Source organism: Stenotrophomonas sp. STEN038, from assembly GCF_056759895.1.
Genome location: NZ_JBRRDW010000015.1, coordinates 1 through 55,537, shown reverse-complemented (window position 1 = coordinate 55,537; position 55,537 = coordinate 1). Strand labels below are relative to the sequence as shown.

The 55,537-nt window shown below is 64.2% G+C and carries 56 protein-coding genes (1 of these 56 cut by a window edge); 41 read left to right on the top strand and 15 right to left on the bottom strand.

Going from position 1 to position 55,537, the window contains the following annotated elements; translation table 11 throughout:
- Both ACVOLS_RS08490 and cutA read right to left on the bottom strand, forming a co-directional pair.
- Positions 1–1,598, bottom strand: the 5' portion of a protein-coding gene (locus ACVOLS_RS08490; RefSeq protein WP_481545265.1) for a protein-disulfide reductase DsbD family protein. The gene continues 763 nt to the left of window position 1, outside the view; the window shows 1,598 of its 2,361 coding nt (coding positions 1–1,598); it begins with the start codon at positions 1,596–1,598; its stop codon lies off the left edge, out of view.
- Between the two features lie 3 nt (positions 1,599–1,601).
- Positions 1,602–1,925 (bottom strand): divalent-cation tolerance protein CutA, encoded by a 324-nt coding sequence (cutA, locus tag ACVOLS_RS08485; RefSeq protein ID WP_296252846.1) that lies wholly within the window; start codon positions 1,923–1,925, stop codon positions 1,602–1,604.
- 187 nt (positions 1,926–2,112) lie between these two features.
- Between cutA and ACVOLS_RS08480 the strand changes: the two genes are divergently transcribed.
- From ACVOLS_RS08480 to groL, 7 genes are all read left to right on the top strand, one after another.
- Entirely contained in the window at positions 2,113–2,520 is a 408-nt protein-coding gene (locus ACVOLS_RS08480; RefSeq protein ID WP_481545264.1) for a type IV pilin protein, read from the top strand.
- Positions 2,517–3,017, top strand: a complete 501-nt coding sequence (locus ACVOLS_RS08475) for a pilus assembly FimT family protein (RefSeq protein ID WP_481545263.1) — start codon at positions 2,517–2,519, stop codon at positions 3,015–3,017. Before ACVOLS_RS08480 ends, ACVOLS_RS08475 begins: the two co-directional genes overlap by 4 nt.
- On the top strand, positions 3,001–3,420 hold the full coding sequence (locus ACVOLS_RS08470) for a type IV pilus modification PilV family protein (RefSeq protein WP_481545262.1): 420 nt from the start codon (positions 3,001–3,003) through the stop codon (positions 3,418–3,420). The genes ACVOLS_RS08475 and ACVOLS_RS08470 overlap by 17 nt, the downstream gene beginning before the upstream one ends.
- Positions 3,417–4,124, top strand: a complete 708-nt coding sequence (locus tag ACVOLS_RS08465; protein ID WP_481545261.1) for a PilW family protein — start codon at positions 3,417–3,419, stop codon at positions 4,122–4,124. Before ACVOLS_RS08470 ends, ACVOLS_RS08465 begins: the two co-directional genes overlap by 4 nt.
- A gap of 20 nt (positions 4,125–4,144) precedes the next feature.
- Complete coding sequence (locus ACVOLS_RS08460; RefSeq protein ID WP_481545260.1) at positions 4,145–6,403, top strand: hypothetical protein; 2,259 nt, start codon at positions 4,145–4,147, stop codon at positions 6,401–6,403.
- Positions 6,404–6,856: 453 nt separating this feature from the next.
- Positions 6,857–7,144, top strand: coding sequence for a co-chaperone GroES (locus ACVOLS_RS08455; RefSeq protein ID WP_282267469.1), 288 nt, complete (start codon positions 6,857–6,859; stop codon positions 7,142–7,144).
- A gap of 84 nt (positions 7,145–7,228) precedes the next feature.
- Positions 7,229–8,875: a chaperonin GroEL gene (groL, locus tag ACVOLS_RS08450; RefSeq protein WP_303747597.1), complete on the top strand. Its 1,647-nt coding sequence runs from the start codon at positions 7,229–7,231 to the stop codon at positions 8,873–8,875.
- A gap of 262 nt (positions 8,876–9,137) precedes the next feature.
- Here the strand turns inward: groL and trxC are convergent, their stop codons facing one another.
- The 5 genes from trxC to ACVOLS_RS08425 all read right to left on the bottom strand — a co-directional run bounded on the left by trxC (position 9,138) and on the right by ACVOLS_RS08425 (position 15,428).
- Entirely contained in the window at positions 9,138–9,584 is a 447-nt protein-coding gene (gene trxC / locus ACVOLS_RS08445; RefSeq protein ID WP_481545259.1) for a thioredoxin TrxC, read from the bottom strand.
- 76 nt (positions 9,585–9,660) lie between these two features.
- Positions 9,661–10,215, bottom strand: a complete 555-nt coding sequence (locus ACVOLS_RS08440; protein WP_481545258.1) for a type II secretion system protein N — start codon at positions 10,213–10,215, stop codon at positions 9,661–9,663.
- A 47-nt stretch (positions 10,216–10,262) separates the two neighbouring features.
- Positions 10,263–12,968 carry a M66 family metalloprotease gene (locus ACVOLS_RS08435; RefSeq protein ID WP_481545257.1) on the bottom strand — a complete coding sequence of 902 codons (2,706 nt, stop codon included), beginning with the start codon at positions 12,966–12,968 and terminating at the stop codon, positions 10,263–10,265.
- A gap of 94 nt (positions 12,969–13,062) precedes the next feature.
- Positions 13,063–14,979, bottom strand: a complete 1,917-nt coding sequence (gene gspD / locus ACVOLS_RS08430; RefSeq protein ID WP_481545256.1) for a type II secretion system secretin GspD — start codon at positions 14,977–14,979, stop codon at positions 13,063–13,065.
- Entirely contained in the window at positions 14,976–15,428 is a 453-nt protein-coding gene (locus tag ACVOLS_RS08425) for a type II secretion system protein N (protein WP_481545255.1), read from the bottom strand. Before ACVOLS_RS08425 ends, gspD begins: the two co-directional genes overlap by 4 nt.
- A gap of 315 nt (positions 15,429–15,743) precedes the next feature.
- Between ACVOLS_RS08425 and gspE the strand changes: the two genes are divergently transcribed.
- The 13 genes from gspE (at position 15,744) to ACVOLS_RS08360 (ending at position 25,678) form a co-directional block, all read left to right on the top strand.
- On the top strand, positions 15,744–17,243 hold the full coding sequence (gspE, locus tag ACVOLS_RS08420; protein ID WP_481545282.1) for a type II secretion system ATPase GspE: 1,500 nt from the start codon (positions 15,744–15,746) through the stop codon (positions 17,241–17,243).
- Positions 17,244–17,271: 28 nt separating this feature from the next.
- Positions 17,272–18,477, top strand: coding sequence for a type II secretion system inner membrane protein GspF (gene gspF, locus ACVOLS_RS08415; RefSeq protein WP_481545254.1), 1,206 nt, complete (start codon positions 17,272–17,274; stop codon positions 18,475–18,477).
- 7 nt (positions 18,478–18,484) lie between these two features.
- Positions 18,485–18,913 carry a type II secretion system major pseudopilin GspG gene (gene gspG / locus ACVOLS_RS08410; protein WP_481545253.1) on the top strand — a complete coding sequence of 143 codons (429 nt, stop codon included), beginning with the start codon at positions 18,485–18,487 and terminating at the stop codon, positions 18,911–18,913.
- Between the two features lie 2 nt (positions 18,914–18,915).
- The gene (gene gspH, locus ACVOLS_RS08405) at positions 18,916–19,422 is read left to right on the top strand and encodes a type II secretion system minor pseudopilin GspH (RefSeq protein WP_481545252.1); all 507 of its coding nucleotides are present in this window, start codon (positions 18,916–18,918) and stop codon (positions 19,420–19,422) included.
- On the top strand, positions 19,419–19,781 hold the full coding sequence (gene gspI, locus ACVOLS_RS08400; RefSeq protein ID WP_481545251.1) for a type II secretion system minor pseudopilin GspI: 363 nt from the start codon (positions 19,419–19,421) through the stop codon (positions 19,779–19,781). Before gspH ends, gspI begins: the two co-directional genes overlap by 4 nt.
- A complete protein-coding gene (gene gspJ, locus ACVOLS_RS08395; protein WP_481545250.1) occupies positions 19,778–20,392 on the top strand; it encodes a type II secretion system minor pseudopilin GspJ in 615 nt (204 codons plus the stop codon). Before gspI ends, gspJ begins: the two co-directional genes overlap by 4 nt.
- Positions 20,389–21,333 carry a type II secretion system minor pseudopilin GspK gene (gene gspK, locus ACVOLS_RS08390; RefSeq protein WP_481545249.1) on the top strand — a complete coding sequence of 315 codons (945 nt, stop codon included), beginning with the start codon at positions 20,389–20,391 and terminating at the stop codon, positions 21,331–21,333. Before gspJ ends, gspK begins: the two co-directional genes overlap by 4 nt.
- Positions 21,330–22,499 carry a type II secretion system protein GspL gene (gene gspL, locus ACVOLS_RS08385; protein WP_481545248.1) on the top strand — a complete coding sequence of 390 codons (1,170 nt, stop codon included), beginning with the start codon at positions 21,330–21,332 and terminating at the stop codon, positions 22,497–22,499. Before gspK ends, gspL begins: the two co-directional genes overlap by 4 nt.
- Positions 22,496–23,011: a type II secretion system protein GspM gene (gspM, locus tag ACVOLS_RS08380; protein ID WP_481545247.1), complete on the top strand. Its 516-nt coding sequence runs from the start codon at positions 22,496–22,498 to the stop codon at positions 23,009–23,011. The genes gspL and gspM overlap by 4 nt, the downstream gene beginning before the upstream one ends.
- 260 nt (positions 23,012–23,271) lie before the next feature.
- Positions 23,272–24,345: a 3-deoxy-7-phosphoheptulonate synthase gene (locus ACVOLS_RS08375; RefSeq protein WP_481545246.1), complete on the top strand. Its 1,074-nt coding sequence runs from the start codon at positions 23,272–23,274 to the stop codon at positions 24,343–24,345.
- A 150-nt stretch (positions 24,346–24,495) separates the two neighbouring features.
- Positions 24,496–24,939, top strand: coding sequence for a hypothetical protein (locus ACVOLS_RS08370; protein WP_481545245.1), 444 nt, complete (start codon positions 24,496–24,498; stop codon positions 24,937–24,939).
- A 16-nt stretch (positions 24,940–24,955) separates the two neighbouring features.
- Positions 24,956–25,213 (top strand): GIY-YIG nuclease family protein, encoded by a 258-nt coding sequence (locus tag ACVOLS_RS08365; RefSeq protein ID WP_481545244.1) that lies wholly within the window; start codon positions 24,956–24,958, stop codon positions 25,211–25,213.
- A gap of 129 nt (positions 25,214–25,342) precedes the next feature.
- On the top strand, positions 25,343–25,678 hold the full coding sequence (locus tag ACVOLS_RS08360; protein WP_481545243.1) for a YegP family protein: 336 nt from the start codon (positions 25,343–25,345) through the stop codon (positions 25,676–25,678).
- 134 nt (positions 25,679–25,812) lie between these two features.
- Here ACVOLS_RS08360 and ACVOLS_RS08355 read toward each other — a convergent pair whose 3' ends face one another.
- Positions 25,813–27,327: an acetyl-CoA hydrolase/transferase family protein gene (locus tag ACVOLS_RS08355; RefSeq protein WP_481545242.1), complete on the bottom strand. Its 1,515-nt coding sequence runs from the start codon at positions 27,325–27,327 to the stop codon at positions 25,813–25,815.
- A 281-nt stretch (positions 27,328–27,608) separates the two neighbouring features.
- On the opposite strand from ACVOLS_RS08355, the gene glnE reads away from it, so the two are divergent.
- Positions 27,609–30,434 carry a bifunctional [glutamate--ammonia ligase]-adenylyl-L-tyrosine phosphorylase/[glutamate--ammonia-ligase] adenylyltransferase gene (glnE, locus tag ACVOLS_RS08350; protein WP_481545241.1) on the top strand — a complete coding sequence of 942 codons (2,826 nt, stop codon included), beginning with the start codon at positions 27,609–27,611 and terminating at the stop codon, positions 30,432–30,434.
- Between the two features lie 39 nt (positions 30,435–30,473).
- Here the strand turns inward: glnE and ACVOLS_RS08345 are convergent, their stop codons facing one another.
- From ACVOLS_RS08345 to ACVOLS_RS08325, 5 genes are all read right to left on the bottom strand, one after another.
- The gene (locus ACVOLS_RS08345) at positions 30,474–31,037 is read right to left on the bottom strand and encodes a VUT family protein (protein ID WP_481545240.1); all 564 of its coding nucleotides are present in this window, start codon (positions 31,035–31,037) and stop codon (positions 30,474–30,476) included.
- Positions 31,038–31,390: 353 nt separating this feature from the next.
- On the bottom strand, positions 31,391–31,903 hold the full coding sequence (locus ACVOLS_RS08340; protein ID WP_481545239.1) for a hypothetical protein: 513 nt from the start codon (positions 31,901–31,903) through the stop codon (positions 31,391–31,393).
- A gap of 30 nt (positions 31,904–31,933) precedes the next feature.
- A complete protein-coding gene (locus ACVOLS_RS08335; protein ID WP_481545238.1) occupies positions 31,934–32,461 on the bottom strand; it encodes a hypothetical protein in 528 nt (175 codons plus the stop codon).
- Positions 32,458–33,339, bottom strand: a complete 882-nt coding sequence (locus ACVOLS_RS08330) for a DUF2145 domain-containing protein (RefSeq protein ID WP_481545237.1) — start codon at positions 33,337–33,339, stop codon at positions 32,458–32,460. The genes ACVOLS_RS08335 and ACVOLS_RS08330 overlap by 4 nt, the downstream gene beginning before the upstream one ends.
- A 90-nt stretch (positions 33,340–33,429) precedes the next feature.
- Entirely contained in the window at positions 33,430–34,548 is a 1,119-nt protein-coding gene (locus ACVOLS_RS08325) for a serine hydrolase domain-containing protein (protein ID WP_481545236.1), read from the bottom strand.
- Between the two features lie 92 nt (positions 34,549–34,640).
- On the opposite strand from ACVOLS_RS08325, the gene ACVOLS_RS08320 reads away from it, so the two are divergent.
- The 6 genes from ACVOLS_RS08320 to ACVOLS_RS08295 all read left to right on the top strand — a co-directional run bounded on the left by ACVOLS_RS08320 (position 34,641) and on the right by ACVOLS_RS08295 (position 40,119).
- Positions 34,641–35,537 carry a DMT family transporter gene (locus ACVOLS_RS08320; RefSeq protein ID WP_282271380.1) on the top strand — a complete coding sequence of 299 codons (897 nt, stop codon included), beginning with the start codon at positions 34,641–34,643 and terminating at the stop codon, positions 35,535–35,537.
- A gap of 298 nt (positions 35,538–35,835) precedes the next feature.
- Complete coding sequence (locus ACVOLS_RS08315; protein ID WP_481545235.1) at positions 35,836–36,843, top strand: methionine ABC transporter ATP-binding protein; 1,008 nt, start codon at positions 35,836–35,838, stop codon at positions 36,841–36,843.
- The gene (locus tag ACVOLS_RS08310; protein WP_346500398.1) at positions 36,840–37,532 is read left to right on the top strand and encodes a methionine ABC transporter permease; all 693 of its coding nucleotides are present in this window, start codon (positions 36,840–36,842) and stop codon (positions 37,530–37,532) included. The genes ACVOLS_RS08315 and ACVOLS_RS08310 overlap by 4 nt, the downstream gene beginning before the upstream one ends.
- Before the next feature lie 83 nt (positions 37,533–37,615).
- A complete protein-coding gene (locus ACVOLS_RS08305) occupies positions 37,616–38,410 on the top strand; it encodes a MetQ/NlpA family ABC transporter substrate-binding protein (protein ID WP_481545234.1) in 795 nt (264 codons plus the stop codon).
- Between the two features lie 316 nt (positions 38,411–38,726).
- A complete protein-coding gene (locus ACVOLS_RS08300; RefSeq protein ID WP_481545233.1) occupies positions 38,727–39,290 on the top strand; it encodes a CcdC protein domain-containing protein in 564 nt (187 codons plus the stop codon).
- A gap of 64 nt (positions 39,291–39,354) precedes the next feature.
- A complete protein-coding gene (locus ACVOLS_RS08295) occupies positions 39,355–40,119 on the top strand; it encodes a YiiX/YebB-like N1pC/P60 family cysteine hydrolase (protein ID WP_481545232.1) in 765 nt (254 codons plus the stop codon).
- A 177-nt stretch (positions 40,120–40,296) separates the two neighbouring features.
- Here ACVOLS_RS08295 and ACVOLS_RS08290 read toward each other — a convergent pair whose 3' ends face one another.
- Positions 40,297–40,935 carry an OmpW/AlkL family protein gene (locus ACVOLS_RS08290; RefSeq protein ID WP_481545231.1) on the bottom strand — a complete coding sequence of 213 codons (639 nt, stop codon included), beginning with the start codon at positions 40,933–40,935 and terminating at the stop codon, positions 40,297–40,299.
- 216 nt (positions 40,936–41,151) lie between these two features.
- Between ACVOLS_RS08290 and ACVOLS_RS08285 the strand changes: the two genes are divergently transcribed.
- The 5 genes from ACVOLS_RS08285 to ACVOLS_RS08265 all read left to right on the top strand — a co-directional run bounded on the left by ACVOLS_RS08285 (position 41,152) and on the right by ACVOLS_RS08265 (position 46,853).
- Positions 41,152–41,715, top strand: a complete 564-nt coding sequence (locus ACVOLS_RS08285; protein ID WP_481545230.1) for a DNA-deoxyinosine glycosylase — start codon at positions 41,152–41,154, stop codon at positions 41,713–41,715.
- Between the two features lie 180 nt (positions 41,716–41,895).
- Entirely contained in the window at positions 41,896–43,278 is a 1,383-nt protein-coding gene (locus ACVOLS_RS08280) for a dihydrolipoyllysine-residue acetyltransferase (RefSeq protein ID WP_481545229.1), read from the top strand.
- On the top strand, positions 43,278–43,931 hold the full coding sequence (locus ACVOLS_RS08275; RefSeq protein ID WP_481545228.1) for a hypothetical protein: 654 nt from the start codon (positions 43,278–43,280) through the stop codon (positions 43,929–43,931). Before ACVOLS_RS08280 ends, ACVOLS_RS08275 begins: the two co-directional genes overlap by 1 nt.
- 17 nt (positions 43,932–43,948) lie before the next feature.
- Positions 43,949–46,099, top strand: coding sequence for a dihydrolipoyl dehydrogenase (gene lpdA, locus ACVOLS_RS08270; RefSeq protein WP_481545227.1), 2,151 nt, complete (start codon positions 43,949–43,951; stop codon positions 46,097–46,099).
- 58 nt (positions 46,100–46,157) lie between these two features.
- Positions 46,158–46,853, top strand: coding sequence for a DUF6624 domain-containing protein (locus ACVOLS_RS08265; RefSeq protein WP_481545226.1), 696 nt, complete (start codon positions 46,158–46,160; stop codon positions 46,851–46,853).
- 198 nt (positions 46,854–47,051) lie between these two features.
- Here ACVOLS_RS08265 and ACVOLS_RS08260 read toward each other — a convergent pair whose 3' ends face one another.
- Positions 47,052–47,876, bottom strand: a complete 825-nt coding sequence (locus tag ACVOLS_RS08260) for a hypothetical protein (RefSeq protein ID WP_481545225.1) — start codon at positions 47,874–47,876, stop codon at positions 47,052–47,054.
- A gap of 429 nt (positions 47,877–48,305) precedes the next feature.
- Between ACVOLS_RS08260 and ACVOLS_RS08255 the strand changes: the two genes are divergently transcribed.
- The 9 genes from ACVOLS_RS08255 to ACVOLS_RS08215 all read left to right on the top strand — a co-directional run bounded on the left by ACVOLS_RS08255 (position 48,306) and on the right by ACVOLS_RS08215 (position 55,498).
- Positions 48,306–48,671, top strand: coding sequence for a hypothetical protein (locus tag ACVOLS_RS08255; protein ID WP_481545224.1), 366 nt, complete (start codon positions 48,306–48,308; stop codon positions 48,669–48,671).
- A 24-nt stretch (positions 48,672–48,695) separates the two neighbouring features.
- Positions 48,696–49,493: a F0F1 ATP synthase subunit A gene (atpB, locus tag ACVOLS_RS08250; protein ID WP_282273293.1), complete on the top strand. Its 798-nt coding sequence runs from the start codon at positions 48,696–48,698 to the stop codon at positions 49,491–49,493.
- A 75-nt stretch (positions 49,494–49,568) separates the two neighbouring features.
- Positions 49,569–49,871, top strand: coding sequence for a F0F1 ATP synthase subunit C (gene atpE, locus ACVOLS_RS08245; RefSeq protein WP_054661978.1), 303 nt, complete (start codon positions 49,569–49,571; stop codon positions 49,869–49,871).
- A 111-nt stretch (positions 49,872–49,982) separates the two neighbouring features.
- Entirely contained in the window at positions 49,983–50,453 is a 471-nt protein-coding gene (locus ACVOLS_RS08240) for a F0F1 ATP synthase subunit B (RefSeq protein ID WP_481545223.1), read from the top strand.
- Positions 50,454–50,456: 3 nt separating this feature from the next.
- Positions 50,457–50,984: a F0F1 ATP synthase subunit delta gene (locus tag ACVOLS_RS08235; RefSeq protein ID WP_481545222.1), complete on the top strand. Its 528-nt coding sequence runs from the start codon at positions 50,457–50,459 to the stop codon at positions 50,982–50,984.
- Between the two features lie 44 nt (positions 50,985–51,028).
- Positions 51,029–52,576 (top strand): F0F1 ATP synthase subunit alpha, encoded by a 1,548-nt coding sequence (atpA, locus tag ACVOLS_RS08230; protein WP_481512843.1) that lies wholly within the window; start codon positions 51,029–51,031, stop codon positions 52,574–52,576.
- Positions 52,577–52,683: 107 nt separating this feature from the next.
- Positions 52,684–53,547 (top strand): F0F1 ATP synthase subunit gamma, encoded by an 864-nt coding sequence (gene atpG / locus ACVOLS_RS08225; protein WP_481517428.1) that lies wholly within the window; start codon positions 52,684–52,686, stop codon positions 53,545–53,547.
- Positions 53,548–53,585: 38 nt separating this feature from the next.
- Positions 53,586–54,992 carry a F0F1 ATP synthase subunit beta gene (gene atpD / locus ACVOLS_RS08220; RefSeq protein WP_481517427.1) on the top strand — a complete coding sequence of 469 codons (1,407 nt, stop codon included), beginning with the start codon at positions 53,586–53,588 and terminating at the stop codon, positions 54,990–54,992.
- 83 nt (positions 54,993–55,075) lie between these two features.
- The gene (locus ACVOLS_RS08215; RefSeq protein WP_481508170.1) at positions 55,076–55,498 is read left to right on the top strand and encodes a F0F1 ATP synthase subunit epsilon; all 423 of its coding nucleotides are present in this window, start codon (positions 55,076–55,078) and stop codon (positions 55,496–55,498) included.
- Positions 55,499–55,537 lie beyond the last annotated feature (39 nt).

Genomic DNA, 55,537 nt, shown 5'->3' with positions numbered 1-55,537 from the left:
ATGAACGGTGCGATGCAGGGGCTGGCGACCACGCAGGCCAGCACGCCGGTGAAGAAATCACCACTGGGGCCGCTGCGGCTGGCAAGGCTCTGGCCCAGTTGGCCGGCGTTGCCGCCCAGGGTGAACAGCCCGGACAGGCTCAGGCCAACGGCGAACATCAGGTACACCAGCGCAGCGATGAACCACGGGTGCTGCAACTGGAAGCCCCAGCCGGCTGCCTGGCCGGCAGCGCGCAATGCCAGCACCAGGCCACCAATCGCGGCAAACGCAACCAGCACGCCTGCCGTATACCAAAGCGCGTGGCTACGTGCGCGCTGGCGGCTTTCGCCACTCTGTGCCACGCCCAGCACCTTCAGCGACAGAATCGGCAGGACGCAGGGCATCAGGTTGAGAATCAGGCCGCCAGCCAGCGCCAGCAGCAGAACCCACAGCAGCGAGCCGTTGCCGGCGGTATCGGCTGGCGGTTGGCTGCGGCGGGTGTTGTCGGCGGACGCATCGGGCGCGGCCTCGGCCAGGCTGGCGGCGGCGGCTGCCGGACGCACCACCAGCGGCTGCGGTGCCGGCGGGTTGGCCGGGTCGATCAGTGGCATCGGCGGAACTTCGCCCTTCTTGCCCGCGGGCAGCGGCTGGATCACCAGCGGGGCGACTGCCAGTTCTTCTTTTTCCTTCGACGAGATCTTGCCGGCGGGCAGCGACAGCCGCACCCGGCGGGTCATCGGCGGATAGCAGATACCGTCGGTCTGGCAGCCCTGGAACGTGACAACCAGGGTGGCCGGGGTGGCGTCGGGCTTGTCGCGGCGCAACGGCAGCGGCACATCGACCTGATCGAAATACACCACCACGTTGCCGAAATGCTCGTCGCGGTACGGCTTGCCGGCAGGCCATTGCGGGCGGCCAGCGCGCACGCCATCGGCGCCTTCCAGCGCCAGCGAGGTGCGGTCGCGGTACAGGTAATAGCCCGGTGCCGGCGAGAAGCGCAGCAGCAGGCGGTTGCCGTTGTCGACGATGGCTTCGAAGCCGAAGGCCTTTTCCGAGGGCAGTGGCAGGCCCTGCACGGCGGGCGCGCCGGGCAGGCTGAGGCCGCCACCGTTATTGCCGGCGAGGGGGTTGAAGATGGGCGCGGCAGTCGACGCAGCGGTTGCAGCCATGGGTGCGGCGCCGCTTGCGGCGGGCAGTCTTACTTCGACGTTGCGCTTCTGTGGCGGGTAGCACACGCCGGCATCGGCACAGCCCTGGTAGCGGACTTCGAGGGTGACGCTGGTGGCGCCCGCGTCGGCAGTACCCGGCAGGATCGAGCGCAGCTGGCGGTGGTAGGTCTCCACATCGCCAAAGAACTCGTCGTGCTTCTTCTCGCCCTGCGGCATCTGCAGCGCGCCGGCAGTGAAGCCGGGGCCGGCTTTGACGCTGGTGCGGTGGTGGTACAGGTAATAGCCCGGGGCGATGTCCCAACGCAGCTCGATGCGGTCGCGGCTGAGCGCTTCGGCGCGCAGGGCAAAGGCCTGGTCTACCGGCAGCAGGTCTTTCTCATTGATGGCCAGCGCCGGCAGGGCGGCCAGGGAGAGCAAGCAGAAAGCGGCAAATTGTCGCAACAGCATCATTAATTATGTTTCCTCCCGGGTCTGCGCCCGGATCCAGTCCAGATACGCCGGCAAGCCGGCGCTGGGGGAGATCGCCACGATCTCCGGCAATTCATAAGGGTGGTGCAGCCTGATCGCGGCGCTCAACGCATCCAACCGATCAGCACAGGTTTTTATAACGAGCTGAATCTCTTCAGCTTGTTCAATCTGCTCCTGCCAGCGGTACACAGACCGCATTGCAGGCAACAAGTTCACGCAGGCGGCCAAACGCTGCTCCACCAGATGGTGAGCCAAAGCCTGCGCGGTTTGATCGTCGGGGCAGGTGCAGAAGACCAGTCTTACGTCCATCAGGCCATTGTGGCAGAAGCGCTTGAGGCGTTTTCGGATGGAAGTGTTGACATCGTTGTCATCAATTGTATATTGCGGCCGGTCACAGTTTCACGCGGTTTTCATCTGACGCCAGATGAAGGCCGGTTCCGAGGAAGGTTCTCGTCAAGGCGGATGCAGGTGTTCGCAGGGCTCTACAGGGGGGCATATGCAACAACACAAAAACCGGGGCTTCACGCTGATCGAGCTGATGATCGTCGTGGCCATCATCGCCATCCTGGCCGGCATCGCCATGCCGCTGTACTCGGACTACGTTCTGCGTAGCAAGATCCGTACAGCGCAAAGTGACTTGATGGCCTTGTCCAGCACGGTCGAGAACTTCCGCCAGCGCACCCTGGGGTACCCGGCCAGCGACGCGGCAGCCAAGAAGGGCTGGAATGCGGCGACCAAGGCTGGCCAGTTCACCTATAGCTACACTGCCACCAACAGCGGTTATGAGCTCAAGGCGGTAGCCGGCAGCGCGTTGGGCAAGGCCAGTGGCTGCACGCTCAAGCTCGATTCGGGCAACAGCCGCACGGTATCCGGCAACTGTGCCGGCGTGAGTGACTGGCCATGAGCCGCCGCGCCATGGGTTTTTCACTGATCGAATTGATGGTGACCCTGGCGGTGATGGCGGTGCTGGCCTTGGCAGGTATGCCGTTCACGCTGCAGTGGATCGACAGCAACCGGCAGGTGCAGGCCCGCAACCTGTTGTGGGAGGCTGTGTCGCAGACCCGCTCGCTGGCCTTGCGCAATCCCGAGCACGTGACCGGTGCGGCTGTTTCGGCACGTCTGCAGCAGAGTGGTCGCAGCGTGCAGATATTGCGTGGCGCCGGCAATGAAGTGTTGTGGCAGGGCGAGTTGCCGCGCGGTGGCGAGTATCGCCTGACCGGCGCCGGTGACTATGCCGATGCAGACGCGCTGCAAGCCTCGGGCGACCTGTTGTCCTGTGTGGCCTTCGACAACCGTGGCCAGCGATTGCCTGGCGCGGCGAGCTGCAGCAGCGGCGCCACCCATTCGCGTATTGCCATTGGCATGAACAGCCAGGACCCGCTCTATGTCGACCTGCTTTGACCCGCGACGCCGCCAGCGCGGCGACATCATGCTCGAGGCTCTGGTCGGGGTGCTGATCACCAGCATCATCGGCGCCGGTCTGGCCCATGTAATGGCCAACGTGATGAACAGCCAGCGCGATGCCAAGGTGGAAAACCTGGTGGTTGAGCGTCTGCGCGACAGTCTGCAGACCCAGGGTGTGGCCTTGTGCGGCAGCGGCACGCTGCAGATCGGCATGCCCAACGGCGAGTCCAGGAGCGCTGCGGTCAGCTGCGAGGCAGCCAGCGCAACAGTGGCCATCGCGGGCGTCGCGCGGACCGTGGACGCACCGCAGCGGGTGGACCTGACGGTCGCCGCGACCGATCTTGGCAGCAAGGGCGCCAACGAAAACGATCCCGATCTGCTGGTGTCAACGAAGCAATGAACGCGCACGCACACACAGCCGCGCGGATCGGCCGCCAGCAGCAACGCGGACAAAGCCTTGTCAGCATGTTGGTCGGGCTGCTGATCTCGCTGATCACCATTGCCGCGATGATGACCTTGTACAAGACCATGGTTGAGGTCTCCGCCAATGCATCGCGTTCCGCGTTGCGCGATGGCCAGGTATCGGCAGCGCTGTTGTCTGCACAGATCGAACTGCAGGGCGCTGGTTTTGGTGTGCCGGCGGCCGACAGCTTGAGCAGCAAGCTGTACGTTCGCGACGCAGGCAAGGAGTTGGTGTGGCGCTACAAGACCGAACTCTCCGCTGCCGGCTATGTCTGCTCGGGTCTGCGTCTGGTGGATGGCGAAGGCCTGTATCGCTTCACCCCCAAGGCCTGCAGCGATGCCCAGGTGGCCGCCTGGAACAGCAGCGAACGGCAGCTGCTCGCCGGCAGCGCCGCTTTCTTCACTCCGGCACAGAAGGACGGAAGTGCTTTCGCGGCGGGTGAAGAGGAAGTCGGCGCGATGACCCTGGCGCCCGGCTATGTGTTCTCACTGAAGGGGCAGCGGCAATGCCTGCCCTACATGCAGCAGGATTTCAGTAGCACGCCTGCCGCGGCAGTCGGGCAGCAGCTTGCCTTGGAACGCGGCGATGCCAGCAGCCATCTGTTCCTGGCCTGCCTGCCCAATCTTGCAGTGACCATCTGATGCACAGGGGACGTGTTGGCATGGACAGGAACCGGTTTTCCGCGCTGAAGCGCCAACGCGGCGTGGCCACGTTGTTGATCGTTCTGATGGTGGGGCTGGCGGTATCGGTCACGGTTGCGGCCACCATCTATTCGCTGCGTGGCACCCAGTCGCAGCAGCTCACCACGCATTCGGCCACGGCTGCACAGGCGGCAGCGTGGCGTGGTGTCGAAGCACTGCGGTTGTATCTGCTGCAGGTGGAGACCAGCGTGTGGCCGGGATGGGTGGGCAACGATGCCAAACAGGTCAGCGGCCTGGAGGCGCTGGGGGTACGTGCTGCAACGGTGACATCGATCGAAGCTGCCGGCAGCGACCACTATCGGGTCAGTGCCCAGGTCATTGGTACCGCGGGTGTCGGCAGTGCCTTGACCACCGCCACCGTCGAAGTGATCTATGACGTCGTGCCGGGAAGCGGCACCCCCGGCATTCCGCCGGTATGCGCATCCATGCCGAAGGCACCGATGGTGTTCAATGGCAACTTGGACTACAGCGGCGGCAAGCTCGACGTCACCAACACGGTGGACTACGAGAATATCGTGGTGGCCGGCAACCTGACGATTGGCGGTGGTTCGACCGCGCGCATCTCAGGCTGCGTCAAGGGTGACGTGTCATTGAGCGGTGGTGGCATCACCGACAACGGGCATCTGTACTCGGAAGGCACCATCCGCATCAACGGCATGGGCAATCCCAACGGAACCACACTGTGGGCACGCAATATCGAGATCGGCAGTGGGGTCAGCGGTGGCAACTACACCGCGATCAAGGCTGGTGCTTATGCGGTTGGCGTTTACGCCGGCAGCGCGCTGATCGGCACCGCCGAAGTCGGTGGTCACTTGATTGCCTCCACCGTGACCGGCGGCACGCCGTGGGTGACCGGTACCGTTGCCCCGCTCAACAGTGGCCACGTTCTGGTCACCCTGGCCGATCAGAGCCAGTTCCTGCTGGATTTCAGCAAGCAGGACAGTGCCGGCGTGCCACTGTTGAAGGTCGATGCCACGACCGGCCTGGTAACCGGTGCGGCAACTGCCGAGCGCTTGAAGGGCGCGGACACTGTCAGCCTGCCGGATGCGCTGAGCTTCCGTTCCACACGTATTGCCGGGGGCGCGGTTGGCCTGGCAACGCTCACGGTGGGCCAGCTGTGGGGCTATAACGTCACCGTGTCGGGTTGGAGCGGCAAGTACGAGACGCTCTGGGCCAGCGGAAACATCGCGATGACATCAGGCACGGTGAAGAACCTGCTCGGTGGCGGTGACATGACGGTCAACCAGGTTTCGGTCAGCGGCTCGGGCCGGCTCGCCGGCAACCTCAACATGCCCGTGAACAACGTGCAGACAAAGCAGGCCGGCACCAGTCCGGGTCTGCCCGGGATTCCGTACTGTGAAGCGCGGGTCAAGCCGGTGGATGCCGACAACTTCCTGGCCATGGCCAACTACGCCTTCAGCACGGTTGATGGCGCCGCGCAGTTGACCATCCGCAATGTAAAGCGTGCCAATGGTGATTCCATCGACGGGGTGTACCCGCTGAACAATCCCAGCCCAGCGCAACTGGCGATCCTGCAGGAGCTGATGACCTGCAATTACACCAATGAGAAGGGCTGCCTGAAGGCCATGCAGAGCGATGGCAGCTGGTTGCTGCACGGGGTCAGCAAGATGCCGGTCGGCGTGCTGTGGTTTGACCAGTCGGTGAAGATCGACGGTACCAGTACCGATTTCCTCAATACCGTGGTGGTGCGTGGTTGTGACGACCCGAGCCAGGCCACCTGTGGCGGCAACGTCGCCCTCACCACGGCCGGCCATCGCGATCTGATCGCGCCGAACTTCGCCGGTGCGGCCAAGGTCTGTGGCGGCGACTTCTACCCGACCAACCTGTGCGCCAGCCGCACGCAGCTGGTGGAGTGGGAAGGGCAGGGACCTGATGGCAAGCCGCAGATCTACCAGGGCCTGCCGATTGCCAACACCACCATCATCGCCGAGGGCGCTGCCGACATCGCGGGCTGGGAATTGCGTGGCAGCGTGATGCTGGGCAAGCAGTTGTCGACCAGCGGCGCCACCGTGACCATCCATGGCAGCTTGACGGTAGGCAGCAACCAGACCGCCGATACCAAGATTTCCGCCGGTGGCATCTCGGTTGATGTTCCCAGCGGTGGTGGCTTGAACCTGCTCCCGGTGTGCAGCACGGGCAGCGGCGGGCTGCCGGCAAGCCCCGCCAGCGCCTCGGTGCAGTGGTCGCGGTACCTGTGATATTCCAAAAAAAGTAGTTCAGCCCTCGGTCTGGGCGGCTCTCTCTTGCTATGGCGTGTCCCGAAATCCCCCGGGCGCGCCATTTTTTTGGATTTGTGGCGGCGTGAACGGTGTCCGATCCCAGCGATCACACGGTGCCATTCGCGGCGGGCGTTGAGATGCCGACACCAGCAAGGACCGAGGTGATGCAGGCAGCCCGCAGTTCGTGGCGTTTTCGGGACAGTCGTGGTTGGGTGGGTGCCGTGCTTGTCGTTGGCGGCCGCAGCGGCAGATACCAGGCGCTGACAGCCGGGATGATCAATTTGCCGGCCCGCCCTTGAAAGGCCTCCAGCCAGCCCCATCTCCCAAACAAGCCCGCACGACGGGCCTTTTTACGCGTGATGCCGGCATCCCCCTGTTTCCCAGCCGGTGTCGCCGGAATTTCAGGCCAATCAATTACTTAAGAGGTCCTTCATGAGCATCAAGCCGCTTCACGACCGCGTTGTGGTCAAGCCGATCGAAGCCGACGAAATCTCCGCCGGCGGCATCCTGATCCCGGATTCGGCCAAGGAAAAGTCCACCAAGGGTGAAGTCGTGGCCGTGGGCCCGGGCAAGCCGCTGGACAACGGTTCGGTGCGTACCCCGTCGCTGAAGGTTGGCGACAAGGTCATTTACGGCCAGTACGCCGGTTCGTCCTACAAGGCCGAAGGCGTCGAGTACAAGGTGCTGCGCGAAGACGACGTGCTTGCCGTCATCGGCTGAGCTGCCGCGCCACCTGTTCCTGTAAACCCCCTTTCCCGATAAAAGCAGCCGAGCTCGGCTCGGCTCTACTCAGAGGTAATCGCAATGGCTGCCAAGGATATTCGTTTCGGTGAAGACGCTCGTTCGCGCATGGTGCGCGGCGTCAACGTTCTCGCCAATGCCGTCAAGGCAACCCTGGGCCCGAAGGGCCGCAACGTCGTGCTCGAGAAGAGCTTCGGCGCCCCGACCATCACCAAGGACGGCGTGTCCGTCGCCAAGGAAATCGAACTGGCTGACAAGTTCGAGAACATGGGCGCACAGATGGTGAAGGAAGTTGCTTCGCGCACCAATGACGACGCTGGCGACGGCACCACCACCGCCACCGTGCTGGCCCAGGCCCTGATCCGCGAAGGCGCCAAGGCTGTTGCTGCCGGCATGAACCCGATGGACCTGAAGCGCGGTATCGACAAGGCCGTGATCGCCGCCGTCGCCGAGCTGAAGAACATCTCCAAGCCGACCGCTGACGACAAGGCCATCGCCCAGGTCGGCACCATCTCGGCCAACTCCGACGAGTCGATCGGCAACATCATTGCCGAAGCGATGAAGAAGGTTGGCAAGGAAGGCGTGATCACCGTTGAAGAAGGCTCGGGCCTGGAAAACGAGCTGGACGTCGTCGAGGGCATGCAGTTCGACCGCGGCTACCTGTCCCCGTACTTCATCAACAACCAGCAGTCGCAGACCGCTGACCTGGATGACCCGTACATCCTGCTGCACGACAAGAAGATCTCCAACGTGCGCGACCTGCTGCCGGTGCTGGAAGGCGTCGCCAAGGCAGGCAAGCCGCTGCTGATCATCGCTGAAGACATCGAAGGCGAAGCGCTGGCTACCCTGGTGGTCAACACCATCCGTGGCATCGTCAAGGTCGTGGCCGTCAAGGCACCGGGCTTCGGCGACCGTCGCAAGGCGATGCTGGAAGACATGGCCGTGCTGACCGGCGGCACCGTGATCTCCGAAGAAGTTGGCCTGTCGCTGGAAAAGGCCACCATCAAGGACCTGGGCCGCGCCAAGAAGGTGCAGGTCTCCAAGGAAAACACCACCGTCATCGACGGCGCCGGCGATACCGCTGCCATCGAATCGCGCGTCAAGCAGATCAAGACCCAGATCGAAGAAACCTCTTCGGACTACGATCGCGAGAAGCTGCAGGAACGCGTTGCCAAGCTGGCCGGCGGCGTTGCCGTGATCAAGGTCGGTGCATCGACCGAAATCGAAATGAAGGAAAAGAAGGACCGCGTTGACGACGCCCTGCACGCTACCCGCGCAGCCGTCGAAGAAGGCGTGGTCCCGGGCGGCGGCGTCGCCTTGGTGCGCGCTGTTTCCGCATTGGCTGGCCTGAAGGGCAACAACGAAGACCAGAACCACGGCATCCAGATCGCCCTGCGCGCGATGGAAGCCCCGCTGCGCGAAATCGTTGCCAACGCCGGTGAAGAGCCGTCGGTCATCGTCAACAAGGTCAAGGAAGGCACCGGCAGCTTCGGCTACAACGCCGCTTCCGGCGAATTCGGCGACATGCTGGAATTCGGCATCCTGGACCCGACCAAGGTGACCCGTTCGGCACTGCAGAACGCAGCTTCGATCGCTGGCCTGATGATCACCACCGAAGCCATGGTTGCCGAAGCTCCGAAGAAGGACGAGCCGGCCATGGGCGGCGGCGGTATGGGCGGCATGGGTGGCATGGGCGGCATGGACTTCTAAGTCCACCGCAGCCTCACCGCTGCTTGCAGTACACAAAACCCCGCCGCGAGGCGGGGTTTTGTTTTGTCCCTCGCGTGCGCCAAGGGCACAACCCAGAACCGTAGTGCCGCGCCATGCTCGGCATTGCAGCTTTAGCCCCTCTCCCGCGCGCGGGAGAGGGGTTGGGGTGAGGGCTGCTTTTCGCTGGGAAAGCTTCTTGCCGAGCATGGCTCGGCACTACAGATGAGGCGTTGCGGATTGCTGGGCAGGCTTCTGCCGAGCGTTACAGCTGCGCGTTTGCCCACTGCACGATGCCGCTGGCCGGCATCGCCCCGGATTGCCGTGCGATCGCGCGGCCGCCCTGGATCAGTACCATCGTCGGAATGCTGCGGATGCCATAGCGGGTGGCGATGGCCGGCTCCGCTTCCGTATCCAGTTTGCCCAGGCGCATACGTGGCTCGAGCTGCACGGCGGCCTTGGCGAACTCGGGTGCCATCTGCCGGCAGGGGCCGCACCAGCTGGCCCAGAAATCCACCAGCAGCGGAATCTGTGAACGGCTGGCGTGCGCTTCGAAAGCCGCTGCGTTCAATGCAATCGGCGCGGCAGCAAACAGTGGCTGGTGGCAGCGGCCGCAGGATGGCGCTTGTGACAGGCGCGCAGCGGGGACGCGGTTGATTGCATTGCAGTGCGGGCAGGCAATCTGCAACAGATCGGACTGGGTGTCGCTCATCGGAATGACCATCGCACGTGGGATCGGCCATCAGTATGCGCCGTGTTGCTGAACCTGCAGTTGCAGGCTGCGCTGATCAGGGCGCGTTGCACAGCCCCAGCGCGATCAGCTCGGCCTTCTGTACATCGGGTAGTGCCGTCATCGTGGCGGTGTCACTGCAGGCGGCGCGAACGGCATCAAGATTGTCAGCGCGCAATAGCACACCGCTTTTACTTGAAGCTGCGCTGTTGCCAGTGTCGACGGCAGTCGTTGCTGGATGTTTCGTCGCGCGCGCTGGTTGCTTGCGTGCCCCGCCTTGGCCGAGCAGGCGCAGGGTAAACAGTTGCGAGCCACGGGCGATCACGATGTGGTCGCGGGCAATGGCGTGCAGGCGCAAGCCGTTGCCGATCTGCTCGCCCACGTGCAGCGTCTGTGATGCAGCGCCGGCTTGCTGGATTACCGCCAACGAGCGTTCGGCCTGCGGATGCACGAAGGTTGCCAGCAGTCGTGGTGCCTGGGTGGCGCTGGCTGCGTACAACGGCGGTCGCTGCTCTTGCGCATCGGATTGCGCCATCGCCACGCCGGTGATGCTGCAGCACGCGCCAATGACCAGCCTGGTGATCAGTCGCAATGATGGAATTGATGGCTTCATTTGCATGCGCGAAAGCCCGGGGCGCGATGGCCCCGGGCGGTTGCTGGTTACTGGATGTTCAAACCACGCAGCACAACCAGGTTGTTGGGGCTGAGCAGCGCCAGCAAGGCGTTGTCATTGGCGCTCAGTCCGGTCCAACGCTGGTTTGCACCACCGCTGCAGGCGTAGGTGATCAACTTGCCACGGCCTGCGGTCAGGAAGCCGCCGGACAAGTCCAGGCAGCTGCCATTGCGACCGATCTTCGGCAATGCGCTGAGGTCGAACATCTGCGCATCCAGCGTGCGATCACATCTGTTCAAGGTCACCGCAGCATTGTTGCCGCCGTTGCCGGACAGGCACATGGCCGGGTTGGCCGCACTGTGGATCGCGCCGCGCAGGTCGGCCATCCACAGCTCGTTGTCGGCACCGCTGCAGGTGCTGGCGTCGGCAATGTAGACCGACAGCTTGCCATCGACCGTCTCGGTCTTCAGGCAGTGCTTGCTGTTGGTGACCAGCATCTGCTGGGCGGCCGGCAACAACGGTGTCTTGCGCAGGCCCAGGGTATCCAGCAGCTTCTTGAGTGCTTCCACTGCCGCGGTGTTGTTGCTGGCCTGCAGGTCGGCGCGGTAGCGGGTCATCCAGCGATTCAGGCGTGTGGCCTTGGTCTCCTGGGCGATGTAGGCATCGCGCACCTGGCGGGCTTCGCTGGACAGGCCGGTCGCATCGTCGCCCCAGCTTGCGTACAACAGGTTGCCGCGCGCACCGAGGTTGATCAGTGGCTTGCCAGCGGCGGCTGCCAGCAGGGTGTCCAGTTCCGGCAGTTCGACCGCACGCAATGCGTTGTAGCCAGCTTCCTTGCCCACCACTACCGGTGCCTTCATCGGCGGCAGATTCTGCGGGAAGCCCATCGTTGCCAGGGTACTGACCGCTGCGCCGGCATCCTGGCACTGTAGGCTGGCCTGCTGCGGCTTGTCGGCCTGGGCCAGGTTGATATGCAGCTTGTTGACCGAGCCGTTTTGCAGGACGTTGCCGGCCACGGCGATGCGCTTGCTGCTGCCACCGTTGAACGTCACCTCCAGCCAGCATTGGCGGCTGCTGGCATTGGCGACCGGTGCCGGCAGGTCGAACACATTGCCCCAGTTGCCGCGGAACGCGGGGTAGAGCAGGGCGTTGCCGGTGCTGGGGTCATAGCCGCCGAGCACGGTGAAGACCGGCGCGCCGACCAGGCGTGGCTTCAGGTAGTTGCCATCGGCCGAGTTGAAGAACAGCTCCCTGTTGGTCGGCACCTTGCCGGTTACCGGTTCCATCCTGCGGGTGTCCGCGTTCCAGCCCAGGTAGCCGGTGGCCGCGTCCTGCGTCGGAACTGGCTTGTTCAAGCGAGGCTGGATCGCGATCCTGGTGCTGTAGCCGGTGTAGTGCGTGTAGCGCGACAGCGCGCTGGAATAATTTCCGCCAGCCATCGCATCGGTGGCGAACGCATACGTATCTTCGTAGATCGGCATGCCGCTCAGGCCGCCGGTCTTGGCATTGCTCCAATGCAGGTTGCCGCGCATACGCTTGCGGTAGGAGATGTAGCCCCAGCCGCTGTCATGGTGGTGGCCGGACAGGAAGTAGTTGTCGCCGGATTGACCAGGGTAGTGGCCCAGCCCGTAGTGGTGGCCGATCTCGTGACTGAACTCGTTGCCGCTGGTGGAGTACAGCGTGAGCATGCCGTTGCCGCCGCTCAAGCCATGACTCTGCACGCCGTTGCTGTACCTGCCCACGGCATGGTGGGCCACCACGTTCTGGAACCACTGCGGCTGCGACTGTCCGGCCATGCCGGAGGCGGTGGCGCCGAAGTTGGCCAGGTTGATGCCGACACTGACCGTGGACTTGCCGGTGTTCTCGCGCATGTCGCCGGAATACACGCCGCCTTCGCCAGCGCTGGCAGTGTCGTAGATGGTGCCGTTGGCGACCATGACCTTGTCCAGCTGCATCGGTTCGTAATAGGCGACGGTGAAACGTGCGGCCGGAATGGTCTGGAAATAATCGGCCGCGCCCTGCTCGGGATGCTTCAGCAGCCAGAACGCATCGCTCTCTGCCGGCGGTGCGGTCAGCATTCCAAGACGGATGTTGTGCACCACCAACTCTGCAGGTGCGCCGAATTCGATCTTGTCGGCGGCCAGGCTGCCGCTGCGTGACTTGCTGTCAGTGATGCTCAGGCTCATGCCTGGCTTGACCCAGTCCCACGGCAGCGGTACCGACCAGGCGCGGCGGGAGTAGTTGTAGTCGGGGCGGCCGTCGTTGTTGTTGTAGTCCGAGCGGTACATCGCATTCGGGTGCAGCAGGTCCAAGGTGCCCTTGACGGCACCGTCGATGGATACGGTCACCTTGACCGATTCGACGCCCTGCAACGAGGGATCCGGCGTGACCAGCAGCAATGCGGCGCGCTCGGTGGTCAGGCGCGGCATGTTTTTGGCTTCGTTACCGCTGGGGTCGACAGTGTGGCTCTGCGCGAACTGGATCATCGCCGGCAGGTTGCCGGCCAGATCATTGCGCACCGCACGGGTGGCGCCGCTGGCGTCGATGTCGTAGAAACCCTTGAGCTCGACCTCGTCATAGGCCGCGCTGGTCGGTTCCGGGTACGGATCTGCCGGTATGGGGTTGCCGCCGCCGGTGTTGCCACCGCCATTGCTGCCACCACTGCCACCACCACCGCCACCGCCACCACAGGCAGCCAGCAGTGCGGTGGACAGCGCCAGAACAAGGACGCGCGGATTGAGTGCGTTCTTCAAGAATTACTCCCCTTGGTTTTGAAGTACTACAGATTGGTGCGGCTGCAGGCACCCGGGTCCCAACGCCCGGGTGTCCTTGCAGCCGCGGGCCGCGTCAGTTGCCGTTGGCCGGCGCACTGCCGCGGTCGGATGCCGGGTCGGCGTTGAACAGCTGTTCGGCCGACGCAGGCAGCGGGTTGGCGTATTTGCCGCCAGTGCTCGGTGCGCCGCGCAGATCCAGGTACTTGCGCGCGCTCATGTCGTTGGCCGCGCTCTGCCCGAGAATTACGCTGGGGCGCAGGAAAACCATCAGGTTGCGTTTGACCCGGGTGTCGCTGGTGGAGCTGAATAAGCGGCCCAGGCCAGGGATGCTGCCGAGCAGCGGCACGCTGGAGCGCGTATGGGTGACGTCGTCCTGGATCAGGCCGCCAAGCACGATCACCTGCCCGTCGTTGGCCAGGATGGTGCTCTTGATCGAGCGCTTGTTGGTGATCACGTCGGACAAGGTGATACCGCTGGGTGTTGGCGCCAGCGAGGAGATTTCCTGTTCGATTTCCAGCCGCAGTGTGCCGCCCTGGTTGATATGCGGCGTCACCTTCAGGGTCACGCCGATGTCCTGGCGCTGGATGGTGGTGAACGGATTGCTGGTGCCATCACCGGTGGTGGTATACGAGCCGGTCTGGAACGGCACGTTCTGGCCGACCAGGATCTCCGCTGGCTCGTGGTCCAGGGTCAGCAGGGTGGGCGTGGACAGCAGGTTGTTCTTGGAATTGGTCGACAGCGCCGTCACCAGCGCACCGAAGGTGCTGTTGCCGATGCCGAGAATGGCGCCGGATGGCAGCGACGTTGGCGGGGTGCCGGCCGCCAACGAGCTGAGCAGGGTGCCGATCGACATGCCGGTATTGTTGAAGTTGACGCCACCCACGCCATTGCTGCGTGAGCCGCCGTCCAACGCCCACTGAACTCCCAGGGCATCCTCGATGTCGCCGGAAATCTCGACGATGGCCGCTTCCACCAACACCTGCGAGCGCGGGATGTCCAGCTGCCGGACGATGTCGCTCAGCACCTGCAGCATCTCGGGCTTGGCATGGATGACCACCGCATTGAGGCTTTCATCGGCACGGATCAGGGTGCCGATCTGGGTCTGCTTGTCATCGCCTTCCTGCTTGATGGAATCGCCGATCGCGCCAAGGGTCTGCGCCATCTGCTTGGCATCGCCATGCTGCAGGCGGATCACCTGGGTGGTGGTCGAGCGCGGTGCGTCCACGTCCAGCGAGCGGGCCAGTGCCAGCAGCCGTTCGCGGGCCTGCTCGGGGCCGAAGATCAGCAGGCGGTTGGTGCGGGTATCGACCAGCACTTTGCTGCTGCTGGTGCCGACGCTACCGGTGACGCTGGCCTGCAGCAGCTTCTGCAGGCTTTCCACGCTTGCGTAGCGCACCTCGTAGGCGCTGTGCGCATGCAGCTTTGGCGCGTCCAGCTGCCGCAGCAAGGCCTCGATGCGGGCGATATTGCCGCGTCTATCACTGATGATCAGTGCATTGGCGGTAGGCACTGCGGCCAGGTGGGCATTGGCCGGTACCAGCGCACGCAGCATCGGCAGCAGATCGGTGACGCTGCCGTTCTGTACGCTCAGTACGCGGGTTTCAATCGCGTCCGGACCACGGCCGCGACCATCGGCGAACACGTGTGCTTCATCGTTGGGCACCACCCGGGTCTGGGTGTCTTCTTCGATCACCGCGAAACCGTGCACGGTCATTACCGACAGGAACAGCCGGCGGACCTCCGGCAGCGTCATCGGCTCCTGGGTGGTCACGCTGACATCGCCGACCACCCGTGGGTCGACGATCAAGGTGTCGCCGGTGATATTGGCCACCGCGCCAATGAAGTCACGGATATCCGTGTCCTTCATGTTGATGCTCCATTGCTGGGGCGCGTCGGTGGCTGGCGTGGCGCTGAGTGTTGCCGGCGCTAGGGCCAACAAGTACAGCAGCGTTACCCTGCGCAGCAAGGCGCGAGCGGTTGCTGGGATCATTCGCCACCACCTGCGGACTGCGTTGCTGCCGCGCTAGGGAAGTCGAGCCTGCCTTCCACGCCGTCGCGGGCGAACAGCACATGGTCATGGGCGATCTGCCGTAGCACGACGCCGGGCAGGAACTCGTCGCCTACCAACAGGTTGAATGCACCTTGGCCCTCGATGTTGATCAGTGCCTGCGACTGCCGCGGGTCGGCGGCGACGATGCAGCCCTGCAGCTGCACGCCTTGCAGATTGGCTACGCCCTTGGCCGCAGCATTGCCGAACAGCCGCTGCAGCAGCTGCGGCGACAGTTGCGGAAGGCTCACTGGCGTCGTGCTGGCGCTGACTGGCGGGCGGCTTATCTGCAGATAGAGTTGACGCGCCTGCCAGCACAGCGCGGCGGCAGCGGAAAGTGTGATGAGGATCGCGACGATCTTTGGCAGCAGGTTGGTAGCAGATTGGAACATCGGTGTTACGTCGTCTCCCTTGGCAAAATCCGCGCGCACAAGGGGAAGCTCGCTGCACTTTTCATGCAGCGTCGCGGCAAAGATCTCTGGTTTTCCCCTGTTTTCGCAGTGTCAGATTTTGCGAAGCCGGTACTCTAGCTGCGTATGTAAGAGAGTGCGATGCGGATACGTACGGAAGTGTGATCGTGATCCGGAAAGCGATGTCGAAGTCACGCCTTTTTGTCCGGAACATGGCATTTTCCGGGCACGTTTTCTCAGGGGAAAGTGTGACATCGCTCCGCGCAGCGATATCACCTTGCAGCATTGATGTTTGAAATGGAGCTCACGGCGTCGCCGGCATCTGCTGGTGGCATGCCGACATTGCGCCTGCCGTTTGCGTTCGCGCGCCGCCACGGCGTGTTGCTGGATGATGCTGGCCGCCAGATCGTCTGCCGCAGCGATGCCAGCTTCAGCGCGCTGGCTGAAGTGCAGCGCATTGCCGGTTGCGCACTGTCGCAGCAGATCGTGGCCGACGATGCGTTCGAGCTGGCACTGCAACAGGCCTACCAGCAGGACTCCGGCACTGCCATGAGCATGGCCGACGAGCTCGGCGACAGCCTGGATCTGGCCAGCCTGGTGGAAGGCATGCCGCAGGTGGAAGATCTGCTGGACCAGCAGGACGATGCGCCGATCATCCGCCTGATCAACGCCTTGCTCGGTGAGGCGCTGGCCGAGCACGCCTCCGATATCCATATCGAATCGTTCGAGCGCCGCTTGGTGGTGCGCTTCCGCGTGGATGGCATCCTGCGCGACGTGGTCGAGCCACGGCGCGAACTGGCAGCGTTGCTGGTGTCGCGCATCAAAGTGATGGCGCGGCTTGATATCGCCGAGAAGCGGCTGCCACAGGACGGTCGTATCTCGGTGCGGGTGGGTGGCCGCGAAGTGGATATCCGTGTGTCCACCCTGCCTGCGGCCAATGGTGAGCGGGTGGTGCTGCGACTGCTGGACAAGCAATCCGGGCAGTTGTCGCTGCAGCACCTGGGCATGCGGGTGCGCGATGTCGGGGTGATGCAGGCCATGCTGTGCCGGCCGCACGGCGTCGTGCTGGTCACCGGCCCCACCGGTGCTGGCAAAAGCACCACCCTGTATGCCGGCCTGCGCGCCATCAACAACCGCCAGCGCAACATCCTCACCGTCGAAGATCCGATCGAGTACCACCTCGATGGCGTCGGCCAGACCCAGGTCAATGCCCGCATCGACATGACCTTTGCGCGTGGCCTGCGCGCGATCCTGCGCCAGGACCCCGATGTGCTGATGGTCGGCGAGATCCGTGACAGCGAAACCGCGCGCATCGCCGTACAGGCCTCGCTTACCGGCCACCTGCTGCTGTCCACCCTGCATACCAACAGCGCGGTCGGAGCGGTCACCCGTCTGCTCGATATGGGCATCGAATCCTTCCTGCTTTCCTCCTCGCTGCTAGGTGTGCTGGCACAGCGGCTGGTACGCAGGCTGTGCCCGGAATGTCGGGTGGCAACGCCGGCATCCAGCGCCGAGTGCGCGCAGCTGGGCATGGAAGCCTGGCAACGGCCGCTGCTGTTCCGCGCGGTCGGTTGCGATCACTGCAAAGGCCAGGGTTACCGGGGCCGCACCGGCATCTACGAGCTGGTCGAGTTCGGTCCCGAGCTGCGCGCGCTGGTGCATGCCGGTGCGGGTGAGGCTGAGCTGTTGGAGCAGGCGCGACGACAGGGCCCGTCGATGCTGGACGATGGTCGCGCCAAGGTGCTTGATGGCGTGACCACGCTGGAAGAAGTGCTGCGGGTTGGGCGCGACCTGTGAGTGCCCGGGTCGTACGGAGTAGTGATTGATGGCGGCGTTCGAGTATCTGGCCTTGTCCGCCGATGGCCGTCGCCACAAGGGCGTGGTCGAGGCCGACAGTGCACGCCAGGCACGGCAGCAGCTGCGCGAACGCAATCTGGCGCCGGTGCAGGTGGATCCGGTCGCGGCGCGCGAAGGCGCGGCCAGTGGTAGCGGCGGCGGGCGCATCGGTAGCGCCGATCTGGCTCTGCTGACCCGGCAGCTGGCCACCTTGGTGCAGGCCGCGCTGCCGGTGGAAGAGGCCCTGCGTGCGGTCGCCGCACAGACCAGCAAGGCGCGCATACGCGCGACCTTGTTGGCGGTGCGCGGCAGGATTCTGGAAGGGCACGGCCTGGCTGCGGCGCTGGCAGCGTATCCGCGGGCCTTTCCCGCGATCTTCCGCAGCATGGTGGCGGCAGGCGAACGTGGCCATCTGGGTGTGGTGCTGGAGCAGTTGGCCGACTACACCGAGCAGCGCCAGCAGTCACGGCAGCGGATCCAGCTGGCCTTGTTGTATCCGCTGATCCTACTGGTGGTGGCGGGCTTGATCGTTGGCTTTCTGTTGGGCTACGTGGTGCCGGATGTGATCGATGTCTTCGTCGACTCCGGCCAGCCCCTGCCTTTGCTGACCCGCGCGCTGGTGGCCAGCAGCAACGTGCTCAGCCAATGGGGACCGTGGTCGTTGCCGGTGCTGGCTGCTGTCGGAGTGCTGGGCTGGCATGCGTTGCAGCAGCCTGCCAGGCGCCTGCGCTGTGACACGGTGCTGCTGCGGATGCCGCTGTTCGACCTGCTGCTACGTGACCTGGATGCGGCGCGTTTTGCCTCCACGCTGGCAATCCTCGCGCGTAGCGGCGTGCCATTGGTGGATGCGTTGCGTATCGCTGCCCAGGTGGTAGGCAATCAGTGCATCAAGGCCGGTCTGCTGCAGGCTGAAGTCGTCGTGCGCGAAGGTGGCAGCCTGACCCGCGCGCTGGAGCAGCACACGCCACTGCCGCCGATGCTGCTGCACATGGTTGCCGCGGGTGAGAAGTCCGGTGCACTGGACGCGATGCTGGCACGCGCCGCACGCAACCAGGAAACCGATCTGGCCGCGCGCATCGCTTTGCTGATCGGCTTGTTCGAGCCTTTCATGCTGCTGCTGATGGGCGCGGTGGTGTTGTTGATCGTGCTGGCCATCCTGCTGCCGATCATGTCCTTGAACCAACTGGTGGGTTGAAACAGCAATGAACGTATCGGCAAGACAACAGGCCGGCTTCACCCTGATTGAAATCATGGTGGTCGTGGTGATCATCGGCATCCTTGCCGCGCTGGTGGTGCCAAAGGTGATGGGACGGCCTGACCAGGCCAAGGTCACCGTCGCCCGTGGGGATCTCAAGGCGATCGCCTCGGCACTGGAAATGTATCGACTGGACAACCGCCGCTATCCGGATACCCAGCAGGGCCTGGAAGCGCTGGTGCAGCGTCCGCCCAGCGGTGCCGACAACTGGAATCCCGAGGGCTACCTCGGGCGCCTGCCGGTTGATCCCTGGGGCAAGCCCTATCTGTACCTGGCACCGGGCAGCAAGGGCGCCTATGACCTGTGGAGCTACGGTGCCGATGGTCGCGAAGGCGGCGATGCACTGGACACCGACCTGGACAGCAGGGATATCTGAGCGTGCGGCATGCGCGCGGCTACACCCTGGTGGAAGTACTGGTGGTGATGGTGATCATTGGCGTGCTGGCCGGTGCGGTGGGCTTGTCCGGGGCAGCGCGTGGCGATGCCTATGTGCTGCGCGAGGAAGCCGAGCGCTTTGCTGCGGTGCTGCGCCTGCTGGCCGATGAGGCCGTGCAGGACAACCGCGAGTATGGCGTGCATATCGGCACGCGGGGCTACGAGGTGCGCGTCTACGACGTGCGCGATAGGCGCTGGCGGGCGCAGCCGGACTGGTCATCGCGACAGCTGCCGCAGGCCATGCAGTTGACGCTGAGCGTGGAAGGCACGCCGGTTGCGTTGGCGGGCGCCGGCGCCGATGCACAGCCGCCGCAGATCGTGCTGTCGTCCTCGGCGCAATCGACACCCTTCAGCGCAACCATGACTGCCACTGACAAGCACGGTCTTGCCTACCGGATCAGTGCGGATGGCTTCAATGATCCGCAAGTGCAGCAGGTGTCGTCGCAATGAGGGCGGCACGTGGATTCACCCTGCTGGAAGTGATGGTGGCCCTGGCTGTGTTGGCCGTGGTTGCGGCGATGGTGCATGTCACCCTGCAGCGTCATGTGCACAACGCGCGCCTGCTGGAGAACCGTGCGTTGGCCGGCTGGCTGGCCGATACCACCCTGGCCGAACTGCAGTTGCAGGGCGCGGTGGTGCCGGGCAGCACTGATGGCGTCGTCGAACAGGGCGGTCGACGCTGGCGGGTGCGGTACGAGATACAGGCCACGGCCGAGCCGCAGCTGCGGCTGGTGCAGCTGCGGGTGACGGATGCGGACAACGAGGATGGTGGCGTCAGCCTGACCGGTTTCGTCGGGGTGGGGCAGTGAAGCAGCGCGCAAACGCCGGTTTTACCCTGCTGGAAGTGCTGGTTGCGGTGGCGATTTTCGCTCTGATTGGCATTGCCAGCCATCGTCTGCTGGTGTCGGCGATACGCGTGGATTCGCAGACCCGCGAGCAGGAGCAGCAACTGCGGCAACTGCTGCGGGCGATGACCAGCCTGGAACGCGATGTCGAGCAGGCCGTCGCGCGGCCGGTACTGGCCACCGACGTTAGCGATGAGCCTGCGTTCTGGAGCGACCCCGACGGACGGGGCCTGCACTGGACCCGCGCTGGCTGGAGCAATCCGCAGGGCGCGTCGCGCGCACAGTTGCAGCGGGTGCACTGGCGGCATGAAGGTTCTGATCTGCTGCGCGAGTACTGGCCGGTGCTCGATCGTGGCGATGACACCGCAGCCCAGCGGCAGCGCGTCCTGCAGGGCATTGCTGGCGTGCAATGGCGCTATCTGGATCGGCAGGGCATATGGCGGGTGCAATGGCAGGGCACGGAGGCGCAGCCACTGCCGCGTGCATTGGAAGTACGCATTGAACACCCGCGATTCGGTGCGTTGCGGCGGGTGCTGTTGCTACCTGCAGGCAGCGTCGGGAGCCAGTCACCATGAAGCGCACGCAGCAAGGCGTCGCATTGATCACAGTGCTGTTGGTGGTGGCGTTGGCTGCCACCGTTTGTGCTGCCTTGGTTACCCGCCAGCAGCTGTCGATACGTGCCAGTGCAAATCAGTTGCATGCACGCCAGGCCTGGCAGTACGCGCGTGGTGGCGAGCAACTGGCCAGCGCCATGTTGACAGCAGACCTGCGCCGGAGTGCTGGCATCGATCATCGCGGCGAGTTTTGGGCGCAGGGCTTGCCGGTGTATCCAGTGGACGGTGGTCAGCTGAGCGTGTCGATCGAGGACCTGTCCGGCCGCTTCAATCTCAACAGCGTTGTGCAGAACGGCGCACTGGATGTCGCAGCATTTGCGCGCCTGCAGCGCCTGCTGGGCTTGCTGCGGCTGGATCCGCAGCTGGCCTGGCAGCTGGTGGCCTGGCTGGCCCCGTCGTTGGCGCCGGATGCGATCCGTCTCTCCAGCGAGCGCGAATACCAGCGTCGCCAGCCGGCGTATCGGCCGGCGCGTCGCGCCCTGCAGGATGTCAGCGAGCTGCGTTTGCTGGCGGGTGTCGATGACGCGGTTTACCAGCGCCTGCTGCCGCATGTCAGTGCGCTACCGGCAACGGCTGCGCTCAATCTCAATACCGCTGATCCGCTGCTGTTGGCCAGTCTCGCCGATGGGCTCGGCCTTGCCGATGGCCAACGCTTGGTCGCCGCGCGCGCTGGCACTGGTTTTGCCAGTGTCGATGAGGTGCTGGCGCAGCCGCTGCTGCAGCGGCGGTTGGTGGCACGCAGCGGCTTGGCGGTGCGTAGCAACTGGTTCCTGGCCAGCACTGAGGTCGCTATCGGCGACCGCCGCCTGCGTCTGCTCAGCACCTTGCACCGCGATGCGGGCAGGGTGCAGGTAGTTGCCCGGCAGTTGGTTCCTCCTGCATTTCCCGAGAAAGATCGATGAAGTCACAACCGCCATTGCCATGCCTGTTCCTGCCTGCATGGTGCAGCGCGAGCCTGCAGGATGATCTGCAGGTCAGCTGGAGCGATGGTCAGCAGGCCGCGCAGTTGCCCTTGCGTGAGGCGTTGGCAACCCTGAAGGGCCGCTCGATCGCCTTGATCGTGCCGGTTGAGCATGTCGCCAGTTGTGCAGTCAGCCTGCCCGCCGGCAGCAGACACTGGCAGCTCAAAGCCTTGCCCTATGCGCTGGAGCCGCTGCTGGCTGAAGAGGTGGAGGGCATGCATCTGGTCCGGGGCGAATGCCTGCACGATGGTCAACATCGGGTGGTGGCCATCAAGCGTGCTCTGCTGGAGGCCTGGTTGCGCCACCTGCGTGAGAACGGTGTGGGGGTAAGCGCAATCCATGTGGATGCGGACCTGCTGCCGAACGAGCCTGCCAGCTTGTACTGGGGCAGTGAGCGTTGTCTGTTGGCCGATGCCAAGGGGTTGCGGCTAGCGCTGGCGCCAGCGCAGCTACCTGCGGTACTGCAGCGGCTGCCGGGAACCTGCAAGGTATTCCATGCGCGCGATGACATGCCGCTGCTGCCGGCCGGGGCGAAGGTCCAACTGCAGGTATTCGACGGCGCACAGCCGACGTGGATGATGGGGCAGGGTTCGCGTGCATTGAATCTGGCACAGGGAGAATTTGCCACCGCTTCAAGCATGCGGTTGCATCACTGGAAGCCAGTGGCATGGGCGCTGGCGGCTGTACTGCTGGCGCAGCTTGCATTCGATGGCGCACAGGCGTGGTTGCTGAACCAGCAGGCTGACGGTTATCGGCAAGCCAACGAAGCCATCTACAAGGGTTTGTTCCCGCAGGAACAGCGCATAGTCGACCTGAAAGCGCAGTTCGACCAGCATCTGCGCCAAGGCAATTCGGCCATGCAGTTGCAGGGGTTGCTGGCTGCAGTTGCCGAGGCCATGCCGGGCACGGCGGATGTGCAGCTGCGACGGATGCACTACCAGGCCGGATCCGGTGAGCTGCAGGTGCAGGTGCAGGGCGGGCCCGCAGCGTTGCAGGGCTTGCAACAGCGCCTGCAGGTCATGCCGCTGTGGGTGAAGGTGACCGGGCCTGATCCGAGCAGGACCGATCAAAGCAGCTTGCAATTGACTGTTGGAGCAGCGCGATGAGCACGATGGTCTCAAGCAGGGCCGGAGCGCACAGCGTGCGCAGTCGGGTCGCCGCACGTTGGCAGCTGCTGGCATCGCGCGAGCGCATCGCACTGCAGCTGTTGTTGGTGTTTTCTACAGCGCTGGCGTTCTGGTTTGCAGCATGGCTGCCGGTCCGCGCAACACTGCAGCAGGCCCGCAGTCACGTGGCCACGGAACAACAACTGCAGACCTATCTGCGTGCCAATGCGCCTCGCTTGATCGCAGCAGTGCAGCGCACCGGCATGCCGAACGCCGAACAGTTGCCCGCGCTGTTGACGGCGACGGCAGACAAGCATGGACTGGTGATCAACGCGGTCCAGCCGCAAGCGGAACAGCGCATCCAGCTTGCCTTCAATGGCGCGCCGGTGGATGTGATGGTATGGCTGCAGGCACTGCAGGACATGGGGATCGCCGTGGATGAACTGACACTCGCACAGCAGCCTGATGACAGCTGGAAGGGAGAGGCTTTGTTGCTGGTTCCGCGAAGCTGAACGTGAAGCCAGTGGGGTCTGTTGCCGCTGAAACTGTCGCATCGCACAAAAAACCGTGTTATCAATGCTCCCCATGAACGCAGCCCGCGCCAGCTTTTACTTTTGGTATTACTTTCCCAAGCCGCTGGCGGAGGAAGGACTGCGCTTACCCTGAAGAAACTTTCAGATGCATTCCCGAAAAGCCGCCAGCGAACCTGGCGGCTTTTTTCTTGCCGCCACGCTGGGGCCAAACCATTCACTGTTTTGAACTGGAGACCCCCATGCCCCCCCATACCGACGATCTGCGCATCCGCAAACTTGAACCCCTGACCTCGCCGGCGCAGCTACTGGCGTTGCTGCCCTGTGACGAGGAAGCCTCGCAGACCGTGGCCGACGCCCGTGCCTCGCTGCACCGCATCCTGCATGGCGAGGATGACCGCCTGGCGGTTGTCGTGGGCCCGTGTTCGATTCATGACCCGGTGGCGGCGATGGAGTACGCCCAGCGCCTGCGTCCGCTGCGTGATGCGCTGGCCGGCGAGCTTGAGATCGTGATGCGCGTGTACTTCGAGAAGCCGCGCACCACGGTGGGCTGGAAGGGCCTGATCAACGACCCGGACCTGGACGGCAGCTTCAACATCAACAAGGGCCTGCGCGTTGCGCGCGGCCTGCTGCGTGACATCAACCGCCTCGGCCTGCCGGCCGGCGTGGAGTTCCTGGACGTGATCTCGCCGCAGTACATCGCCGACCTGGTGGCCTGGGGCGCGATTGGTGCGCGTACCACGGAAAGCCAGGTGCACCGCGAGCTGGCCTCGGGCCTGTCGTGCCCGGTTGGCTTCAAGAACGGCACCACCGGCGATGTGAAGATCGCCGCCGATGCGGTCGGCGCGGCCTCGCACCCGCACCACTTCCTGTCGGTGACCAAGGAAGGCGGCACCGCCATCGTGGCCACCCGCGGCAACCCGGATTGCCATGTGATCCTGCGTGGCGGCAAGACCCCGAACTACGACGCCGCCAGCGTGCAGGCCGCCAGTGACGTGCTGGCCAAGTCGCAGCTGGCGGCGCGGTTGATGATCGATGCCAGCCACGCCAACAGCAGCAAGAAGCCGGAAAACCAGCCCAAGGTAGTCGATGACATCGCCAGCCAGCTGGAAGCCGGCGAGCAGCGTGTGGTCGGGGTGATGATCGAAAGCCATCTGGTGGCCGGCCGCCAGGATCTGGTCGAAGGCCAGCCGCTGGTCTACGGCCAGAGCATCACCGATGGCTGCATCGATTGGGACAGCACCGTGCAGGTGCTGGAGCGTCTGGCCGAGGCGGTGCGCGCGCGCCGCCGCGCCCAGCTGGAGGCGGCGGCCTGAGGATTCCGTGACAGTTTCACTGGCGCACATCGGGCTGTCCAAGTAGTTTACGCGGCGGGAGGCGGTAGGCCTCCCGCCTGCTTTGGAGACAGGGGGAGCACCGTCTCCGGCAGGAAGCCTATGAATCACCGCTCCATGGAGAAGGAACTGATGCGTACCCGTATGTGCACCGTGGCATTGGCAATGATGCTGGTCCCGTCGCTGGCGCTGGCCAAGAAGGAAGTTTTTGATTCGGGCAGTGGCTGCCTGCAGAACCTGTCGGTGGCCGGTGGCTTCACCAGCGGCAAGCAGTTCCTGGCTTCGACCGACCATGAAGGTGTCAGCTACGCCGACGCGTTCGCCAAGACCGTGGCCGCGATCGAAGCCGAAGGCATGGTTGGCGTTTACCCGAACGAGACCACTGGCTACATCGCCGCCGAGAATCCGGTCCGTGGCGGCGGCGGTTCAACCGTTCCGTTGCGTACCACCGTGCGTCGCCAGCCTGACGGCAGCGTCCGCGTCGAAGTGCGTTTCAGCATCAAGGGTGGCCAGATGACGTCCAACAAGGCAGTCGGCGAAGGCTTGTGCAAGATTGCCGACGCAGCCAGCCTGTAATTCGGGGCAGGGCCAGGTGAAGGGGCTGTGGTTTCTGTATCTGCTGGAGTGCCGTGATGGCAGCTATTACGCGGGTATCAGTACCGATGTGGAGGCCCGTTTCCTGGCCCATGCTGCCGGCAAGGGGGCGCGTTACACCCGCGCGCACCCGCCGCTGCGGGTCCTGGCAAGCCGCGCCTATGCCGACCGCTCGGCCGCATCCCGCGCCGAGTGGCAGATCAAGCAGCTGCCGCGTGAGCGCAAGCTGGCCTGGCTGGAACGGACAGAAGATTGAGGTAGAGTCGCATCTGTAGCCGCGGCAGCTAGCGGCTTCCAACGTCCGGTCACCCGGGCAACAGCCACGCATGCGGCTGCGGTAGCAGGGCGGCGGCGTGCCGGCATCATCCTCAAGTGGGGTATTGCGATGGCAGGTTGGTATGAGTTGGACAAGAGCAGCGACGGTCAGTTCTACTTCGTGCTCAAGGCAGGCAACGCCGAGGTCATCCTGACCAGCGAGCGTTACACCACCCGCGCTGCTGCGGAGAACGGTATCGCCTCGGTGCAGAAGAACAGCCCTGATGAAGCGCATTACGAGCGCAAGACCGCCAGTGACGGGCGCTACCATTTCAATCTGAAAGCGGCCAACCACCAGGTGATCGGCAGCAGCCAGATGTATGCCTCGCAGGCCGCGCGCGAAGCCGGCATCACCAGCGTCAAGGGCAATGGCCCCAGCACCACGATCAAGGACAAGACCGCGTAGCGGTGTTGTAGCTGTTGTAATGAAAAACCCCGGGAAAACCGGGGTTTTTCAATTGTAGTGCCGAGCCATGCTCGGCAAGGGGCCTTCTCGGTAAAGCCTCTGCCGAGCATGGCTCGGCACTACAGGAGGGGCTTTCAGGCCTTCATGCTGCCGGTATCGATGTAGCGCTGATGCCAGGACAGGGCTTCCGGCAACAGGTGCGGCGTGTGCTTGCCGTAGCTGTCGCGGCAGGCGCGGTCGAAGTAATCGTTGAGCTGGTCGCGGTAATCCGGGTGCGCGCAGTTGTCGATCACCTGACGCGCACGTGCACGCGGCGGCAGGCCGCGCAGATCGGCCAGGCCCTGCTCGGTGACGATGATCGAGACATCGTGCTCGGTGTGGTCGACGTGGCTGACCATCGGCACGATCGCCGAGATCGAACCGCCCTTGGCCATCGACGGGCTCAGGAAGGTGGACAGGAAGCCGTTGCGGGTGAAGTCGCCAGAACCACCGATGCCGTTCATGATCCGGCTGCCCATCACATGGGTGGAATTGACGTTGCCGTACAGGTCGACCTCGATCATGCCGTTCATGCCGATGCAGCCCAGTCGACGCACCAGCTCAGGATGGTTGGAGATCTCCTGCGTGCGCATGATGATGCGCTCGCGGTAGAACTTGATGTTGCGCTTGAACTCTTCGTTCGCCTCCGGGCTCAACGCGAAGCCGGTGCATGAGGCGTACTCGAGCACACCGGACTTGAGCAGGTCCAGCATGCCGTCCTGGATCACCTCGGTGAACGAGGTCAGGCCGCGCAGACCGCTTTCAGCCAGGCCTGCAAGCACCGCATTCGGAATATTGCCAACGCCCGACTGCAGCGGCAGCAGGTTGGCCGGCAGGCGGCCCTTGGCGACTTCGTGCTTGAGGAATTCGATCAGATAGCCGGCAATCTGGCGGCTGTCCTCATCGATCGGCTTGAACGGGCTGTTGCGGTCCGGCCCATTGGTGTGCACCACTGCGACGATCTTGTCCGGGTCCACGCTGAGCGTGGCCTGGCCGATGCGATCGTTGGCGTGGATCAGCGGGATCGGCTTGCGGTGCGGCGGCAGCGCGGTGCCGTAGTAGATGTCGTGCATGCCCTCGATGTCCGCGGGCTGCCACTCGTTGACCTCGATGATCACTTTCTTGGCCAGGTCCAGCCAGGTCTTGTTGTTGCCGACCGAGGTGGAGGGCACCAGAGAGCCGTCTGCATGGATGGCCGACACTTCGATCACCGCGGTATCGATCTCACCGTAGAAGCCAAACCACACATGCTGGGCAACGTGGGAAAGGTGGATGTCGATGTAGTCCAGCGTGCCTTCGTTGATGCGCTTGCGTGCATCCGGGTCGGTCTGGAACGGCATGCGCATGGCGATGGCATCGGCCTTGGCCAGCGCGCCATCCAGCTCCGGTGCGGTCGACGCGCCGGTCATCAGCTTGATCTTGAACGGCTGGCCGGCGGCGTGCACCTCTTCAATGCGCTGCGCCAGTGCCAGCGGCACCGCCTTGGGATAGCCGGAACCGGTGAAGCCACTCATGGCCACGGTTTCGCCGGGCTGGATGAAGGCCGCGGCTTGTTCGGCGGAAACGATGCGGTCGCGCAGGCGCGGGTCCAAGATGCGTTCGACAGACATGACGACTACGGTTTGTTGGGGGGATACCCGATTATCGCCCTTCGGCGTGAACAGGGGGGTTGGACCTTGGTGGAATGGTCATTACGGATTTGCTGCTCTTGTACTCCCCGGTATTGTTTTGCAGTGCAGCGTGCAAGTTGTTTGCGCACCCGGCAGGATCGCCCTGCATCCCGACGTGGGGGAGGGAGCAAGGCCCGCTGACAGTTCGCTGTCAGCGGGCTTTTTTATTGCCTGATCGCCGGAGATGGCGACTTCTGGGCCGCAGATGCCAGAATCGCGGCATGAACCAAATCGCCCCCGCAGCACCTGAATCTGTTCAACCGGTAATCGAACGTGCTTTGGCCCGGCTCAAGCTGGCCGCTCCCGATCCGGCGCAATGGCCGTCATCAGAGGCCTTCGAGGCTGGTTTGCGGCAGCTGGCGGTTACCAGCGATTTCGCCATCGATACCCTGTGCCGGCAGCCGGAGCTGCTGCAGTTGCTGGCGCAGGCCGATCCAGCCCTCGTGCCGCTGCCCGTGCTGGACCCGCTGCAACCCACGGCCTGGCCGACCCAGCTGCGCCGCTACCGCGCTGCGGCTTCGACCCGGCTGATCTGGCGCGATCTGCTCGAACTCGACGATGTCGATGCCACCCTGGCTGGCGCCACCCGCCTGGCCGAGGAATGCCTGCAGCTGGGCCTGGAGGCACTGGAGCAGGAGTTCGCCAGCCGCCATGGCGTGGTCCGCGACGCCGCTGGCAGCGCGCAGCGGCTGGTGGTGTTCGGGCTGGGCAAGCTCGGCGGTGGCGAGCTGAATTTTTCGTCCGATATCGATCTGGTCTACGCCTACCCGCACAACGGCGAGTCCGATGGCGCGCGTCCGCTGGCGGCCGAGGAGTATTTCGCGCGGCTCGGCCAGCGTCTGGCGCGGTTGCTGGACGAAACCACCGCTGAAGGCTTCAGCCACCGCGTCGATCTGCGCCTGCGCCCATTCGGCACCGCTGGTCGCGTTGCCCTGTCGTTCGCCGGCATGGATCAATACTTCCAGCGCGAAGGACGCGACTGGGAGCGCTACGCCTGGATCAAGGCGCGCGCAGTGGCCGGCGACATCGCCGCTGGCGAGGCCTGGCTGGAGACGCTGCGGCCCTTCGTCTACCGCCGCTACCTGGATTTCACCGCGCTCGATGGCCTGCGTGAGATGAAGGCGGCGATCACCGCCGAAGTCGCGCGCAAGGACCGGCTGGACGACATCAAGCGTGGTCCGGGCGGCATCCGCGAGATCGAGTTCCTCGCCCAGGCATTGCAGTTGATCCGTGGCGGCCGCGAACCGGCACTGCGCGAGCGGCGCCTGTTGCCGGCGCTGCGCGCGCTGGTCGAAGGCGGGCAGATGGCGGCCAGCGATGGCGATGACCTGATCCAGGCCTATCGCTTCCTGCGCCGCGTCGAGAACCGCCTGCAGATGCTGCGCGACGCGCAGACGCACTGCCTGCCCAACGATCCGCTGGATCGCAGCCGCGTCGCCCTCGGCCTCGGCTATGCCGATTGGGATGCCTTGCTTGCAGCCCTGAACGAACAGCGCGAACGCGTCAGCGTTGAATTTGGTGCATTGCTTGCGCCGCGCCAGGGCCAGGCCGCCCCGGATGTGTTGTCCAGCTATTGGCGGGTGCTACCCGGCGGCGGCAGCGCCGACGTGCTGGCCGAAGCCGGCTTCGCCGATGCCAACGGCGCCGATCAATCGCTGCGCGAGTTCGCCCAGTCGTTGGGCGTGAAGTCCCTGTCCGACAGCGCCCGCGCGCGCCTGGACCGGGTGCTGCCGGCGCTGCTGCATGCGGCCACCCGCTCGCCGCAGCCCGATGCCGCGTTGCGCCGCGTGCTCGGCCTGCTGCAGGCCATCCTGCGCCGCACCAGCTATCTGGCCCTGTTGGACGAACAACCCAGCGCCTTGACCCGGTTGGTCAATGTGCTGGCACGCAGCGCGTTGTTGTCCGAGCGGCTGGTTGCCTTCCCGCTGCTGCTGGACGAGTTGCTGGATACCCGCGTCGCCGGGCCGATGCCGGAGGCACAGGAGATGCAGGAAGCCTGCGCCAGCGCCTTGCAGATCGATGACCCGGAAGCAGCGCTGCGCGCGCTCAACGAAGTACGGCTCGCACTGAGCTTCCGCATGGCCTTGGCCTTCCACGATGGCCGCCAGCGTGCGGTGGACTGTACACAGCAACTGGCGCAACTGGCCGACGCGGTGGTGGTGACCGTGCTGCAGATGGCACATGCCGACATGCAGCAGGCGCATGGTGAAGTGCCGGGCGGGCGCTTTGCGATCATCGGCTACGGCAGCCTCGGCGGCGTCGAGCTGGGCTTCGGTTCGGACCTGGATCTGGTGTTCCTGTACGACAGTCCGGCTGGCATCGACGGTAGCGATGGTCCGCGTCCCTTGGACAGCGGCCGCTGGTTTGCCCGTCTTGCGCAGAAGGTGATGGCCTTGCTCGGTGCGGTGACCGCCGCCGGCCGCCTGTACGACATCGATGTGCGCCTGCGCCCGGACGGCGGCAAGGGCGCGCTGGTGTCGTCGCTGGCCAGCTATACCGAATACCAGCGCGAACGCGCCTGGACCTGGGAGCACCAGGCGCTGGTACGCGCCCGCGGCGTGGCCGGTGATGCATCGCTGCTGTCCGACTTCGAACAGGTACGCGTCGATACCTTGAGCCGTACGCGTGAGAGCGAGACCCTGTTCGGTGATGTGCTGAAGATGCGTGCACGCATGCGTGCCGAACTGGACCGCAGTGATGCCGGGCGGCTGGACTTGAAGCAGGGCGCAGGCGGCTTGGTGGATCTGGAATTCGTGCTGCAGACCGGCGTGCTGTCGCAGGCTCAGCACGATCGTGCGCTGTGTGCGCCCAGGGATACCCCGTTGTTGATTTCAGTGTTGGCAGCAGCAGGGTGGTTGCCAGACGACACCGCGCTGGCCTTGCATGATGCGCATGCAACGCTGCTTGATGCGGGCTTGAGCTGCACCTTGGACCGACGACCGCGGATTGCCATCCCGACGCCCGAGATCGAAGCGGCGTGTGCGGCGATCAGCGCCGCCGCAATCGCGCAGGGCCTGCCGTTCGAACCGGGCAAGCGCGCGGAGTGATGGTGAAGAGCAGCCCGGTTTGGTACCGGGCTGCAGTGCTCAGCGGGTATTGCCGCGCAGCGGCGCCATTTTCCACAGCAGGGCGCGGAACGGTGCCAACAGGCACACGCCGATGGCCAGTTTCACCGCCAGATCGCCTGCGGCCCAGCTGAGCCACGGCAGCTGCGAGCCGGCAAAGGCAATCGACCAGAAGATCGCCGTATCCACCGTGGCACTGCAGGTGGTGGCCACCATCGGCGCACGCCACCAGTTGCCCGCACGCAGTCGGTCGAACACGGTGATGTCCAGCAACTGCGCGGCGATGAAGGCCGAGCACGACGCCACCGCGATGCGCGGGGTGGCGATCCACACCGACAGCACTACCGCCACCGCAAAGCCGGCCCAGGCCACACGGCGTGCCGCCTGTGGGCCGAAGCGACGATTGATCAGGTTGCTGACCAGAAACGCGATCGGGTAGCTGAAGGCGCCCCAGGTGAGCCAGTCGTTGATCGGGTACTGCACCAGTACATTCGAGCCCAGCACCACGGCACCCATCGCCAGCACGGCCAGCAGGAGTGAGGTGGGGGTAAGCGGGGCGAAGCGGATGGACGGATGTGAGGACATGAACGGGCACAGGCAGCGCCGGTGGGCACTGCATCGATAGAAGGGGGAGGGGCCGTGCCGGGAAGGCAGACCGGCGGGCATTGTAGCGGGTGTGGCCGAGACGGATGTCAACGGCGGCAGGAGTGCATACAGCCTGCGATCAAGCTGACTGAGCCCCTCTCCCGCATGGCGGGAGAGGGGTTGGGGTGAGGGCAGCTTTTGCTTGTGCTGTCAGCCCTGCGGGCGCTTGAGCTTCAAATTACAAAAGCCAATGCCAAAGCGCCCTCATCCGCCCTTCGGGCACCTTCTCCCGCAAGCAGGAGAAGGGATGCTTCAAACATTTCTACGATCTGCAGCCTTCAAGCACCACAGCCTCAGAGCTTCCCGCTATGACTCACCTGCGCCGCTTCAATGCCCGGCACAAAGGTCAGCACCGCACCATCTTCCGCACGCACCATCCAACCCGCACCCTGCGGGCTCGGCGTGAACGCCACCGTCTGCCCGAGCACGAAGTTCCCGGCCGGGTTGTCCTCGCGCTGTGGCCAATGCAGGGACGCGGTGTTGGCGGCATCCAAAGGATCGGCCAGGGCGACGCTGCGGCCGCCATCGGCGTCCTGGGTGATGGCTTCGACCTTCATGTCCGGCAGCGGGCCGACGCTGACGCGGCGCGTCTGGCCTTCACCCGATTTCGCCGATGCCGTCGACGACTTGTCGGCAGCCGATGCCGCCAACAGCAACGGCGCGGACACCAGCATCGTCACTCCGACCGAAGTCACCAGGGTGCTGACCTCCGAACGGTTCAAACCATTGCCGGCACGCGCGGGTGCAACCGCCAACATGGCGCTGATGGCAGCAGCGCAGGCCAACTGGGAAAGCATGGATTTCATGGAGTGTTCCTCAACTGCAACGGATCAAGATCAAAGCGTTTGCGTGCGGCTCTCATCCACCGCCTCGATGGTCGGCACGAATGCCAAAGCAGCACCCTCGGTGTTGCGCAGCATCCAGCCGGCGCCCTGCGGGCTCGGCTGGAAGGCGACCTTGCTGCCAACCGTGAAACCGGCCGCTGGATCATCCTCGCGCTTGGGCCACTGCAACGTGGCGCGGTTTTCGACGTTGGCCGGGTCTTCCAGGGTGACACGACGGCCACCATCGGCCGCGGTCTCCACCGATTTCACTTCCAGATCCGGCAGAGTTCCGGCGCTGATGCGGCGCTTTTCCTCGCGGCGCTCGCTGGATTCCTTGGACATGTCGGCTGCGCCGCGCACACCAGCGGCGGACAGGAAGATCGGCCCGGATACCACCATCACCACGCTGGAGCCGGTTACCAGCATCGAAACCTGGGAGCCGTTGAGGTTGGGTTCGCCCGCGCGGACCTGGGTTGGAGCCACAGCCAGCGAAAGGGTGAAGGCAACGGTGAGGACGCCGCTGTTGAACAGATGCTTCATGGGATAGCTTCCTGCTGAAGTGTTGGGGCTTGGGTGTTGCTTCCGGTCATCGCCGGTACGGGTGTTTGATGGGCGACGGCGAGTTCGTGTTCGAGCGCGCCACTGCGATGCAGGAAGTCGAACACCGACTCCACCGTCACCACCGAATAGTTGCCCGAGATCCGCTCGCTGGCCGGGTGGTCTGTAACTGCCACGTTGTCGGCAAGGAAACGCGCACCCAGCCGCTTGCCGATGCCGATGTGCATGCGTGACGGCGTATAGCCCTTCTGCTTGAGCCAGGCCAGGGCGCTGTCGCGGTCAGCGAGGGGCGCATCGCCTGCGGCCTGCGCCATTGCCGCTGCGGCGACTTCCAGGATCCATTGGTTGGAGTTCTGGTATTCGCTGCTGCCGGGATAGGCCAACATGCTGTAGCGCGGCTCATGCAGTGCACGTGCCTGGGGCGCGGCGCCGCTGAGCAGGGCTTTCAATGCCGCGCGTACTGCCGGCGTGGGAATGCCAACGCGCAGATCCGTGGTGATCGAGCTTTCGCCTACCAGGTTCACCAGACCTTCGCGGTACAGGTCGGAGCTGTCGGTCTTGCAGCGGTTGAGCAGGTGCACCACATCCCAGCTGCCGGCGTCGTTGCGCACCAGGAAGGCCAGGTGGCTGTGGCGCAGGCCGTACTTGCTCAGGTCCTGGCCGCCGCGTGCAGCGATAGCCACATCCACGCCGGGCATGGCATCGAGCGTATCGGCGGTGACCGCGGCCATGTCGAACATGGCGGCAATCGTGGTCGGCGGCGGATAACGCGGGCTGCAGGCCGGTTGCGCTAATGCCGGGATTGAAAGTGTGGCCAGGCTCAGTGAGGCTGCCAGCAATAGTGTGGTGCGGGGTTTCATCGGCGCGCATCCTTGCATGGTGCTTGGGAAATATTCGTTAGGAGCCTGCGCAGGCGCGCGCTTGCTGGCTGCCTTTGCCCGGATTTGCGTTCAAGGCTGCTTCCATTGCGCATGCAGCAGGCCGGATACAGCAAAACAGGCAGGCGCATCCTTGTTGGACAGCACGATCACCGTCTCGCCGGTTGCGGGGTAATGGCGCACGTCGGTGCAGACACCGTCGGTGCTGCCACCATGGCCCCAGCGGAAGTCGCGGGCCGGCACATCCTTGCCGTAACCGGTGGCAAAGAATCCCAGGCCCATGAACTCACGCTGGGTCTGGGTGGCCTGTTCGAACAGTGCCGCCGGCAGCAGCTTGCCGGCATTCAATGCCTGCACGAAGCGGAACATGTCACGCGCGCTGCCCACTTCGCCGCCGGCGGGCAGGCCGCGCTTGGGTTGGGTGGCGCAGTTGCGCACGCGCTTGCCATCCACGTCCACATAGGCCCGTGCGAGATCAGCGGCGGGATCGTTGCAATCCACGAAGCCGGTGTGTTGCATGCCGGCCGGTTGCAGCACGTGCTGGCGGATGTAGCTTTCGAAATCCTGCCCGGAGAGGACTTCCAGCATCCGTCCCAATACCAGATAGCCAAAGTTGCCGTACTTCTGCGCGCTGCCTGGCGCGAACTCCGGAGCGCGCCCGGCATGCAGCGCGACCATTTCCTCCAGGCTGCGCAGGCGCGCGCGATCGTCACTGTGTTCGGCGCCAAACAATTCATCGATATCCCCCGCACCGGCGCTATGTGTCAGCAGCTGGCGCACGCTCACCTCATTGGCGAACTGGCGGTTGGGGTAGTCCGTAAGCACCTCACCGACCTTGCTGTCCAGGCTGAGGCGACCGGCGGCGATCTGCTGCAGGATCGCCACGCTGGTGAACATCTTGCCGGCCGAGGCCAGGTTGAAGCGGTCATTCACCTGCAGCGGTATTTCCTGCTGCTCATCGCGCGCGCCATAGGCTTTCTCGAACACGACCTCATCGCCGCTGGCGATCAGCACTGTGCCCGAGAATTGGCCGGCGGCCTGCAGCCCCAACGCAAAGCCATCCAGCTGCGCCAGCGCTTCAGCGCTGGGCGCCTGCGCGGCAGTGGCAATCCAGGGCAATGCAGCGAGCAGCAACGGGGCAAGGCGCAGCAGGGCAGGCGTGGCAGCTGGATGCTTCAGTGGTTTGCGCATGGTCGGGCCCTGGTTGGGAACGGCCAGAACATACCATTGCCCATTACTGCCGGCAGTCGGCAAGCCGGGCCTTGGCAGAGGATAATGGGGCCATGTCGCCTACCAAATCCCCCGTGCGTGCCATCGTCTGGATGCTGGCCGCCGTCGCTTTCTTCTCCTGCATGGACGCCGGCATGAAGATGCTGTCCAGCAGCTATCCCACCTTGCAGGTCACCATGCTGCGCGGTGCCGCCTCGCTGCCGTTCGTGCTTGTGTGGGTGCTTGCCACCGCCGGTCCACGCTCGATCATCCCGGTGCGTTGGGGCCTGCATCTGCTGCGCGGCGTGCTCGGCATGGTGATGATCGGTTGCTTCGTCTATGCGCTGCGCACCTTGTCGCTGTCGACCGCCTACACGATCTACTTCGTCGCGCCCTTGCTGGTGGCTGCACTGTCGGTGCCCTTGCTGGGTGAGCATGTGGGGCCGCGCCGTTGGGTCGCCATCGGCATCGGCCTGATCGGCGTGCTGGTGGTGCTGCGGCCGGGCGTGGATGGTTTCATCTCGTTCCCGGGTCTGATGGTGCTGCTGGCGGCGACCGCCTATGCGATTGCTGCAGTGACGGTCAGCCTGTTGACGCGTACGGATACGCCGCAATCGATGGTGGTCTGGTTTCTGTTGATCATGGCGATCGGCGCCGGTTTGCTGGCTTGGCCGCAGTGGCAGCCGCTGCAGTGGAAGCACGCCGCGCTGATTGCCGGCATGGGCCTGGCGGGGGCGCTGGGCCAGATCGCGCTGACCCGCGCGTTCCAGCTGGGGCAGGCCTCGATGATCGCGCCGCTGGAGTACACCGGGCTGGTCTGGGTGATTGGCTGGGACGTGCTGCTCTGGCAGAAGCTGCCCGACCGCTGGACCTGGATCGGCGCCGGCATCATCGTCGCCAGTGGCCTCTACCTGCTGCACCGTGAACGGGTGCAGCGGGCGCAGCGGCCGGATCAGATTGATCATCCCTGAAAGCCAACCCCTCCCCAGCCCTCCCCTTGGCTTCGCCAAAGGGAGGGGGCGTAGAACTGTAGGAGCGGCGTGAGCCGCGAAGCTGGCAGCCCTGAACTGCCAGCCTTTGCTGCAATCCGACAGTCCATCTGCTTCGCGGCTGACGCCGCTCCTACAAAGCGGTCCCGCCCCCAGCACAGCCCCGACTGGTTTCACTTAGAACCAAAAGGAATAAGATTCCGGTTTGCGGCACGCGCGCCGACGGCCCGGCGCTGCTAGGCTGCACGCCCCCTTCTTATGCCCTCCGGTTGCCCTGGCAGTGATCGAGTTCCAGCACCTGCAGAAAGCTTATGCCGTCGACGGCCGCGCGATCACCGCGCTCCATCCGCTCGACCTGAAGATCCAGGCCGGCGAAGTGTTCGGCATCATCGGGCACTCCGGTGCCGGTAAATCGACCCTGATCCGCCTGATCAACCGCTTGGAAGAGCCTAGTGGCGGGCGGGTGCTGATCGATGGTCAGGACGCGACCGCGCTGGACGCGGACGGCCTGCGCACGCTGCGCCGGCGCATCGGCATGATCTTCCAGCACTTCAACCTGCTGTCGGCACGTACCGTGGCCGCCAACGTGGCCTTTCCGCTGGAACTGGCCGGCACGCCCAAGGCCGAGATCGACGCGCGCGTGGCCGAGCTGCTGCGCATGGTTGGGCTGGAAGAGCATGCGGCCAAATACCCTTCGCAGCTGTCCGGCGGGCAGAAGCAGCGTGTCGGCATTGCCCGCGCGCTGGCCACCCGCCCGCAGATCCTGCTGTGCGACGAGGCCACCAGCGCGCTGGACCCGCAGACCACCGCCTCGGTGCTGGCGCTGCTGGGCAAGATCAACCGCGAGCTGGGCCTGACCATCGTGCTGATCACCCACGAAATGGATGTGATCCGCCGCGTCTGTGACCGTGTTGCGGTGCTCGATGCCGGCCACATGGTGGAAATGGGGCCGGTCACCGAGGTGTTCCTGCATCCCCGGCATTCAACCACCCGCCGTTTCGTGTCCGAGTCCGAACACGTGGACGAAGGCGAGCAGCTGCGCGATTTCGCTGCCGTCGGTGGTCGCATCGTGCGCCTGACCTTCCTTGGCGAAGGCACTTACGAACCCCTGTTGGGACGCATCGCCCGCGACACGGGGGTGGACTACAACATCCTTACCGGCCGCATCGACCGCATCAAGGACACGCCCTACGGCCAGCTGACCGTAGCCTTGGTTGGCGGTGACCAGAATGCTGCGCAGGCGGCCTTCGTCGCCGCCGGTGTGCACGTCGAGGAGCTGCGCCGATGATCATTGCAACTGCCGCCGAAGGCTTCTTCCGCCATCTGGATGCTGGCAAGTGGGCCGATATCGGCCAGGCCACCATCGACACCTTGCTGATGCTGGCCGGCTCGCTGCCACTGACCCTGGCCATTGGCTTGCCGCTGGGCGTGCTGCTGTTCCTGACCGGCTCGCCGCAGCTGCACCGCAAGCCGGTGGTCTACGGCATCACCGCCTTGCTGGTGAACCTGCTGCGTTCGGTGCCTTTCATCATCCTGATGATCGTGCTGATTCCGGTGACCTTGGGCCTGATGGGCACCTCGCTGGGCGTGCGCGGCGCGATCCTGCCGCTGGTGGTTGGCGCCGCGCCGTTCTACGCGCGCTTGGTGGAGACCGCTTTGCGCGAAGTCGACCGTGGCGTGATCGAAGCCAGCCAGGCAATGGGTGCGACCACCAAACAGCTGGTCTTCAAGGTACTGCTGCCGGAAGCGCGACCGGGCCTGATCGCCGGTGCCACCGTCACCACCATCGCCTTGATCGGCTTCACCGCGATGGGCGGTGCGATTGGTTCCGGCGGCCTCGGCGACCTGGCCTTCCGCGACGGCTACCAGCGTTCGCACACCGACGTGGCCTTGGTCACCGTGGTGTTGCTGCTGGTGCTGGTGCAGCTGCTGCAGATGCTCGGCGACCGTCTGGTTACGCATTACAGCCGCAAGTAATGGAATGACCGCAGGCCGGCACGTTGCGTGCCGGCCTGTTAGCGTATGTCCACACCATCCTTCCCCACGGGATCACGTTACCGATGAACAAGCTGCTCACCTTTCCCCTGATTGCCGCCGCGCTGGCCCTGTCGGCCTGCGGCAAGCCTGCCGCCGATGAGTCCAAGCTGGTGGTTGCCGCCACCGCCGTGCCGCACGCCGAGATTCTGCAGGTGGTCAAGCCGCTGCTGGAGAAGGAAGGCGTCAAGCTCGACGTGCGCGTGTTCAACGACTACGTGCAGCCCAACGACCAGCTGGTGCAGAAGCAGGTGGACGTCAATTATTTCCAGACCGAGCCCTACCTGAAGGCCTACAACCTGGACCGCAAGACCGATCTGGTCACCGTCACCGGCGTGCATATCGAACCGTTCGGCGCCTATTCGCGCCGCTTCAAGTCGCTGGCCGAGCTGCCCAATGGCGCCGACGTGGTGATCCCGAATGACCCCAGCAACAACAGCCGCGCGCTGATCCTGCTGGACACCGCTGGTGTCATCAAGCTCAAGGACCCGAGCAACGCACTGTCGACCCAGCGTGACATCACCGAGAACCCGAAGCAGCTCAAGTTCCGCGAACTGGACTCGGCGATGCTGCCGCGCGTGCTCGATCAGGTTGACCTGGCCCTGATCAACACCAATTACGCGTTGGATGCCGGCCTGAACCCGACCAAGGACGCACTGGCGATTGAAAGCAGCGAGTCGCCGTACGTGAACTTCCTGGTCGCACGCCCGGACAACAAGGACGACGCCCGCGTGCAGAAACTGGCCAAGGCCCTGACCAGCCCGGAAGTGAAGGCTTTCATCGAGCAGAAGTACAAGGGCGCGGTACTGCCGGCGTTCTAAGCCGCACCGCCAGACCGGGACTGCCCTGTAGTGCCGAGCCATGCTCGGCAGGGGCTCTACCGGCAGCCCAATGTGGGAGCGGCGTAAGCCGCGAAGCAAGCGCACCTTCGGATCGCAATGTCGCTTGCTCCTGCGGCGATATCTGCTTCGCGGCTTACGCCGCTCCCACACGTTTGGTATTCCGGTAAAGCCTCTGCCGAGCATGGCTCGGCACTACGGGTTGGGAGTGCTGGTAAAGCCCCTGCCGAGCATGGCTCGGCACTACCGGTATTCGGCATGGCGTAATCTTTGGGCCTGCATCCACGGATCAGCCCCCATGCCTGTGCTTCTCGCTCTGCCGCTGGCGATACTGGTATTCGTCGCGATCCTGCTGCTGTTGATGCCGCTGTCGCTATGGCAGCGCGTGCGCAGTGGTGGCGCGCGGCGGCAGGCGCGGCCCTGGCTGATCACCTTCAACTACTGGGCGACGCTGGTGTCCACCGGCCTGTTCGCGGTGTTTGTCGGCATCGCTGGCTTCTGGTGGCCTGGCGCTTGGTCCTACGCCGCGTTGGGCTGGTTGGCAGGCCTGCTGGTCGGTGTGCTCGGCCACTACCTGACCCGCTTCGAACCTGGTCCGGAGACGCTGCATTACAAGCCCAATACCTGGCTGGTGTTGGCGTTGACGGCGATGATCGTGGTGCGCGTGGTCGCCGGCATGGTGCAGGGCTGGCAGGCATCGGTGAACAGCGTGCCGTGGCCGGAGTCGGGTTGGCTCAGCCATGCAGGTCTGTTGGCGATGGCAGCCTTGTTGCTCGGTTATGCGGGCATGTACGCCTGGCTGCTGCGGCGCCGGGTTCGCCATCACCAACGCTACCGCGGCTTTGACCGTAGCCCGCGCTGAGCCTGTAACCGATGGCAGGTTGAGGCTGTCCCGGCTAGGCTGGTACGGACACTGACGGAGATCGTTGATGGGTTTGCTGCAGTTCTTCGGGCGCCGTCTGGCGCACTTCCTGGCGCAGCCGCGCGCCAACCAGATGCGGCCGTCCACCAGCGACCCTGTCATGTTGCTGAGCACCTTGCGGCGTGGGGACGTGCTGCTGGTAGAGGGCAATAGCCGCTTCTCCACAGCCATCAAATACCTGAGCCAGTCCACCTGGTCGCATGCGGCGCTGTACATCGGCGAAGAGCCGCTGCTGGAAGGTGGCAAGCCGCAGCCGATGCTGATCGACGTGGATGTGGAACAAGGCGTGCGGCGGATACCGCTGACCGAATTCGCGCATCAGCACACCCGCATCTGTCGTCCGCAGGGTTTGTCGCCAGTGGTGGTGGATCAGCTGGTGGGTTTCATGCGGGCAAGGCTGGGTTACAGCTATGACCTGAAGAACGTATTCGATCTGGCGCGTTACCTGATCCGGCAGCCACCGGTGCCGGGCCATATGCGTCGGCGCCTGATCGCGCTGGGCAGTGGCGAACCGACCAAGGCAATCTGCTCGACCTTGTTGGCGCAGGCCTTCGAGTCGATCCGATATCCGATTCTGCCGGAGATCGAAACGGTGCTGGCGCAGATAGGCGGCGCCGAGCAGTCGCAGGAAATCCTGCATATCCGCAATTACAGCCTGTACACGCCGCGCGACTTTGATGTGTCGCCGTTCTTCGACGTGGTCAAGCCGCGTCTACAGCACAATTTCGATTACCTGGCGCTGCAATGGAGTGACGACGGCAGCCCATGATCAACCCCCTCCCTTGCCCTGTAGGGGCAGGGGAGGGCCGGGGAGGGGTGGCTCTTGCTTCTGCTGTGGTAGTGATCAGCGACGTTCCAAAAAAAACACGGGCCGCGAACGGCCCGTGTTTCATTTACAACCACTACTGCATTGAATCTACAACGGTGTTGCCAGGAACGTTGTCGCTTAGAAGCGTGCACCCAAGCCGAAGCCCACGGTCCACGGATCCAGCTTCAGCTCGCCGGCGTTCTGGCCGGCGACGCGCAGGTCAGGACGTGCGTGCATGTAGCGCGCATCGGCGCGGGCAAACCAGGTCGAGTTGATGTTCATGTCAACGCCGACGGTGCCGATTGCGCCCTTGGCGGTATCCACACCAACGTGGTTGCCGGTGCTGCTCAGGCCGTCGATCTTCTCGTTGCTGAAGTTCGACTCGTAGTAACCCAGGCCGAAGAACGGACGGAACACGTTGTCCGCCTGGCCGAAGTGGTACTGCGCGCTCAGTGCAAGCGGCTGCTGCTCAACGCTACCGACCTTGGCGCCACCATCGGTGCGTACGCGGTGGTCGAACTTGTCGGCTGCGCCCCACAGTTCAACGGCGAAGTTGTCGTTGAAGTAGTAGCTGGCGCTGATCGTCGGTGCCGGGCCGCCATCGACCTTGCCAATGCCGTCGATCGGATCATTCTTCGGCTGCAGCAGGCTGATGCCGCCAACCACGGCAAAATGCTTGCCGGATGCTGTGTCGCCATTGCCATCCTGCGCAAAAGCAGTGGAAGACAGCGCAAGTGCGCCCAGGGTGGCAAGGCTGAGAATTTTGATGGAACGCATGACTAACTCCTCATGTTGCGAACAGAACTACTGCGATCGGGACTACGTTGTTATCAAGGCCCTCGTTGCGGGGCGAGGTCACCCTAACGATGGCAAGATGAATCGCTCTAAACGCAGGGGTTTTTCAGTGTCGTTGCGTTCAGCGAAATAGCGGGGAGATCCCATGCGCGCGATGTTTCGCAGAAAAATTCCGTTCACGATCTTGTGGAGCATGTGATGAGCACTGATGTATTGCAGGGCTTGCCCGCGCAGGTAACTGCGTCGTGTCGTGTATTGGTGCTGGGCTCGATGCCGGGCGCTGTATCGCTGCACGAAGCGCGTTACTACGCGCATCCACGCAATCGCTTCTGGCCGTTGATGGCGGCGTTGTGCGGCTTCGATGCGCAGCTTGCGTATGCGCAACGGATGCACTGCCTGCAGCAGGCGGGCGTCGGTTTATGGGATGTGATCGGGCAGTGCCAGCGCGCCGGCAGCCTGGATACAGCCATCGTCCGCGGCAGCGAGGTGCCCAATCGCATTGCGGAGCTGCTGGCCGATCTGCCACAGCTGCGAGGCATCGCCTGTAATGGCGCTGCAGCACACAGTGCGTTCCAGCGATGGATTGCACCGGCTTTGCCGCCTTTGGCGGCTGCGCTGCCGGTGCTGGCCTTGCCATCGACCAGTCCGGCCAATGCGGCGTGGTCGCTGCCGCGCCTGACTGGGCAGTGGCAGGCACTACAGCCGTGGTTGAATGCGCCGAATGTGGTGGTATCGCCTGCAACCAACGGTTTGACCGGCTAGGACAGGCAAGACAGCCAACACGTCACAAAGCAGGGCATTGGGCCGATATTCTGGCCGTCACGGCGCGCGTGGCGTGCCCTTGTCCGGGGACATACGCAGGCGAATTCGCTTGTAGCGGTTGGCGCTGCGGCCCGCTAACGCCACAATAGGGGATTCCCTCATTTGTTGCTGGAGTAGTTCATGGCCGAAATCAAGGAAGCACTTGTCCCCGATATCGGTGACTACAGCGACATTCCGGTGATCGAAGTGCTGGTCGCGGTTGGCGATACGGTCAAGAAGGACCAGGGTCTGGTCACGCTGGAATCGGACAAGGCGACGATGGAAGTGCCGTCGGCCTACGCCGGTGTGGTCAAGGAATTGAAGGTCAAGGTTGGCGACGGCCTGTCCGAGGGCAAGGTCGTGGCCCTGATCGAAGTCAGCGAAGAGGCCGCCAAGCCTGCCGCCGCTGCCGCTGCAGCTCCGGCAGCCCCGGCCAAGGTCGAAGCCGCTGCCGAGACCGGCACCAAGGTCGAGCCGGTGGCGGTTGCCCCGGTCGCCGACAAGCTGGCCCAGCGCGAAATTGCCCAGGAAGACTCGGTCACCACCAGCAAGCCGGCCACCCCGCCGGTGCAGTTCAACGCCGAAGGCGTGCTGCCGGCCAATGTGCCGTATGCCAGCCCGGCCGTGCGTGTGTTCGCTCGTGAACTGGGCGTGGACCTGCAGCAGGTCAAGGGCACCGAGAAGGGCGGCCGCATCACCAAGGGCGACGTGCAGAAGTTCGTCAAGGGCGCGCTGTCCGGCGGCGTTGCTGCCAGCGCTGGCGCTCCGGCTGCGGCCGGCGGCGGCCTGAACCTACTGCCGTGGCCGAAGGTCGACTTCAGCAAGTTCGGCGAAACCGAAGTGGTGCAGCTGTCGCGCATCAAGAAGATCTCCGGCGCCAACCTTGCCCGTAACTGGGCAATGATCCCGCACGTCACCCAGTTCGAGCAGGCTGACATCACCGATCTGGAAGGCCTGCGCGTGGCCCTGAACAAGGAGAACGAGAAGGCCGGCATCAAGCTGACCATGCTCGCCTTCCTGATCAAGGCCAGCGCCGCCGCGCTCAAGCAGTTCCCCGAGTTCAACGCCTCGCTGGACGCCAGCGGCGAGAACTTGACCCTGAAGAAGTACTTCAACATCGGTTTTGCCGCCGATACGCCGAACGGCCTGGTCGTGCCGGTGATCCGTGACGTCGACAAGAAGGGCGTGGTGCAGATCGCCCAGGAAACCGGCGAACTGGCCAAGAAGGCGCGTGACGGCAAGCTCGGCCCGGCCGACATGAGCGGCGGCTGCTTCTCGATCAGCTCGCTGGGTGGCATTGGCGGCACCGCCTTCACCCCGATCGTGAATGCGCCGGAAGTGGCCATCCTCGGTGTCTCCAAGTCGTCCATCCAGCCGGTCTGGAACGGCAAGGAATTTGCGCCGAAGCTGATGCTGCCGTTGTCGCTGAGCTACGACCACCGCGTCATCGACGGCGCCCTGGCGGCCCGTTTCACCACCTACCTGTCGCAGGTGTTGGCCGACATGCGGCGCGTGCTGCTGTGATGCCAGTGCCGCCACGACGCGCGCTGTTGGCGCTGGTGCTGGCCGCGATCGCGGCTCCAGCGCTGGCCGCCAGTCAGTGTCTGCCGGTGGTGGGTGAAGGTTGGCCGCCGGCCGTAGGCAATTACGGTCAGGCGGCAACCAGTCTGCTGGGCGGTCAGGCCGAAGATGGCCTGTCATTGTTGGTGTTGCCGGCCCGTGGGGTGGAATCGCAGGTGCTGCTGCGCCGTGATACCGCCAATGGGCAGTGGATGGTGCTGGCCGGCTCGGCCGACAAGCGCATCTACAGCTGGAACACCACCGGCGGTCGCGGTGGCGTCAACCTGCAGCTGGACCAGCAGCCCGAGTTCGCCCAGGCGCCGTTGCCGGATGCACTGGCACAGCGCCTGCTCGAGGTCTGGGGCAAGGCCCTGGCCTCGTCCGAAGTGGCGGCGCGGGCGCCGGTCACCGATGGCGAGGTGCTGTCCTTCACCGTCAACGGCGAGCGTTACAGCGGTCAGCGGCCGGCCTGCGGCCAGCTTGAAGCGCTGCAGGAACAGGCGGCGCTGCTGATCGAGCTGGCCCATAGCAAAGACAAAAAATACGAGAAGCGTTACGCCAACATCGAACGCGCGCTCGACAAGATGCATGACCGGTTCGTCGGCGAAGCCGGCTGAGCCCACAGGAGAAAACAATGGCGACGATTGAAATCAAGGTTCCGGACATTGGCGACTACAACGACGTGCCGGTGATCGAGATTCTGGTGGCCGTGGGCGACACGGTGAAGAAGGACCAGGGTCTGGTCACGCTGGAGTCGGACAAGGCCACGCTGGAAGTGCCGTCCTCGGCTGCGGGTGTGGTCAAGGAAATCAAGGTCAAGCTCGACGACAAGCTGTCCGAGGGCGACGTGGTGGTGATCCTGGAAGCCGAAGGCGAGGGCGCTGCCCCGGCCGCGGCGCCAGCTGCTGCCGCCGCACCTGCGCAGGCTGCACAGCCTGCCGCTGCCGCCGCTCCGGCAGCCGTCAGCGCGCCGGTTGCCGCTGCTGCACCGGCCGCATCTGGCCCGGTCGAGGTCAAGGTGCCGGACATCGGCGATTACCAGAACGTACCGGTGATCGAGATCCTGGTCGCTGTCGGCGACACGGTGAAGAAGGACCAGGGCCTGGTCACGCTGGAATCGGACAAGGCCACGCTGGAAGTGCCGTCCTCGGCCGATGGCGTGGTCAAGGAAATCAAGGTCAAGCTCGACGACAAGCTGTCGGTCGGTGACGTGGTGGTGGTGCTGGAAGGCGCTGTTGGCGCCGCACCGGCTGCTGCCAAGGCGGCCCCGGGCAGCAAGCCGCCGGTGACTCCGTCGCACCGCGCGCCGGACCCGGCGGTCGCCGCCAAGGCGCTGCCGTCCAGCGGCCGCACCGCTGACATCGAATGCCGCATCGTGGTGCTGGGCGCAGGCCCGGGCGGCTATACCGCTGCCTTCCGCGCTGCCGATCTGGGCATGGATACCGTGCTGATCGAACGTTACGCCAGCCTCGGCGGCGTCTGCCTCAACGTCGGCTGCATCCCGTCCAAGGCGCTGCTGCACGCCGCTGAAATCATCGATCACGCCGCGCATGCCGACGAACTGGGCATTGAATACGGCGCGCCGAAGATCAGCCTGGACAAGCTGCGCGGCTACAAGGAAAAGGTCGTCGGTCAGCTGACCAAGGGCCTGGCCGGCATGGCCAAGCAGCGCAAGATCCGCACCGTGCACGGTCTGGCCAAGTTCGTCTCGGCCAACGAGCTGGAGATCGTCGGCGACGACGGCAAGACCCAGCTGCTGCGCTTCGAGCAGTGCATCATCGCCGCCGGTTCGCAGGCGGTGAAGCTGCCGAACTTCCCGTGGGACGACAAGCGCGTGATGGACTCCACCGATGCACTGGAACTGGCCGAAGTGCCGGGTTCGCTGCTGGTCGTCGGTGGCGGCATCATCGGCCTGGAAATGGCCACCGTGTACAGCGCCCTGGGTTCCAAGGTGACCGTGGTCGAGTTCATGGACCAGCTGATGCCGGGCGCCGACAAGGACCTGGTCAAGCCGCTGGCCGATCGCCTGAAGAAGCAGGGCATCGACGTCCATCTGAAGACCAAGGCTTCGGGCGTCAGCGCCGATGCCAAGGGCATCACCGTGACCTTCGAAGCCGCCACCGAAGGCGAGAAGCCGGCGATGGAAAGCGGCACCTTTGATCGCGTGCTGGTTGCCGTCGGCCGCGCGGCCAATGGCAAGAAGATCGATGCCGACAAGGCTGGTGTCGAAGTCACCGATCGCGGCTTCATCCCGGTTGATCGGCAGATGCGCACCAACGTGCCGCACATCTTCGCCATCGGCGACATCGTCGGTAACCCGATGCTGGCGCACAAGGCCACGCACGAGGGCAAGCTGGCGGCTGAAGTCGCCTTCGGCGAGAAGAAGGAGTGGGTGGCGCGGGTGATTCCGTCGGTGGCTTACACCAACCCGGAAATCGCCTGGGTCGGCGTTACCGAGACCGAGGCCAAGGCCAAGGGCTTGAAGGTAGGCGTGGCCAAGTTCCCGTGGGCGGCCAGCGGTCGTGCGATTGGTATTGGTCGCACCGAAGGCTTCACCAAGCTGATCTTCGACGAAGAAACCCATCGCGTGATCGGTGGCGCCATCGTCGGCGTGCATGCCGGTGAGTTGCTGGCCGAGATCGGCCTGGCCATCGAGATGGGTGCTGAGGCTGAGGACATCGGCCACACCATCCACGCGCATCCGACCCTGAGCGAGTCGGTGGCGATGGCCTCGGAGATCTACGACGGCACCATCACCGATCTGTATATCCCGAAGAAGAAGTAACCCACACGACGCCCCTTCACCGGGGCGTCGCTGTTTCGGCAGTTCAAGGAGCAAGGGAATGTTGCGGAAGAATGTGATGCTTGGCGTATTGCTGCTCGCGGGCCCGGCGTTTGCCGAGGAGGGAGATCCTGGGCTTACCGCGGCTTTGCTGAAATGCCCGGGCGCAGCACCTTTCGTCGAGGCAGATCGATTACGCGCGGAAGAACGGAAGAATGCGCGTACCGACGCGGTGCCTTCGGAGCCGGCACTTCGCCAGCAGCTGCTGGACATGGCGCAGGTTGACCAGGAAGCTCGCCAAGGTGAGTGGACGCGGGCCATGGTCGAGAACCTGCAGGCAGTGGATGCCGCCAATCTGCCGCGTATAAAACAGATCGTGGCGGCCAGCGGTGGCTTGCCGAGTGCGGCGCAGGTCGGGGGCGATGGTGTTTCCGCGGCCTGGGTGCTGGTGCAGCATGCCGATGCTGACGTCGCGTTCCAGCGCCAGGTATTGGGCAGCATTGAGCCAATGGTGCAGCGTGGCGAAGTATCGGCGCATGATTTTGCGTTGTTGACCGACCGCGTCCTCGTCAACAGTGGCGAGCTGCAACGGTATGGCAGCCAGCTGCTGGCGGTAGATGGACGTTGGCAGGCAAAGCCGATGGAGTCACCTGGCCAGGTTGACCAGCGTCGGGCCAGCATCGGCCAGATGCCGTTGGCCGATTACATCTGCGTGGCGACGCAGATGTTCCCGACGCCGCCCGCAGCGGCGAAATAGAGTTCACGGAATGACTGAGCAAGCGCTTGCGGCTTTTGCCGGTAGAGCTTCTGCCGAGCATGGCTCGGCACTACTAGCCCCTCTCCCGCATGCGGGAGAGGGGTTGGGGTGAGGGGGCTTTTGGAGATTTACCCGGAAGCCTCTGCCGAGCATGGCTCGGCACTACCGCCGGGAAAGGCGTTGAGGTGAGGGAGCCTGTCAGAACGACAAGCTCACACCCGCCACCGGGCCCTTGAACTCCTGCTTCAAACCGATCACGCCGTCGCTGCCTTTCTGGTCGACATCCAGCTTGAACCAGTCGTAGCCGGCGAAGATGCCGAAGTTCTTGTTGACGTTGTATTGCACGATCGCGTTGGCGCGGCTCAGGTCGCCTTCGTAGTCATCGAAGTTGCCCCAGCGCGTGTTGAGGTACTGGCCCTGCAGGTTGATCAGCCAGTTCTCCGAGGGCGTGAAGGTCAGGCGCGCACCAACCACCGGCGCGATGCCATCGGCCTTCTCGTTGAGGAAGCGGCCCTGGTAGACGTCGCCTACATCGGCATAAGCATCGGCGCTGATCTTTGCGTATTCGGCGCCGAGCTGCAGGCCGAAATCGAAACGATCACCATCGACCACCGAGTAGTCGTAGACCAACGTTGCCACCTGGTACTTCAACTCGCCCTTCACGAAGCTACCTGCGGGTACGGTGGTGTCACCCCAGCTGATGCCTTCATCCAGCGTCTCGCGGCGGTCCTTGTCGTACTTGAAGTAATCGAAGATCAGGCGCTGGCGGTCGCTGATGCGGAACAGGCCGTCGATGCGCGGCTCCCATTCCTTGCCGCCCAAGCTGAAGTCCTCCGACAGGTCCACGTCCTGGCCGGCAACGTTGGTGCTGCCGCGGATGGTGTTGTCGGTGTCGATGTTCATCGCGCCAAGCCGCAGGGTGAAGCGCGGATCGCCTTCAGCGGCCTGCGCAGGTAGCGCGTGAGTCAGAGCGAGTGTGAGTGCGCACGGAGCAAGTGCGAGAATGAAGCGGGGATTGCGCATGCCATTGCCTGCTTGTTGCCATTGAGCAGTTGACCATCGCCGATCCGATGTAGAGAACGGTGATCGGAGCGTGCAGGCAATGTGTAGGCGCAGATCAATTGCGGTGAGGTGGTGCCGCCGAGGGCGTGCGACACCACCTCACCCGAGCCTGCGCACGCGCCCGACGAGGTAGCGGGTGGCGGACTACGAAGGTCTGACCGGGGGAGTCGGGGGAAGTTCCCATGTTGCGGTGCAATATTCATTGTCCCGCGCGGCGGCCGTGCAGCCGCGCATTCGGGGAAAAAACGTGATATTGCGGCCACTTGCATAGTCAAATGGGGACAAATGCCGGTTGTCTCGCAAATTGTCCCGCTGTTATACTTTCGCGGCTCGACGAGACGCCTTTGCGCGATTCGGCTCTTTCCTTTACCTGAAGCAGGACACTTTGACGTGCTGAACTCCGTTGACGCGGGTCGGCGACTGATGTTGCGCGCAGCGGTCTACCCGCTGGCCGCAGTGGTGGTCCTGGCTCTGGCCTTCCTCTTCGTGGGGCCAAAGCATGCGCTGGGCGCCCTTGTATCGGGTCTGGCGGTGGTAGCAGGGACGGCGCTGGCCGCGTGGATTGGGCTCGGTGGCGGCATTCAGGCCGCTGGTTCAGCAATGATCCGCCTGTTCCTGGGGTTCGTGCTGAAGATTGTGCTTATTGTTGCTGTGCTGGGAATGGCTTTTTTCTGGTGGCAACTCCCTCCTTTGGCTCTGCTGGCGGCAATTCCAGTGGCGCTGATGTTCCAGGTTCTGGCTCTGGCCAGACGTTGATTCACTCATAAAGGTTCCGGACACATGGCGGGCGAGGCTCTAACTCCTACCACGTACATCCAGCATCACCTGCAGAATCTGACCGCTCCGGTCGGTGAGGGCGGTGGTTTCTGGATGATCCACGTCGATACCATCGTCACCGCGGTCCTGATGGGCCTGCTGATGGTGTTCGCCTTCTGGATGGCAACCCGCAAGGCCACCGCCGGCGTGCCGGGCAAGTGGCAGGCGTTCGTTGAAATCTGCCTGGAGTTCGTTGACCGCCAGGCCAAGGACACCTACCACGGCAAGAGCAAGCTGATCACGCCCATCGCGATCACCATCTTCTTCTGGATTCTGTTGATGAACCTCATCAAGATGATCCCGGCCGATTTCATCGCCAAGCCGCTTGAGCTGGCAGGCATCCATTACTGGAAGCCGGTGCCGACCGCCGACGTCAATGCCACCCTGGGCATGTCGATCAGCGTGTTCATCCTGATGATCTTCTTCGCGCTGAAGTCCAAGGGCATCGGCGGTTTCGTCAAGGAATTCCTGACGGCCCCGTTCGGCAAGTGGATGATGCCGTTCAACCTGATCCTCAACATCGTCGAGTGGCTGAGCAAGCCGATCTCTCTGGCGATGCGACTGTTCGGCAACATGTTCGGCGGCGAAATCGTTTTCCTGCTGATCTGGGTGCTGGGCGGTGCCGGCGTGTTCGGTGCCGTTGCCGGTGGCGTATTCGGCTTTGGCTGGATGCTGTTCCACCTGCTGGTGATCCCGCTGCAGGCCTTCATCTTCATGATGTTGACCATCGTGTACTTGAGCCTGTCGGAAGACAGTCACTAAAGTTACAAGCTTCACCCAGTTTCAACCTTCATCCGTTTCATCACCCTTAGCTACTTAAAGTTCCTGGAGATAACCATGTACTTCGCCGTCCTGACCAACCTCGCCCAAGTTCAGAGCTCCACCGCCCTTGCCGTCGGCATCATGATCGGCCTGGCCGCACTGGGCGCTGGCCTCGGTCTGGCCATCATGGCTGGTAAGTTCCTGGAGTCGGCCGCTCGCCAGCCGGAACTGATCCCGGTCCTGCAGGTCCGCATGTTCATCACCGCCGGCCTGATCGACGCCGCGTTCATCATCTCGGTCGCCGTTGGCCTGCTGCTGGCCTTCGCCAACCCGCTGGCTGCTGCTCTGCTGGCCGAAGCCGCCAAGCTGGCAGGCTGATCCAGCTGCAGTGAGACGGTCGGGTGCCTGTTGGCGCCCGACTTCGGATGAAGGTTCGGTTGCGCCGCCACGGCGGCGCAGCCACCCCCGACACCAGCGATCGAGCTAATCATGAATATCAATCTCACCCTCTTTGCACAGGCCCTGGCCTTTGCGTTGCTGATCTGGATCATCGCGACCAAGATCTGGCCGCCGTTGTTGAAGGCCATTGAAGAGCGCCAGCAGAAGATCGCTGAGGGCTTGGCCGCTGCCGACCGCAGCCAGAAAGATCTGGCGCAGGCGGAAGTAAAGGTCAACGAGGCACTGAAAGAAGCCCGTGGCAAGGCCAACGAGATCATCGACCAGGCTCACGCCCGTGCGAACCAGATCGTTGAAGCCGCCAAGAACGAAGCCATCGCCGAAGCCACCCGCCAGAAAGACCTGGCCCAGGCTGAAATCGACGCTGCCGCCAACCGTGCCCGCGAAGATCTGCGCAAGCAGGTGTCCGTCCTGGCCGTGACCGGCGCTGAAAAGCTGCTCAAGCGCGAAATCGATGCCAACGCCCACAAGGCGCTGCTCGACGAGCTGGCTGCGGAGATCTGATCGATGAGCCAGGCCCTCACGCTTGCCCGCCCGTACGCCCGCGCCGCTTTCGCGATTGCGCGTGAGGAAGGCAAGTTCGCGCCGTGGTCGGACGCGCTTGCGTTCTCCGCCCGCGTTGCAGCCGATCCGCGCGTGTCGGCCTTGCTGTCGAATCCGCAGCTGAGCCGCGGCGATGCCGTTGCCCTGCTGACCCCGGACGCGACCAGCGAGACCTACGGTCGCTTCCTGACCCTGCTGGCCGAAGGCCGCCGCCTGCAACAGCTGCCGGAAATCTCCGGTCTGTTCGAGCAGCTGCGCGCCGAAGCCGAGCACGTGGTCAAGGCCACCGTGACCTCGGCAGCCGAGCTGTCGGGCGACGAGCTGGAAAAGATCAAGGCTGCGCTGCGCAAGCGCTTCGGCCGCGACGTCGAGGTATCGACCGCGGTGGACGCTTCGCTGATCGGCGGCGCCGTGATCGATGCCGGCGATGTGGTTATCGATGGCTCGCTCAAGGGCAAGCTGTCGCGCCTGCAGACCGCGCTCGCACACTGAATTCTCATTACCGTCCGGCCACAAGCCGGCACTAGGACTTGACGATGGCTACCACGCTCAACCCCTCTGAAATCAGCGAACTGATCAAGACCCGCATCGAGAAGGTCGCCCTGTCCGCAGAGTCGCGCAACGAAGGCACCGTCACCGGCGTGTCCGACGGCATCGTGCGCATCTTCGGTCTGGCCGACGTGATGCAGGGCGAAATGATCGAACTGCCGAACAACACCTTTGCCCTGGCACTGAACCTGGAGCGCGACTCGGTCGGCGCCGTGGTCCTGGGCGATTACCAGCACCTGCGCGAAGGCGACGTGGCCAAGACCACCGGCCGCATCCTGGAAGTGCCGGTGGGTCCGGAAATGCTCGGCCGCGTTGTCAACGCGCTGGGTGAGCCGATCGACGGCAAGGGCCCGCTGGGCACCTCGCTGACCGCCCCGGTGGAGCGCGTTGCTCCGGGCGTGATCTGGCGCAAGTCGGTCGACCAGCCGGTGCAGACCGGTTACAAGTCGGTCGACTCGATGATTCCGATCGGCCGTGGCCAGCGCGAGCTGATCATCGGTGACCGTCAGACCGGCAAGACCGCGATGGCGATCGATGCCGTGATCAACCAGAAGGGCACCGGCATCAAGTGCGTGTACGTAGCGATCGGCCAGAAGGCCTCGACCGTTGCCAACATCGTGCGCAAGCTGGAAGAGAACGGCGCCCTGGCCCACACCGTGGTCGTGGCTGCCACCGCTTCCGAATCGGCTGCGATGCAGTACATCAGCGCCTACGCTGGCTGCACCATGGGTGAGTACTTCATGGACCGCGGTCAGGATGCCCTGATCGTGTACGACGATCTGTCCAAGCAGGCTGTTGCCTACCGCCAGATCTCGCTGCTGCTGAAGCGCCCGCCGGGCCGTGAAGCCTACCCGGGTGACGTGTTCTATCTCCACTCCCGCCTGCTCGAGCGTGCAGCTCGCGTGTCGGAAGAGTATGTCGAGAAGTTCACCAACGGTGCCGTCACCGGCAAGACCGGTTCGCTGACCGCACTGCCGATCATCGAAACCCAGGCTGGCGACGTTTCCGCATTCGTTCCGACCAACGTGATCTCGATCACCGACGGCCAGATCTTCCTGGAAACCGACCTGTTCAACGCCGGTATCCGTCCGGCCGTCAACGCCGGTATCTCGGTGTCGCGCGTCGGTGGCTCGGCCCAGACCAAGATCATCAAGAAGCTGTCCGGCGGTATTCGTATCTCGCTGGCCCAGTACCGTGAGCTGGCTGCGTTCGCGCAGTTCGCCTCCGACCTTGACGAAGCGACCCGCAAGCAGCTGGAGCGCGGTCAGCGCGTCACCGAGCTGATGAAGCAGAAGCAATACGCACCGATGTCGATCGCCGACCAGGCGCTGTCGATCTACGCCGTCAACGAAGGCTTCCTCGACGACGTGCCGGTCAACAAGCTGCTCTCGTTCGAAGCTGGCCTGCACGCGCACTTCGCCAACACCGCAGGTGAGTTGACCTCCAAGATCAACAGCACCGGCGCGTGGAACGACGACATCGAAGCTGCCTTCAAGAAGGGCATCGCCGATTTCAAGAGCACCGGTACCTGGTAATACCAGTCCTGTAGTGCCGGGCTTCGCCTGGCACGACTGAAAGCAGCGGAGCCTGGCTCCGCTGTACGGCAAACGCGGGGTTCGACCTCGCGCCACGGGAATAAGAGATGGCAAGCGGACGCGAAATCAAAACCAAGATCAAGAGCGTGCAGAACACCCGCAAGGTGACGCGCGCGCTCGAAATGGTCTCGGCCTCCAAGATCCGCAAGGCGCAGGATCGGATGAAGACCTCGCGTCCGTACGCGCAGGCGATGAAGCAGGTGATCGGTCACCTGGCCCAGGCCAGCACCGACTACCAGCATCCGTTCCTGGTTGAGCGGGAGCAGGTCAAGCGCGTGGGTTACATCGTGATCTCGTCTGATCGCGGTCTGGCCGGCGGCCTGAACAACAACCTGTTCCGCAAGACCGTCGCGGAAATGCGCGGCTGGCAGGAGAAGGGCGCCGAGATCGACGTGGTGACCGTTGGCCAGAAGGCCGGCGCGTTCTTCCGTCGTGTCAACGTCAACATGGCTGCTTCGGTTGCCAACATCGGCGACCAGCCCAAGCTGGAAACGCTGATCGGCGTGATCAAGGTCATGCTCGATGCCTACACCGAAGGCAAGGTTGACCGCGTCTATCTGGTCTACAACCGCTTCATCAACACGATGACGCAGAAGGCCAGCTTCGATCAGCTGCTGCCGTTGCCGGCCGCTGAAAAGCAGGTCGCTTCGCACGATTGGGACTACCTGTACGAGCCCGACGCAGCAACCGTGCTTGAGCACGTGATCACCCGCTACATCGAATCGTTGGTGTATCAGGCGGTGCTGGAGAATGTTGCCTCCGAGCACGCAGCTCGCATGGTGGCGATGAAGGCGGCAAGCGACAACGCGAACAAGATGATCGGAACCCTGCAGCTGGTCTACAACAAGGCCCGCCAGGCAGCGATCACCCAGGAAATCTCCGAAATCGTCAGCGGCGCGGCAGCGGTTTAACGCGCGCAGTCAACAGCACACATTTAGAGGATGCAGCAATGAGTCAGGGCAAGATCGTTCAGATCATCGGCGCCGTCGTCGACGTCGAATTCCCGCGCAGCGACGTGCCGAAGGTGTACGACGCGCTGAAGGTCGACAACACCGAAATCACGCTGGAAGTCCAGCAGCAGCTGGGTGACGGTATCGTCCGCGCGATTGCGCTGGGCTCGACCGACGGCCTGAAGCGTGGCCTGGTTGCCACCAACACCAACCGTGCCATCTCGGTGCCGGTCGGCGCTGGCACCCTGGGTCGCATCATGGACGTGCTGGGTCGTCCGATCGACGAAGCCGGCCCGGTGCAGGCTTCGGACAATTGGGAAATCCACCGTTCGGCCCCGTCGTATGAAGACCAGTCTTCCTCGACCGAGCTGCTGGAAACCGGCATCAAGGTCATCGACCTGATGTGCCCGTTCGCCAAGGGCGGCAAGGTCGGCCTGTTCGGCGGCGCCGGCGTCGGCAAGACCGTCAACATGATGGAGCTGATCAACAACATCGCCAAGGCGCACAGCGGTCTGTCCGTGTTCGCCGGCGTGGGTGAGCGTACCCGTGAGGGCAACGACTTCTACCACGAAATGAAGGACTCCAACGTCCTCGACAAGGTGGCGATGGTGTACGGCCAGATGAACGAGCCGCCGGGCAACCGTCTGCGCGTCGCCCTGACCGGCCTGACCATGGCGGAATACTTCCGCGATGAGAAGGACGCCAGCGGCAAGGGCAAGGACGTGCTGCTGTTCGTCGACAACATCTACCGCTACACCCTGGCCGGTACCGAAGTGTCGGCACTGCTGGGCCGTATGCCGTCGGCCGTGGGTTACCAGCCGACCCTGGCCGAGGAAATGGGCGTCCTGCAGGAGCGCATCACCTCGACCAAGTCCGGCTCGATCACCTCGATCCAGGCCGTGTACGTGCCCGCCGATGACTTGACCGATCCGTCGCCGGCCACCACGTTCGCCCACTTGGATTCGACCGTGACCCTGTCGCGTTCGATTGCCTCGCTGGGTATCTACCCGGCCGTGGATCCGCTGGATTCGACCTCGCGCCAGATGGACCCGCAGGTCATCGGTACCGAGCATTACGAAACCGCCCAGCGCGTCCAGCAGACCTTGCAGAAGTACAAGGAACTGAAGGACATCATCGCCATCCTGGGCATGGACGAACTGTCCGAAGAAGACAAGCAGGCCGTGACCCGCGCCCGCAAGATCGAGCGCTTCTTCAGCCAGCCGTTCCACGTGGCCGAAGTGTTCACCGGCTCGCCGGGCAAGTACGTGCCGCTGAAGGACACCATCCGTGGCTTCAAGGCCATCGTCGATGGCGAGTACGACCACCTGCCGGAGCAGGCGTTCTACATGGTCGGCAGCATCGAAGAAGCGGTCGAGAAGGCCAAGAAGATGGCTGAAAAGGCCTAATAACCACGTAGGGCGGAGTTCGCTCCGCCCACGCGGCAACCTGCGGTGGGCGCAGGCCCACCCAACCAGGCGAAGAGAGATCCATGAGCACCATCCGTTGCGACATCGTCAGTGCCGAGCAGCAGATCTTCAGCGGCGAAGCGACCCTGGTCGTGGCCACCGGTGAGCTGGGCGAGCTGGGCATCGCGCCCAAGCACGCACCGCTGATCACCCGTCTGAAGCCGGGCAAGGTCGTGGTCACCACCGCTGCAGGCGAGCATCTGGATTTCGCCATTTCCGGCGGCATCCTGGAAGTACAGCCGCAGGTCGTGACCGTGCTGGCCGACACCGCCATCCGCGCCACCGATATCGATGAAGCGTCGGTGCGCAAGGCCAAGGAAGAAGCAGAGCGCGTACTGGCGCACCGTGGCGAAGCCATGGAACTGGCCGAGGCACAGCAGAAGCTGGCCGAAGTCACCGCCCAGCTGCAAGCCCTGGAGCGTCTGCGCCGCAACCTGAAGCACTGAGGTTGTCTCTTATACACATCTGACGCTGCCGCCGACGGA

Excerpts from the sequence above, each read along its gene's own strand:
- cutA (WP_296252846.1), bottom strand. The coding sequence starts at position 1,925 with ATGGACGTAAGACTGGTCTTCTGCACCTGCCCCGACGATCAAACCGCG.
- ACVOLS_RS08480 (WP_481545264.1), top strand. The coding sequence starts at position 2,113 with ATGCAACAACACAAAAACCGGGGCTTCACGCTGATCGAGCTGATGATC.
- ACVOLS_RS08475 (WP_481545263.1), top strand. The coding sequence starts at position 2,517 with ATGAGCCGCCGCGCCATGGGTTTTTCACTGATCGAATTGATGGTGACC.
- ACVOLS_RS08470 (WP_481545262.1), top strand. The coding sequence starts at position 3,001 with ATGTCGACCTGCTTTGACCCGCGACGCCGCCAGCGCGGCGACATCATG.
- ACVOLS_RS08465 (WP_481545261.1), top strand. The coding sequence starts at position 3,417 with ATGAACGCGCACGCACACACAGCCGCGCGGATCGGCCGCCAGCAGCAA.
- ACVOLS_RS08460 (WP_481545260.1), top strand. The coding sequence starts at position 4,145 with ATGGACAGGAACCGGTTTTCCGCGCTGAAGCGCCAACGCGGCGTGGCC.
- ACVOLS_RS08455 (WP_282267469.1), top strand. The coding sequence starts at position 6,857 with ATGAGCATCAAGCCGCTTCACGACCGCGTTGTGGTCAAGCCGATCGAA.
- groL (WP_303747597.1), top strand. The coding sequence starts at position 7,229 with ATGGCTGCCAAGGATATTCGTTTCGGTGAAGACGCTCGTTCGCGCATG.
- trxC (WP_481545259.1), bottom strand. The coding sequence starts at position 9,584 with ATGAGCGACACCCAGTCCGATCTGTTGCAGATTGCCTGCCCGCACTGC.
- ACVOLS_RS08440 (WP_481545258.1), bottom strand. The coding sequence starts at position 10,215 with ATGAAGCCATCAATTCCATCATTGCGACTGATCACCAGGCTGGTCATT.
- gspD (WP_481545256.1), bottom strand. The coding sequence starts at position 14,979 with ATGATCCCAGCAACCGCTCGCGCCTTGCTGCGCAGGGTAACGCTGCTG.
- ACVOLS_RS08425 (WP_481545255.1), bottom strand. The coding sequence starts at position 15,428 with ATGTTCCAATCTGCTACCAACCTGCTGCCAAAGATCGTCGCGATCCTC.
- gspE (WP_481545282.1), top strand. The coding sequence starts at position 15,744 with ATGGAGCTCACGGCGTCGCCGGCATCTGCTGGTGGCATGCCGACATTG.
- gspF (WP_481545254.1), top strand. The coding sequence starts at position 17,272 with ATGGCGGCGTTCGAGTATCTGGCCTTGTCCGCCGATGGCCGTCGCCAC.
- gspG (WP_481545253.1), top strand. The coding sequence starts at position 18,485 with ATGAACGTATCGGCAAGACAACAGGCCGGCTTCACCCTGATTGAAATC.
- gspI (WP_481545251.1), top strand. The coding sequence starts at position 19,419 with ATGAGGGCGGCACGTGGATTCACCCTGCTGGAAGTGATGGTGGCCCTG.
- gspK (WP_481545249.1), top strand. The coding sequence starts at position 20,389 with ATGAAGCGCACGCAGCAAGGCGTCGCATTGATCACAGTGCTGTTGGTG.
- gspL (WP_481545248.1), top strand. The coding sequence starts at position 21,330 with ATGAAGTCACAACCGCCATTGCCATGCCTGTTCCTGCCTGCATGGTGC.
- gspM (WP_481545247.1), top strand. The coding sequence starts at position 22,496 with ATGAGCACGATGGTCTCAAGCAGGGCCGGAGCGCACAGCGTGCGCAGT.
- ACVOLS_RS08375 (WP_481545246.1), top strand. The coding sequence starts at position 23,272 with ATGCCCCCCCATACCGACGATCTGCGCATCCGCAAACTTGAACCCCTG.
- ACVOLS_RS08370 (WP_481545245.1), top strand. The coding sequence starts at position 24,496 with ATGCGTACCCGTATGTGCACCGTGGCATTGGCAATGATGCTGGTCCCG.
- ACVOLS_RS08360 (WP_481545243.1), top strand. The coding sequence starts at position 25,343 with ATGGCAGGTTGGTATGAGTTGGACAAGAGCAGCGACGGTCAGTTCTAC.
- ACVOLS_RS08355 (WP_481545242.1), bottom strand. The coding sequence starts at position 27,327 with ATGTCTGTCGAACGCATCTTGGACCCGCGCCTGCGCGACCGCATCGTT.
- glnE (WP_481545241.1), top strand. The coding sequence starts at position 27,609 with ATGAACCAAATCGCCCCCGCAGCACCTGAATCTGTTCAACCGGTAATC.
- ACVOLS_RS08345 (WP_481545240.1), bottom strand. The coding sequence starts at position 31,037 with ATGTCCTCACATCCGTCCATCCGCTTCGCCCCGCTTACCCCCACCTCA.
- ACVOLS_RS08340 (WP_481545239.1), bottom strand. The coding sequence starts at position 31,903 with ATGAAATCCATGCTTTCCCAGTTGGCCTGCGCTGCTGCCATCAGCGCC.
- ACVOLS_RS08335 (WP_481545238.1), bottom strand. The coding sequence starts at position 32,461 with ATGAAGCATCTGTTCAACAGCGGCGTCCTCACCGTTGCCTTCACCCTT.
- ACVOLS_RS08330 (WP_481545237.1), bottom strand. The coding sequence starts at position 33,339 with ATGAAACCCCGCACCACACTATTGCTGGCAGCCTCACTGAGCCTGGCC.
- ACVOLS_RS08325 (WP_481545236.1), bottom strand. The coding sequence starts at position 34,548 with ATGCGCAAACCACTGAAGCATCCAGCTGCCACGCCTGCCCTGCTGCGC.
- ACVOLS_RS08320 (WP_282271380.1), top strand. The coding sequence starts at position 34,641 with ATGTCGCCTACCAAATCCCCCGTGCGTGCCATCGTCTGGATGCTGGCC.
- ACVOLS_RS08310 (WP_346500398.1), top strand. The coding sequence starts at position 36,840 with ATGATCATTGCAACTGCCGCCGAAGGCTTCTTCCGCCATCTGGATGCT.
- ACVOLS_RS08305 (WP_481545234.1), top strand. The coding sequence starts at position 37,616 with ATGAACAAGCTGCTCACCTTTCCCCTGATTGCCGCCGCGCTGGCCCTG.
- ACVOLS_RS08300 (WP_481545233.1), top strand. The coding sequence starts at position 38,727 with ATGCCTGTGCTTCTCGCTCTGCCGCTGGCGATACTGGTATTCGTCGCG.
- ACVOLS_RS08290 (WP_481545231.1), bottom strand. The coding sequence starts at position 40,935 with ATGCGTTCCATCAAAATTCTCAGCCTTGCCACCCTGGGCGCACTTGCG.
- ACVOLS_RS08285 (WP_481545230.1), top strand. The coding sequence starts at position 41,152 with ATGAGCACTGATGTATTGCAGGGCTTGCCCGCGCAGGTAACTGCGTCG.
- ACVOLS_RS08280 (WP_481545229.1), top strand. The coding sequence starts at position 41,896 with ATGGCCGAAATCAAGGAAGCACTTGTCCCCGATATCGGTGACTACAGC.
- ACVOLS_RS08275 (WP_481545228.1), top strand. The coding sequence starts at position 43,278 with ATGCCAGTGCCGCCACGACGCGCGCTGTTGGCGCTGGTGCTGGCCGCG.
- lpdA (WP_481545227.1), top strand. The coding sequence starts at position 43,949 with ATGGCGACGATTGAAATCAAGGTTCCGGACATTGGCGACTACAACGAC.
- ACVOLS_RS08265 (WP_481545226.1), top strand. The coding sequence starts at position 46,158 with ATGTTGCGGAAGAATGTGATGCTTGGCGTATTGCTGCTCGCGGGCCCG.
- ACVOLS_RS08260 (WP_481545225.1), bottom strand. The coding sequence starts at position 47,876 with ATGCGCAATCCCCGCTTCATTCTCGCACTTGCTCCGTGCGCACTCACA.
- atpB (WP_282273293.1), top strand. The coding sequence starts at position 48,696 with ATGGCGGGCGAGGCTCTAACTCCTACCACGTACATCCAGCATCACCTG.
- atpE (WP_054661978.1), top strand. The coding sequence starts at position 49,569 with ATGTACTTCGCCGTCCTGACCAACCTCGCCCAAGTTCAGAGCTCCACC.
- ACVOLS_RS08240 (WP_481545223.1), top strand. The coding sequence starts at position 49,983 with ATGAATATCAATCTCACCCTCTTTGCACAGGCCCTGGCCTTTGCGTTG.
- ACVOLS_RS08235 (WP_481545222.1), top strand. The coding sequence starts at position 50,457 with ATGAGCCAGGCCCTCACGCTTGCCCGCCCGTACGCCCGCGCCGCTTTC.
- atpA (WP_481512843.1), top strand. The coding sequence starts at position 51,029 with ATGGCTACCACGCTCAACCCCTCTGAAATCAGCGAACTGATCAAGACC.
- atpG (WP_481517428.1), top strand. The coding sequence starts at position 52,684 with ATGGCAAGCGGACGCGAAATCAAAACCAAGATCAAGAGCGTGCAGAAC.
- atpD (WP_481517427.1), top strand. The coding sequence starts at position 53,586 with ATGAGTCAGGGCAAGATCGTTCAGATCATCGGCGCCGTCGTCGACGTC.
- ACVOLS_RS08215 (WP_481508170.1), top strand. The coding sequence starts at position 55,076 with ATGAGCACCATCCGTTGCGACATCGTCAGTGCCGAGCAGCAGATCTTC.